This window comes from Nostocoides japonicum T1-X7 (assembly GCF_001046855.1).
Classification (GTDB): domain Bacteria; phylum Actinomycetota; class Actinomycetes; order Actinomycetales; family Dermatophilaceae; genus Nostocoides; species Nostocoides japonicum.
In genome coordinates, this window is record NZ_HF570958.1 from 1 (window position 1) to 56868 (window position 56868).

53 protein-coding genes and 1 riboswitch (1 of these 54 only partly in view) are annotated in these 56868 nt (G+C 71.2%); of the genes, 33 read left to right on the forward strand and 20 right to left on the reverse strand.

The features are described 5' to 3' along the window. The first annotated feature begins 166 nt into the window (after positions 1-166). The 8 genes from BN12_RS00005 to BN12_RS00040 all read left to right on the forward strand — a co-directional run bounded on the left by BN12_RS00005 (position 167) and on the right by BN12_RS00040 (position 7343). On the forward strand, positions 167-832 hold the full coding sequence (locus BN12_RS00005; RefSeq protein WP_048549494.1) for a response regulator: 666 nt from the start codon (positions 167-169) through the stop codon (positions 830-832). A 54-nt stretch (positions 833-886) separates the two neighbouring features. Beyond that, a complete protein-coding gene (locus BN12_RS25940; RefSeq protein ID WP_048555822.1) occupies positions 887-1126 on the forward strand; it encodes a ribbon-helix-helix domain-containing protein in 240 nt (79 codons plus the stop codon). Then, positions 1126-1428, forward strand: coding sequence for a type II toxin-antitoxin system PemK/MazF family toxin (locus BN12_RS00015; RefSeq protein WP_048549495.1), 303 nt, complete (start codon positions 1126-1128; stop codon positions 1426-1428). Before BN12_RS25940 ends, BN12_RS00015 begins: the two co-directional genes overlap by 1 nt. A gap of 58 nt (positions 1429-1486) precedes the next feature. Next, the gene (purL, locus tag BN12_RS00020; RefSeq protein ID WP_048549496.1) at positions 1487-5383 is read left to right on the forward strand and encodes a phosphoribosylformylglycinamidine synthase; all 3897 of its coding nucleotides are present in this window, start codon (positions 1487-1489) and stop codon (positions 5381-5383) included. 50 nt (positions 5384-5433) lie between these two features. After that, positions 5434-5673 (forward strand): type II toxin-antitoxin system VapB family antitoxin, encoded by a 240-nt coding sequence (locus tag BN12_RS00025; protein WP_083454271.1) that lies wholly within the window; start codon positions 5434-5436, stop codon positions 5671-5673. Between the two features lie 6 nt (positions 5674-5679). After that, positions 5680-6063, forward strand: coding sequence for a PIN domain-containing protein (locus tag BN12_RS00030; protein WP_048549498.1), 384 nt, complete (start codon positions 5680-5682; stop codon positions 6061-6063). Between the two features lie 28 nt (positions 6064-6091). Beyond that, the gene (locus BN12_RS00035; protein WP_048549499.1) at positions 6092-6457 is read left to right on the forward strand and encodes a sterol carrier family protein; all 366 of its coding nucleotides are present in this window, start codon (positions 6092-6094) and stop codon (positions 6455-6457) included. A gap of 175 nt (positions 6458-6632) precedes the next feature. Further along, entirely contained in the window at positions 6633-7343 is a 711-nt protein-coding gene (locus BN12_RS00040; protein ID WP_048549500.1) for a GNAT family N-acetyltransferase, read from the forward strand. A 233-nt stretch (positions 7344-7576) separates the two neighbouring features. Here the strand turns inward: BN12_RS00040 and BN12_RS00045 are convergent, their stop codons facing one another. Genes BN12_RS00045 through BN12_RS00060 form a run of 4 tightly spaced genes read right to left on the reverse strand, consistent with a single transcriptional unit; the run spans position 7577 to position 11079 of the window. Then, the gene (locus BN12_RS00045; RefSeq protein ID WP_048549501.1) at positions 7577-8437 is read right to left on the reverse strand and encodes an MBL fold metallo-hydrolase; all 861 of its coding nucleotides are present in this window, start codon (positions 8435-8437) and stop codon (positions 7577-7579) included. After that, on the reverse strand, positions 8434-9426 hold the full coding sequence (locus BN12_RS00050; protein WP_048549502.1) for an ABC transporter ATP-binding protein: 993 nt from the start codon (positions 9424-9426) through the stop codon (positions 8434-8436). Before BN12_RS00050 ends, BN12_RS00045 begins: the two co-directional genes overlap by 4 nt. Further along, positions 9423-10280, reverse strand: a complete 858-nt coding sequence (locus BN12_RS00055; protein WP_048549503.1) for an ABC transporter permease — start codon at positions 10278-10280, stop codon at positions 9423-9425. Before BN12_RS00055 ends, BN12_RS00050 begins: the two co-directional genes overlap by 4 nt. After that, positions 10273-11079 carry an ABC transporter permease gene (locus BN12_RS00060; protein ID WP_048549504.1) on the reverse strand — a complete coding sequence of 269 codons (807 nt, stop codon included), beginning with the start codon at positions 11077-11079 and terminating at the stop codon, positions 10273-10275. Before BN12_RS00060 ends, BN12_RS00055 begins: the two co-directional genes overlap by 8 nt. 417 nt (positions 11080-11496) lie before the next feature. Here BN12_RS00060 and BN12_RS25945 point away from each other — a divergent pair, with 417 nt between their 5' ends. Continuing rightward, complete coding sequence (locus BN12_RS25945; protein WP_048549505.1) at positions 11497-11892, forward strand: hypothetical protein; 396 nt, start codon at positions 11497-11499, stop codon at positions 11890-11892. Here BN12_RS25945 and BN12_RS00070 read toward each other — a convergent pair. Continuing rightward, on the reverse strand, positions 11794-12843 hold the full coding sequence (locus BN12_RS00070; protein ID WP_048549506.1) for a Gfo/Idh/MocA family protein: 1050 nt from the start codon (positions 12841-12843) through the stop codon (positions 11794-11796). The two genes, BN12_RS25945 and BN12_RS00070, sit on opposite strands and share 99 nt — an antisense overlap. A 114-nt stretch (positions 12844-12957) precedes the next feature. On the opposite strand from BN12_RS00070, the gene BN12_RS00075 reads away from it, so the two are divergent. The 4 genes from BN12_RS00075 to BN12_RS00090 all read left to right on the forward strand — a co-directional run bounded on the left by BN12_RS00075 (position 12958) and on the right by BN12_RS00090 (position 17585). Further along, positions 12958-13827, forward strand: coding sequence for an LLM class flavin-dependent oxidoreductase (locus BN12_RS00075; protein WP_048549507.1), 870 nt, complete (start codon positions 12958-12960; stop codon positions 13825-13827). Between the two features lie 134 nt (positions 13828-13961). Then, on the forward strand, positions 13962-15488 hold the full coding sequence (gene amaB, locus BN12_RS00080; protein ID WP_048549508.1) for an L-piperidine-6-carboxylate dehydrogenase: 1527 nt from the start codon (positions 13962-13964) through the stop codon (positions 15486-15488). Between the two features lie 53 nt (positions 15489-15541). After that, the gene (locus tag BN12_RS00085) at positions 15542-17050 is read left to right on the forward strand and encodes an aminotransferase class I/II-fold pyridoxal phosphate-dependent enzyme (protein ID WP_083454272.1); all 1509 of its coding nucleotides are present in this window, start codon (positions 15542-15544) and stop codon (positions 17048-17050) included. Positions 17051-17195: 145 nt separating this feature from the next. Further along, positions 17196-17585, forward strand: coding sequence for a YciI family protein (locus BN12_RS00090; protein WP_162233000.1), 390 nt, complete (start codon positions 17196-17198; stop codon positions 17583-17585). A 15-nt stretch (positions 17586-17600) separates the two neighbouring features. On the opposite strand, the gene BN12_RS00095 is transcribed toward BN12_RS00090, so the two are convergent. Together BN12_RS00095 and BN12_RS00100 are read right to left on the reverse strand one after the other, a co-directional pair. After that, positions 17601-18512, reverse strand: coding sequence for a LysR family transcriptional regulator (locus BN12_RS00095; RefSeq protein WP_048549510.1), 912 nt, complete (start codon positions 18510-18512; stop codon positions 17601-17603). A 142-nt stretch (positions 18513-18654) separates the two neighbouring features. Further along, positions 18655-20247 carry a molybdopterin-dependent oxidoreductase gene (locus tag BN12_RS00100; RefSeq protein ID WP_235432251.1) on the reverse strand — a complete coding sequence of 531 codons (1593 nt, stop codon included), beginning with the start codon at positions 20245-20247 and terminating at the stop codon, positions 18655-18657. Positions 20248-20451: 204 nt separating this feature from the next. On the opposite strand from BN12_RS00100, the gene BN12_RS00105 reads away from it, so the two are divergent. The 9 genes from BN12_RS00105 to BN12_RS00145 all read left to right on the forward strand — a co-directional run bounded on the left by BN12_RS00105 (position 20452) and on the right by BN12_RS00145 (position 31124). After that, positions 20452-21705: an extracellular solute-binding protein gene (locus BN12_RS00105; protein WP_235432252.1), complete on the forward strand. Its 1254-nt coding sequence runs from the start codon at positions 20452-20454 to the stop codon at positions 21703-21705. Next, a complete protein-coding gene (locus BN12_RS00110; protein ID WP_048549511.1) occupies positions 21702-22652 on the forward strand; it encodes a carbohydrate ABC transporter permease in 951 nt (316 codons plus the stop codon). The genes BN12_RS00105 and BN12_RS00110 overlap by 4 nt, the downstream gene beginning before the upstream one ends. A 3-nt stretch (positions 22653-22655) precedes the next feature. Further along, positions 22656-23516, forward strand: coding sequence for a carbohydrate ABC transporter permease (locus BN12_RS00115; RefSeq protein WP_048549512.1), 861 nt, complete (start codon positions 22656-22658; stop codon positions 23514-23516). Positions 23517-23567: 51 nt separating this feature from the next. Then, positions 23568-24827: an ABC transporter ATP-binding protein gene (locus BN12_RS00120; protein ID WP_048549513.1), complete on the forward strand. Its 1260-nt coding sequence runs from the start codon at positions 23568-23570 to the stop codon at positions 24825-24827. Between the two features lie 148 nt (positions 24828-24975). Next, positions 24976-25212 (forward strand): hypothetical protein, encoded by a 237-nt coding sequence (locus BN12_RS00125; RefSeq protein WP_048549514.1) that lies wholly within the window; start codon positions 24976-24978, stop codon positions 25210-25212. 102 nt (positions 25213-25314) lie between these two features. Continuing rightward, positions 25315-26823 (forward strand): amidophosphoribosyltransferase, encoded by a 1509-nt coding sequence (gene purF / locus BN12_RS00130; RefSeq protein WP_083454273.1) that lies wholly within the window; start codon positions 25315-25317, stop codon positions 26821-26823. Between the two features lie 1585 nt (positions 26824-28408). Next, on the forward strand, positions 28409-28996 hold the full coding sequence (locus BN12_RS00135; protein ID WP_048549516.1) for an NADPH-dependent FMN reductase: 588 nt from the start codon (positions 28409-28411) through the stop codon (positions 28994-28996). 268 nt (positions 28997-29264) lie between these two features. After that, positions 29265-30404 (forward strand): phosphoribosylformylglycinamidine cyclo-ligase, encoded by a 1140-nt coding sequence (gene purM / locus BN12_RS00140; protein WP_048549517.1) that lies wholly within the window; start codon positions 29265-29267, stop codon positions 30402-30404. A 195-nt stretch (positions 30405-30599) separates the two neighbouring features. Next, positions 30600-31124, forward strand: a complete 525-nt coding sequence (locus BN12_RS00145) for a hypothetical protein (RefSeq protein ID WP_048549518.1) — start codon at positions 30600-30602, stop codon at positions 31122-31124. A 168-nt stretch (positions 31125-31292) separates the two neighbouring features. Here BN12_RS00145 and BN12_RS24910 read toward each other — a convergent pair whose 3' ends face one another. Beyond that, on the reverse strand, positions 31293-31505 hold the full coding sequence (locus BN12_RS24910) for a hypothetical protein (RefSeq protein WP_048549519.1): 213 nt from the start codon (positions 31503-31505) through the stop codon (positions 31293-31295). A 506-nt stretch (positions 31506-32011) separates the two neighbouring features. Here BN12_RS24910 and BN12_RS00155 point away from each other — a divergent pair. Then, positions 32012-32521, forward strand: a complete 510-nt coding sequence (locus tag BN12_RS00155) for a hypothetical protein (RefSeq protein ID WP_048549520.1) — start codon at positions 32012-32014, stop codon at positions 32519-32521. Positions 32522-32893: 372 nt separating this feature from the next. On the opposite strand, the gene BN12_RS00160 is transcribed toward BN12_RS00155, so the two are convergent. The 4 genes from BN12_RS00160 to BN12_RS00175 form a co-directional block, all read right to left on the reverse strand. Further along, positions 32894-33457, reverse strand: a complete 564-nt coding sequence (locus BN12_RS00160; RefSeq protein ID WP_048549521.1) for a cysteine hydrolase family protein — start codon at positions 33455-33457, stop codon at positions 32894-32896. A gap of 70 nt (positions 33458-33527) precedes the next feature. Beyond that, positions 33528-35015, reverse strand: a complete 1488-nt coding sequence (locus BN12_RS00165) for a purine-cytosine permease family protein (protein ID WP_048549522.1) — start codon at positions 35013-35015, stop codon at positions 33528-33530. Positions 35016-35084: 69 nt separating this feature from the next. Continuing rightward, positions 35085-35291, reverse strand: coding sequence for a DUF3073 domain-containing protein (locus BN12_RS00170; protein ID WP_048549523.1), 207 nt, complete (start codon positions 35289-35291; stop codon positions 35085-35087). 250 nt (positions 35292-35541) lie between these two features. Next, entirely contained in the window at positions 35542-36612 is a 1071-nt protein-coding gene (locus BN12_RS00175) for a Glu/Leu/Phe/Val dehydrogenase dimerization domain-containing protein (RefSeq protein ID WP_048549524.1), read from the reverse strand. 398 nt (positions 36613-37010) lie between these two features. On the opposite strand from BN12_RS00175, the gene BN12_RS00180 reads away from it, so the two are divergent. Next, on the forward strand, positions 37011-37220 hold the full coding sequence (locus tag BN12_RS00180) for a BldC family transcriptional regulator (RefSeq protein WP_048549525.1): 210 nt from the start codon (positions 37011-37013) through the stop codon (positions 37218-37220). 372 nt (positions 37221-37592) lie between these two features. Continuing rightward, a riboswitch (SAM riboswitch) is annotated at positions 37593-37706 on the forward strand. A gap of 74 nt (positions 37707-37780) precedes the next feature. Continuing rightward, positions 37781-39097: a bifunctional o-acetylhomoserine/o-acetylserine sulfhydrylase gene (locus BN12_RS00185; RefSeq protein WP_048549526.1), complete on the forward strand. Its 1317-nt coding sequence runs from the start codon at positions 37781-37783 to the stop codon at positions 39095-39097. A 146-nt stretch (positions 39098-39243) separates the two neighbouring features. Here BN12_RS00185 and BN12_RS00190 read toward each other — a convergent pair whose 3' ends face one another. Together BN12_RS00190 and BN12_RS00195 are read right to left on the reverse strand one after the other, a co-directional pair. Continuing rightward, a complete protein-coding gene (locus BN12_RS00190) occupies positions 39244-40302 on the reverse strand; it encodes a zinc-dependent alcohol dehydrogenase family protein (RefSeq protein ID WP_048549527.1) in 1059 nt (352 codons plus the stop codon). Positions 40303-40637: 335 nt separating this feature from the next. Next, complete coding sequence (locus tag BN12_RS00195; protein ID WP_048549528.1) at positions 40638-42140, reverse strand: carboxylesterase/lipase family protein; 1503 nt, start codon at positions 42138-42140, stop codon at positions 40638-40640. A 257-nt stretch (positions 42141-42397) separates the two neighbouring features. On the opposite strand from BN12_RS00195, the gene BN12_RS00200 reads away from it, so the two are divergent. The 3 genes from BN12_RS00200 to BN12_RS00210 all read left to right on the forward strand — a co-directional run bounded on the left by BN12_RS00200 (position 42398) and on the right by BN12_RS00210 (position 44939). Further along, the gene (locus BN12_RS00200) at positions 42398-43195 is read left to right on the forward strand and encodes an exodeoxyribonuclease III (protein ID WP_048549529.1); all 798 of its coding nucleotides are present in this window, start codon (positions 42398-42400) and stop codon (positions 43193-43195) included. A gap of 164 nt (positions 43196-43359) precedes the next feature. Continuing rightward, a complete protein-coding gene (locus BN12_RS00205; protein ID WP_048549530.1) occupies positions 43360-44595 on the forward strand; it encodes a MalY/PatB family protein in 1236 nt (411 codons plus the stop codon). An 83-nt stretch (positions 44596-44678) separates the two neighbouring features. Continuing rightward, positions 44679-44939, forward strand: a complete 261-nt coding sequence (locus BN12_RS00210) for a hypothetical protein (protein WP_048549531.1) — start codon at positions 44679-44681, stop codon at positions 44937-44939. 42 nt (positions 44940-44981) lie between these two features. Here the strand turns inward: BN12_RS00210 and BN12_RS00215 are convergent, their stop codons facing one another. The 5 genes from BN12_RS00215 to BN12_RS00235 all read right to left on the reverse strand — a co-directional run bounded on the left by BN12_RS00215 (position 44982) and on the right by BN12_RS00235 (position 50802). Continuing rightward, positions 44982-46145, reverse strand: a complete 1164-nt coding sequence (locus BN12_RS00215) for a serine hydrolase domain-containing protein (RefSeq protein WP_048549532.1) — start codon at positions 46143-46145, stop codon at positions 44982-44984. A 76-nt stretch (positions 46146-46221) separates the two neighbouring features. Next, positions 46222-46980, reverse strand: coding sequence for a class I SAM-dependent methyltransferase (locus BN12_RS00220; protein WP_157635247.1), 759 nt, complete (start codon positions 46978-46980; stop codon positions 46222-46224). 77 nt (positions 46981-47057) lie between these two features. Continuing rightward, complete coding sequence (locus BN12_RS00225) at positions 47058-48296, reverse strand: SIS domain-containing protein (RefSeq protein ID WP_327152410.1); 1239 nt, start codon at positions 48294-48296, stop codon at positions 47058-47060. Positions 48297-48310: 14 nt separating this feature from the next. After that, a complete protein-coding gene (locus tag BN12_RS00230) occupies positions 48311-49357 on the reverse strand; it encodes an N-acetylglucosamine kinase (RefSeq protein ID WP_157635249.1) in 1047 nt (348 codons plus the stop codon). An 11-nt stretch (positions 49358-49368) separates the two neighbouring features. Beyond that, positions 49369-50802 carry a sugar porter family MFS transporter gene (locus BN12_RS00235; RefSeq protein ID WP_048549533.1) on the reverse strand — a complete coding sequence of 478 codons (1434 nt, stop codon included), beginning with the start codon at positions 50800-50802 and terminating at the stop codon, positions 49369-49371. A gap of 196 nt (positions 50803-50998) precedes the next feature. Here BN12_RS00235 and BN12_RS00240 point away from each other — a divergent pair, with 196 nt between their 5' ends. The 5 genes from BN12_RS00240 (at position 50999) to BN12_RS00260 (ending at position 56426) form a co-directional block, all read left to right on the forward strand. Then, entirely contained in the window at positions 50999-51703 is a 705-nt protein-coding gene (locus tag BN12_RS00240) for a GntR family transcriptional regulator (RefSeq protein WP_327152414.1), read from the forward strand. A 196-nt stretch (positions 51704-51899) separates the two neighbouring features. Continuing rightward, positions 51900-53300: an extracellular solute-binding protein gene (locus tag BN12_RS00245; protein ID WP_048549534.1), complete on the forward strand. Its 1401-nt coding sequence runs from the start codon at positions 51900-51902 to the stop codon at positions 53298-53300. Positions 53301-53320: 20 nt separating this feature from the next. After that, a complete protein-coding gene (locus tag BN12_RS00250) occupies positions 53321-54265 on the forward strand; it encodes a carbohydrate ABC transporter permease (RefSeq protein WP_048549535.1) in 945 nt (314 codons plus the stop codon). 11 nt (positions 54266-54276) lie between these two features. Continuing rightward, positions 54277-55143: a carbohydrate ABC transporter permease gene (locus BN12_RS00255; protein WP_083454279.1), complete on the forward strand. Its 867-nt coding sequence runs from the start codon at positions 54277-54279 to the stop codon at positions 55141-55143. 11 nt (positions 55144-55154) lie between these two features. Next, positions 55155-56426 (forward strand): glycoside hydrolase family 32 protein, encoded by a 1272-nt coding sequence (locus BN12_RS00260; RefSeq protein WP_048549536.1) that lies wholly within the window; start codon positions 55155-55157, stop codon positions 56424-56426. A gap of 19 nt (positions 56427-56445) precedes the next feature. On the opposite strand, the gene BN12_RS00265 is transcribed toward BN12_RS00260, so the two are convergent. Then, positions 56446-56868 carry the end of a LacI family DNA-binding transcriptional regulator gene (locus BN12_RS00265; RefSeq protein WP_327152418.1) on the reverse strand. Its footprint extends 666 nt past the window's final position, so 423 of the gene's 1089 nt are visible here — the last part of the coding sequence; the start codon falls outside the window, past its right edge; it ends in the stop codon at positions 56446-56448.

Here is a 56868-nt window from a genome sequence, read left to right on the forward strand (position 1 = left end):
CCGACCCGGGGCGCAGCGGCGGCAGCGGGCTCCCGGGCATGCGGGCCCGTGCCGAGGCGGTGGGTGGCAGTCTGGTCGCCGGGCCGACGCAGGACGGTGGTTTCCTCGTGGAGACCCACGTGCCGCTGTCCGGGCGGCCCGCCCTCACGACGACGGAGGCCACCGCATGACGATCACCGTCGTCGTCGTCGACGACCAGGCGATGGTGCGCCAGGGGATCGGTGCCCTCCTCGGTGCCCAGCCGGACCTCCAGGTCATCGGCGAGGCGAGCAACGGCGTCGAGGCGGTGCGTGAGGTGGCCCGCCTCCACCCGGACGTCGTCCTCATGGACGTCCGGATGCCGGAGCTCAACGGCATCGAGGCCGCGGCGACCATCCTCTCCGCGCCCTCGCCCACCCGCCCGAAGGTCCTCATGCTGACGACGTTCGACGTCGACGACTACGTCTACGAGGCGCTGCGGATCGGCGCGAGCGGGTTCATGCTCAAGGACGCCCCGGCGGAGGAGCTGGCCCGCGCCGTGCGCGTCGTGGCGGCCGGCGACTCGCTCCTCGCGCCGAGCATCACCAAGCGCTTCATCGCCGACGCGATTCGACGGCATACCTCCCTCCCCAGGGCCAGCTCGGCCCTCGCCGAGCTGACGAGCCGCGAGCGCGAGGTCCTCGAGCTCGTCGCGGGCGGGCTCTCCAACGGCGAGATCGCGGGCCGGCTCTTCGTCGCCGAGCAGACCGTCAAGACGCACGTCTCCCGAGTCCTCGCCAAGCTCGGCCTGCGCGACCGGGCCCAGGCCGTCGTCTTCGCCTACGAGCACGGGGTCGTCACCCCGGGTGACTAGCCTGCATCCCACGATGGGATTCAATCTGAACACCACCTTGGTATGCTGGACGGCATGTCGACGCAGATCTCCGTCCGCCTCGACGACCGGCTCGTCGCCGAGCTGGACCGCCTCGTGACGTCCGGCCAGGCGACCTCGCGGGCCCAGGTCGTCGAGTCCGCGCTCGAGCGGGAGCTCCGCCGCCGCCTGTACGAGCGGGACGCCGAGATCTACCGCACCCAGGGTGAGGATCCCGAGGTGGAGGAATTCCTCGTCTGGGCGAGCAGCCGCCCCCGACCGGATCTCGACGACTGATGCGAGCGATCCATGTGGCGCATCTGGACAAGGCACGGCCCGTGCTCATCCTCACGCGCGAGATCGTGAGCGCCAGCCGACACTGGGTGACCGTCGCCCCCATCACCTCGACGGTCCGCGGTCTGGGATCCGAGGTGCCCGTAGGGGTTGCCAACGGCCTGGACCATGAGTCGGTCGTCAGCTGTGACGCCGTGGAGACGATCCCGGTGTCTGACCTCGGGCGACAGATCGGCACCCTCCTCGACGACCAGGAGCGAGCGCTCGCGGCGGCGATCCGCTACGCCTTCGACCTGGTCGGATGACCCCTCGGCCACCGATAGCCTGGACCCGCACCGCACGCCGCCCTCCGGGAGTCCCTGAATGCCCACGCACGATCCCGTGCTGACCGTTGTCGAGGGCGGCACCGCTCTCTCCGCGTTCCGGGCCGCGGCCCTCCTCGCCCGGCTCCAGAGCATCGCCCCCGGGGTCACCGGCGTGTCCGCCCGGTACGTCCACCTCGTCGCGAGCGACGGCCCGCTCGAGGGCGACCGGCTCGACACGGTGACCCGGCTGCTCACCTACGGGGAGCCGTATGCCGAGCCGCCCGGAGCGCCCGAGTCCCTCACCACCCTCGTCGTCGGCCCCCGTCTCGGCACCGTCTCCCCGTGGTCGTCGAAGGCGACGGACATCGCCCGCTCCTGCGGCGTCCCGATCGAGCGGGTCGAGCGGCTCACCGCCTACCGCATCGCCTCGGACGCACCCCTCACCCCGGAGGAGTGGCGGGCGGCCGCCGACGTCCTCCACGACCGGATGACCGAGTCGGTCTTCGCCGAGGTCGCCGAGGCGGGTGCCCTCTTCGAGGAGCGGGAGGCCGTGCCGATGGAGCGCGTCGACGTCCTCGGCCAGGGGCGCGCCGCGTTGGAGAGCGCCAACACGGCATACGGGCTGGCCCTGTCCGACGACGAGATCGACTATCTCGTCGAGGCGTTCGGCGGACTGGGACGCAACCCGACCGATGTCGAGCTGACGATGTTCGCGCAGGCGAACTCCGAGCACTGCCGGCACAAGATCTTCAACGCCGACTTCGTCGTCGACGGCGAGCCGCAGGCACGGAGCCTGTTCGGCATGATCCGCCACACCGAGGCGGTCGCCGGCGAGGGCACGATCGTCGCCTACACGGACAACGCCTCGGTCATGGCCGGTGGTACGCGACAGCGGTGGCTCCCCGAGACGCCGGACGGCCCGAGCCGGTACACCGGGCGCGACACCGAGGTCCACGTCCTCATGAAGGTCGAGACGCACAACCATCCGACCGCGATCAGCCCCTTCCCGGGCGCGGCGACCGGCGCCGGCGGCGAGATCCGCGACGAGGGTGCGACCGGGCGGGGCTCGCAGCCCAAGGCCGGGCTCACCGGGTTCGCCGTGTCCAACCTCCACCTGCCCGGCACGTCGGAGCCGTGGGAGAGCGAGGTTTACGGCGCGCCCGACCACATCGCGACCCCCCTGTCGATCATGCTCGACGGGCCGATCGGCGCGGCGGCGTTCAACAACGAGTTCGGCCGGCCGGCGCTCGGAGGATTCTTCCGGGTCTACGAGCAGACCGTCGACGGCGTCCGCCGCGGCTATCACAAGCCGATCATGAGCGCCGGCGGCCTCGGCACGATCGACGCGGACCAGACGGAGAAGGTCGCCTTCCCCGCCGGCACCCTGCTCGTCCAGCTCGGGGGGCCGGGGATGCGGATCGGCATGGGCGGCGGGGCGGCCTCCTCCCTCGCGGCGGGCGCCAACGCCGCCGAGCTCGACTTCGACTCCGTCCAGCGGGGCAACCCCGAGATCGAGCGGCGCGCCCAGGAGGTCATCAACCACTGCTGGTCCCTCGGCGCCGGCAACCCGATCCTCGCCGTCCACGACGTCGGCGCGGGCGGCCTCTCGAACGCCTTCCCCGAGCTCGTCGACGGTGCCGGTCTCGGCGCGCGGTTCGACCTCGCCGCCGTGCCGCTGCAGGAGAGCGGGCTGTCCCCGAAGGAGATCTGGTGCAACGAGAGCCAGGAGCGCTACGTCCTGGCCCTCGCGCCGGAGTCCCTCCCGCTCTTCGCGACGCTCTGCGACCGGGAGCGCTGCCCGTATGCCGTCGTCGGCGTGGCCAGGTCCGACGGCGAGCTCGTCCTCGCCGAGGACCCGGCGGACGGCTCGGCGGGCTCGGAACGCTCCATCGACATGCCGATGGAGGTGCTCCTCGGCAAGCCACCGCGGATGACGCGCGACGTGACCCACATTGAACGCCGCTCTCCCGCATACGATCTCGACGGGTTGGACCTGCGAGAGGCGGCGTATGCCGTGCTGCGGCACCCGACCGTCGCCTCCAAGCGGTTCCTCGTGACGATCGGCGACCGGACGGTCGGGGGGCTGACCCATCGCGACCAGATGGTCGGGCCGTGGCAGGTGCCCGTCGCCGACGTCGCCGTCACCCTCGCCGACCACGTGGGGCTGGCGGGGGAGGCGATGGCCTCGGGCGAGCGGATGCCGCTCGCCGCCGTCGACGCGCCGGCCTCCGGGCGGATGGCGGTCGGGGAGGCGCTGACCAACCTGCTCGCCGCGCCCGTCGCCCTGCGCGGCGTCAAGCTCTCGTGCAACTGGATGGCGGCGTGCGGGGAGCCGGGGGAGGACGCCGCGCTCTACGACACCGTGCGGGCCGTCGCCCTCGAGCTGTGCCCGGCCCTCGGCATCTCGGTGCCCGTCGGCAAGGACTCGCTGTCGATGCGCACCCGGTGGACCGATGCGGAGTCCGGCGCGGTCCGCCAGGTCACCTCGCCGGTGTCGCTCGTCGTCACGGCGTTCGCCTCCCTCCCGGATGTGCTCGGCACCCTCACGCCGCAGCTGCGCCCCGACTCGGCGCTCGTCCTCGTCGACCTCGGGGCGGCCCGGGACCGGCTCGGCGGCTCGATCCTCGCCCAGGTGGGCGGATCGTTCGGCTCCACCGTTCCCGACCTCGACGACCCCAGCCGGCTCACCGCCCTCGTCGACGGCGTGAACGCGTTGCGTGACAAGGGGATCGTCACGGCCTACCACGACCGCTCCGACGGCGGCCTCTGGGCGACGGCGTGCGAGATGGCGTTCGCCGGCGCGCTCGGCCTCGAGCTCGAGGTGCCCTCCGTCGCCGCCCTCTTCAGCGAGGAGCTCGGCGTCCTGCTCGGGGTCCCGGTGGAGCGACTCCCCGACGTCCTCGGCACGCTCGCGGCGCAGGGGCTGGAGGACCTCGTCTCCGTCGTGGGCCGCACGACGGACGACCGCCGGATCCAGGTCGCCGTCGGAGGCGAGGCCGCCCTCGACGAGCCGGTGCGCGATCTCGCCCAGGCGTGGGACGAGGTGTCGTGGTGCATCTCCCGGCTGCGTGACAACCCCGCGTGCGCCGACGAGGAGCATGCGGCGTTCGGTGCCGACGAGGGCGGGCTCGTCGTCCGGCCCACCTTCGACCCGACCGACGATGTCGCGGCCCCCTACCTCAACCTCGGTGCCCGGCCGAAGGTCGTCGTCCTTCGCGAGCAGGGTGTGAACTCCCACGTGGAGACGGCCTTCGCGTTCGACCGGGCCGGCTTCGCGGCCTACGACGTCCACATGACCGACCTGCAGGCCGGCCGCTTCGACCTCTCGGACGCCGTGGGACTCGTCGCGTGCGGCGGCTTCTCCTACGGCGACACGCTCGGCGCGGGCGAGGGGTGGGCGCGGTCGGTGCTCTTCGACGAGCGGCTCACCGAGGCCTTCCACGACTTCTTCCACCGGCCGGACACCTTCGGCCTCGGGATCTGCAACGGGTGCCAGATGTTCGCGGCCCTCGCCGATCTCGTCCCCGGCGCCGAGGCGTGGCCGCGTTTCACCCGCAACCGGTCCGAGCAGTACGAAGCCCGGCTGTCGCAGGTGGAGATCCTCGAGTCCCCTTCGGTGTTCTTCCGCGGCATGGCCGGGTCGCGGCTGCCCATCGCCGTCGCCCACGGCGAGGGGTATGCCGACTTCTCCGCGCGCGGCGACGAGGGCTCGGTCGTGCCGGCCGTCCGGTACCTCGACGCGGCGGGTGCCCCTGCCACGCTCTACCCCGCGAACCCCAACGGGTCGCCGGGCGGGCTCACCGCCGTGACGACCGTCGACGGGCGGTTCACCGCGATGATGCCGCACCCCGAGCGCGTCCAGCGCAACGCCCAGCTCTCGTGGACGAGCGGCCCTGTGGAGCAGGAGAGCCCGTGGCTGCGGATCTTCCGCAACGCCCGGGTCCACGTCGGCTGACCCGGCCGACCCGCCGCTGAGGTCCCCGAACTATGGGCTAGACTCTACACATGCGTATGCACATAGAGCTCGACGATGACCTCGTCGCGAAGGTCGACGCGATCGCGGGTGCACGCGGTCGGTCGGCATTCGTGCGCTCCGCAGTGGCGCGGGCCGTGGAGCAGACGCGCCGCGACGAGCGGCTCCGAGTGGCGGCTGGAGCGATTCCCGACACCGGGCACGACTGGGACGGCGACCCGGCCTCGTGGGTGCGGCAACAACGCCGTTCGGACGCCCGTCGCGCCGGCTGAGGATCGATGCTGCACGTCCTGGACTCGACCGTCCTCATCGACTTCCTTCGTGGCCGGCCCGCCGTCGCGCGGGTTGCGCAGGTGCGCGCGCGAGGCGATGTGCTCGCCACGACGGCCGTCAACGTCGAGGAGATCGTCCGGGGGCTGCGGCCGAGCGAGACCGATGCGGCGCAAGCCCTCTTCGAGGGCCTCGACGTCCTGCCCGTCAACGGGGCTGCCGGGTGGACGGCGGGCGCCTGGCGCAGGGAGTTCGCCCAGCGCGGAGTGACTCTCTACCAGGCCGACTGTCTCGTGGCGGCCGTGACGCACGGGGCGGGTGGGGTCCTCGTCACGGGAAACCCCAAGGACTTCCCCATGCTCGACGTCGTCCACTGGCCCGTCGGGACGTGATCGCCCCGTGGGGTGGCACGATGCCGGTATGCCACCCCGTCGCCGGATCGACCCCGTCGCGGGCGAGGCGGCGGTCGCCGCGTGGCGGGCCGACCACGACGTCGACCGGCCGACTCTCGCGACGGCCGTGCGGTTCACCCTCGAGGAGCTGGGGGCTCGCGCACCGGGGCGCAGCGTCGAGGTCCGGGTTCCCCCGTTCGGTGCCGTCCAGTGCATCGCGGGCCCGCGGCATACCCGCGGAACCCCGCCCAACGTCGTCGAGGCGGACCCGCAGGCGTGGCTCGAGGTCGCGACGGGCGAGCGGGGTTGGGCGGAGGTCGCCGGCACCGAGCGGCTCCGGATGAGCGGCACCCGCGCCGACCTGTCCGCTCTCCTCCCGCTCGTCGGCGTGTAGGTCCCGCTCACCCGTGTCCCACTCGGGCACCCCTCACTCGGACGGAGAAGTTGCGTTCGGACGGAGCAACATCTCCGTCCGAACGCAACTTCTCCGTCCGTGTGGAGTGCGGCCGACCACCAAGGGGCGGGAGTGCGGCCGGCCACCCAGGCAGGCACACCCTAGGGTTACGGGCGTGACGCGCCTCAACGAGTTCGGCCAGCCCGTCGGTGACCCCGTCGAGTGGTCCGCTGCCACCTTCCCTCCTGCCGTCGCGCTGGCGGGCCGCCACGTCGCCCTCGACGAGCCGATGGCTCCCCAGCACGCGCAGGCCGTCGTCGACCGACTCGCCCCCTATCCGGACCTGTGGACCTACCAGGCCGAGGACGCCCCGGCGTCGGTCGACGAGGCTGCCGCCGTCATCTCCGCCGCCGTCGCCGCGCCCGACACGGTGCCGTACGCCATCGTCGACCGGCCGGGCGGCGAGCTGCTCGGCCGGGTGTCGTACCTGCGCATCCAGCCCGGGCTCGGGTCCATCGAGGTCGGCGGCATCATCTACGGGCCCGGACTGCAGCGGACGACCGGCGCGACCGAGGTGCAGCATCTCCTCATGCGGCACGCGTTCGACGACCTCGGCTACCGACGCTACGAGTGGAAATGCGACAGCCTCAACGCGCCCTCCCGCTCGGCGGCCCTGCGCCTCGGCTTCGTCGAGGAGGGGACGTGGCGCAACGCGTTGATCTACAAGGGACGCAACCGGGACACGACGTGGTTCTCCGTCACCGACGCGGAGTGGCCGACGGTGGGGGCCGCCTTCGAGGAGTGGCTCGCCGACGCCAACCGGGACGCGAGCGGGCAGCAGCGCCGATCCCTCGCCGAGATCAGGACGGCCCTGCGCGCGGGGTGACCTGCAGACGGCCTGGCGCCCGCCCTACCGTTCGCCAGCATCCTGCGTGCGGCAGAGGATGTCGCACGTGCCGAGAAGATGTCGTCGCGGGCGTCGTTCGAGGACAACAACTCGGCACGTGCGAAGACGGACGGCGCGGACCGGGGCCCCGCTGGGTGGAGGTATCCGGTGACCTTCCGGTGATGTCGTGATACCCCGACCCCTGGAGCGCCGCATGCGCCGCGGGGAGAGGGCTATGCGGACAGGGCCGCGTAGCCCCGCCCCACGGCGACGTCGACGACGGCGTCCGGGAACGGCACGATGCCTCGGGCGGCGGCCCGGGCGTCGGGCAGTGCGAGGCCCGCGGCGAACGCGGCCGTGATCGCGGTGGCCATCTCGGCGATGGAGTCTCGTTGAGCGGCAACGAAGCTCACGTCGACCGGTATGCCATGCCCCGGGACCACGCTCGTGTCGCCCGGGAGGTCTGCGAGGTGTGCGGTCAGGGTGGCGGCCCACTCGAGGAGGTGGCTGTCCGAGCCGAACGACGGCGACGCCGACTCCTCGACGAGGTCGCCGAGGAAGACGACGCCGGCGTCCCCGACCTGGACCGCGATGTCGCCGTCCGTGTGGCCGCGACCGGCATACGAGAGGGTGACCATCCGCGAGCCGAGGTCGAGGACGGCCGATCGCGCGAAGGTGACGTCGGGCATCCGCAGCGGCGTCCGGAGCAGGTCGGACAGGTCGTCGGCCGAGTAGCTCTCCCCTTCGACGGCGGACGGACCGTTGGTCAGCTCGGCCCGCACCTGCTCCCGTATCGAGTCCCGGTGCGCCGGCAGCGAGACGCCGACCGCGTCGTGGGCATACACGGTCACCGGGTCGAACGCGCCCGCGCCGAAGGTGTGGTCGAAGTGCACGTGGGTCGCCGCGACGGCGACGACGCGCCGGTCACGGAGCACGGGCCGCAGATCGTCGAGGGCCTCGCGACCCTGCCGGAGCGAGGCGCGGGTGTCGACGACGAGCGCCCCCGAGCTCCCGACGACGACCCCGACGTTGACGTCCCACTGCGGGTACCGGCCGACGTAGACGTCCTCGCCGACCTCGACGAACCGGGTCATCGGTCCCGCCCGCTCGCCTCGTAGACCCGGCGCACGACGTCCTCGATGTCCGGCTCCTCGATCGTCAGGTCGCGGACCTCGGCCCGGGAGGCCACCGCGGCGAGCACCTGCGCCGCCGTCGTCGCGTCCGCGTCGAAGGCGAGGCGCTGCCGGATCCCGCCGCCGTCGCTCATGAGATGCACGGTATGCGGGATGCCGACGAGATCGGGGGACGGGGCGAGGAGGTCGACGACGAGCTCGCGCCGGGCACCGACCGTGCGGGCCAGGCCCGCGAGGTCGCCGTCGTGGACGGCTCGCCCGTGGTCGACGAGGACGACCCGGTCGCAGAGGCGCTCGATGTCGCCCATGTCGTGGGTCGTGAGGAGCAGCGTCGTGCCGTGGGCTGCTCGTTCGGCGAGGAGGAACTGCCGGAGCCGCTGCTTGGACAGCACATCGAGCCCGATCGTCGGCTCGTCGAGGATGACGAGCCGCGGTCGGTGGAGGAGTGCGGCGGCGACCTCCGCACGCATCCGTTGGCCGAGCGAGAGCTGGCGGACCGGGGTGTCGAGGTAGCCGCCCATCTCCAGACGCGCCACGAGCTCCTCCTCGCGGGCGGTCGCGTCGCTGGGCCGGAGCCGGTGGATGGCGGCGAGGATCGCGAAGGACTCGCGCACCGGCAGGTCCCACCACAGCTGCGACCGCTGCCCGAAGACGACGCCGACGTGCCGGGCGAGGATGCGCCGGTCGCGCACGGGGTCGAGACCGCACGTGCGCACCGAGCCCGCGGAGGGCACGAGGATCCCGACGAGCATCTTGATCGTCGTCGACTTCCCCGCGCCGTTCGCGCCGATGTAGCCCACCGCCTCTCCGGCGTCGACGCGCAGCGTGAGATCGTCGACGGCGGTCAGCGCGGTCCGGCGCAGGGAGCGCAGGCCTCGGCCGGCACGCCGGGTGAAGACCCGGGTGAGCCCCGTCGTCTCGATGACGATGTCCGGACCATCGATGCTCATCCGCCGCCTCCTTGGTAGTGCCGGACGCCGCTGCGCCACATGACGAGGCCGAAGACCCACATCCACACCGCGAACACCGGCGTGCACCATCCCAGCCAGGCCGGCAGTCCGGCCGGCGCGGGAAGGCCGAGGAGCACGAGGGTCGGGACGTACGCGGTCATCGCCATGGGGAACACGTAGCCGAAGAGGACCGTGAGCGGAGCCGACCACACGGCGGCGACCTGCGTCGCGGCATACCGGCCGCCGTAGACGACGGAGTTGGTCAGCTCGGAGCCGGCGACGACGAAGAACTGGACCCCGGCCGCCCACACGTAGGTCCCCGCATACGTGATCGCCGCGCTGACGAGGGTCATGAGGAGGAGGGCCACGTGGGTGGGTGACCACGCGATGTCGTTCGCGCGGAGGCCGACCACGAGGGCGCCGAGCCCGACGGCCGCACGGGTGAGGCGGCGCAGCGAGATGTCGCTCGTGACGAGCTGGAGCAGGAGCGGCTGCGGCCGCAGGTAGAAGACGTCGAGGGTCCCGAGGCGCAGGTAGGTCGCGAGGTTGTCGACGTGCCCGAAGACGAGTGACGCGAGCGACCACGAGAGGTCGCCGATGCCGAAGACGAGGAGGATCTGCCGGAAGTCCATGCCGCCGATGACCGGTGCGTTGTGGAAGAGGAGCCACACCTCGGCGAGCTCGACGAAGCCGACGACGAACGAGCTGAACAGGTCGATCCCGAAGTTGAGCCGGTAGCTTCGCTGGGAGCGCATCCGGGAGGCGAGGACGACCCGGTAGGGCCGGCTGCGATCGGCGAGACCGAGACGACGGGGCCGGTATGCCGTGGCCCCGGTCCGCGATGAGTCAACCACCCTGCACCTCCAGGCGCCGTCGCCCTGCCGCCGTGAGGAGCTGGCCCGCGGCGAGCGTGACGAGGAGCCACCCGAGCTGGATCCCGAAGAGACCGGTCGCGCTCGGCCCGTGGATGCGGCCGCTGAGGATGTCGATCGGGTACATCATCATCGACGGGAACGGCGTGGCCTCGGCGATACGCAGCAGCCAGGACGGGAAGAACGCCACCGGCACGAAAAGACCTGCGAGGAAGCCGGATACCACCATGTAGAGGACCTGGACACCCCGGGTCTCGACGAGCCAGAACCCGCACGCGTTGACGGCGTACGCGGTGGCGTGGGAGATGACGATGCCGACGAGGAGGCTGAGCAGTCCGAGGAGGTACGGCCCCGGTGAGGTCGGCATCGTCATGCCGACGACGAGGGCGCCGATCGCGACGCTCGGCAGGCCACGCGGCACGAGGGTGAAGACGGCCCGCCCGACCTCACCGGCGAGCGCGGCGCCCTGCGGGCTGATGGGCCGCGCGAAGTCGACGGCGACGTCGCCGGACTTGATGCGGTCGGCGAAGTCCGTGCGACCGTTGAGGTTGACCGATCCGAGGAGGCCCTGGGAGAGCCAGACGTATGCGCTCATCGCGCCGACGTCGTAGCCCCTCAGCTCACCGCCGGCGGCCTCGACGGTCGCGAAGAGCATGGCGGCCTTGAGGAAGCCGAAGGTGGCATTCGTGACGAGCCCGCCGAGGGCCGCGAGCCGGTACGTCGACTGCTGCCGGACACCCGCGACGAACAGTCGCCAGTAGGGCCGGACGGTCGCGCACACAAACGCAGCAACCTAGCATTCGCGGCACCTCGTCACCAGACCACAGACCCCCGCGCTCGGGCGCGCCGCAGCGCCGGTCGGTTCATGGAAGATGTTGGGGGACGGCGACTTTCGCCGGGCTGGCGGTTCGGCACCCGATCGGGGCAAGAACACCATCCCGCGGCTGCGACGGGTGACTCGATCGACGTGACATCCGACGGCGTGATGGACGTGCGTCCTGGTCGTGGACGCTGTGACTGTCGCGCCCCGGCCCCACCAATACTTCGGCGCTGGAGATGGTCACACCTTGAACTGTTGGAGGGACCGCGGGGCGGAAGAAGGGTGCGGTGAGCCGCGACGTTGACGCCGCCCTCCGTCTCCTCGGCACCCAGGTGCGTCTCGGGCGGACCCGTCGTCGCTGGACCAGGAAGATCTGGAGTGGCTGATCGGCGCGTCCTCGGGGACGGTCGCGGCCATCGAGAGGGGTCGCCGGCCACCTCCATCGGGCTGGCTCTCGCGGCCATGACGGCCGTCGGCCTCCCGTTGTTCGATGAGGACGCCGCGCAGGTGCGCCGGTCGCTGGGAGCCAACGAGCAACTGCTCGCCGCGCTGCCGAAGCGGGTGCGCACACTGGCTGACGGGGATGGCGACGATGGCGACGTCGAGTTCTCGTCGCGTCGGTCGGCGCTCATGTCAGCCGGTGATCTGTCGGTGATCTCTCCCGGTGACCTCGGGTCAGGGGCGTTCGCCGGGATAGACGACGCCGAGGTCGCGGCGCACGGCGTCCATGGCCGCCATGACGCGCAGGGTGGTGTCAAGGGGCAGGAGGGGTGACTCGGTCCGGCCCGCGGTGATGCACCGGGCCACCTCGGCCGCCTCGAAGTGGAGGCCGTGATCGCGGCTCGGCGGCTGCCACGTGTCGAGGACGCCACCCCGCGTCGCGAGGGTCAGGTCCGACGGCCCGTAGAAGCGGTCGCCGTCGACGTCGATCCGCGCGAGCGACCCGACGACAGAGGCGGTCGTCGGCGTCTTCGCGAGCATCGTCGCGTGGAGCACCCCGAGGGCGCCACTCGGTCCGACGACCGTCATCGCCTCCTGCGCGTCGACCCCCTCGGCGGTGAGGGCGCCGACCGTCGACACCGACTCGAGACCGCCGAGGACGAGATCGGCGAAGTGGAGCGGGTAGACCCCGAGGTCGAGGAGCGCACCACCGGCGAGGACGGGGTCGGCGAGGCGTCGCGGGCCGCCCGGGTGGAGCGGCTGCCCGTGGTCGGCGAAGACGGTGACGAGGTCGCCGAGCAAACCTTCCTCGAGGCTGCGCCGGATGACGTCGACGTGGGGGAGGAACCGGGTCCACAGGGCCTCCATGAGGAACAGCCCTCTGCTGCGGGCCCGTTCGACCATCTCCAGCGCCTCGGTGCGGTTGCGGGCGAAGGCCTTCTCGACGAGGACGTGCTTCCCGGCGTCGAGGGCGAGCAGGGTCTGGTCCCGGTGCTCCGAGTGCGGTGAGGCGACGTAGACGACGTCCACCGACGGGTCGGCGACGAGCTCGGCATACGAGCCGTATGCCGTCCCGATCCCGAACTCGTCGGCGAAGGCTCGCGCCCGGCCCAGGTCGCGGGAGCCGACGGCGACGATCTCCTGCCGCGTCGCGGCGCGCAGCGCGGCGGCCATCGTCCGGGCGATGCCACCGGGCGCGAGGATTCCCCACCGCAGGGGTGGCGCGTCCATCGGGTCGGGCGTGCGGGGCTCGGGGAGCGTGAGGGTCGTTGTCACGACGCCCATTCTGTCGGGCCCACCGGCCGGCTGCTGTCGGGCGCACCGGCCGGCCCGGCGTGCCAACCCGCCCGGCGTGCCGGCCGGCCCGGCGCGCCGTCGCGGTCGGCATACCCTCGGTCCATGCGAGTCGGCGTCATCATCCTTCCCGAGTACCGCTGGCCCGAGGCCGCGCCGCGATGGCGGGAGGCGGACGCGCTCGGCTTCCACCACGCCTGGACGTACGACCATCTCGTGTGGGGCGGGCTCGTCGGCGCGCCGTGGTTCGGGGCGCTCCCGACGCTCACCGCGGTCGCGACGGTGACGACGCGGGTGCGCCTGGGGACGTTCGTCACCTCGCCGAACTTCCGCCACCCTTACCCCTTCGTCCGCGACCTCCTCACCCTCGACGACGTCTCGGGCGGCCGGGCGATCGCCGGGCTCGGCACCGGCGGCGACCTCGACAGCCGGATCCTCGGCGAGTCGCTGAGCGTCCGGGACCGGGTCGCGCGCTTCCACGAGTTCGTCCCCCTCGTCGACCGGCTGCTTCGCGAGGACGACGTCTCCCACGAGGGAGCGTGGTTCACGACCGTCGACGCCCGGACGGCACCCGGACCCGTGCAACGTCCTCGGGTCCCCCTCGTCGTCGCCGCGAACGGCCCGCGGTCCCTGCGTCTCGCGGCCCGCTACGGCGACGGGTGGGTGACGAGCGCCCATGGGCGGCGCGAGACCCTGGAGTCCTGGTGGAGCGCCGTCGCGGCGTCGGCGCAGCGCTTCGACGAGGCGAGGGAGGCCGTCGGCGAGGAGGCGCTTGTCGATCCTGTCGACCGTCACCTCGCGCTCGACGCGGCGCCCGTCTACGCCTTCGAGTCGGCGGACCTCTTCGAGGAGCTGGCGGGACGCGCGCAGGAGCTCGGGTTCACCGACGTCATCGCGCCATGGCCCCGTGCCGAGGGCGTGTATGCCGGGCAGGAGTCGGTGGTCCGCGAGGTCGCCTCCCGCCTGCTCACCTGACGCGCCGACTCGACGCCGCAAACCATCAGGGAACCTGCCGCCGAAGGCCGAGAAAGCATCGCTTGTCCTGCGGTGACGGCGTATCGCATGCTGGGTCGGAACCCCGCATACCGCATCCCCGGCAGGAGAGCACGATGACCCTCACGTCGACCCCCACCACCGACCTGGCCGACCGGGCGCGCGCGAGCCTCGATGCGCTCGGCGCCGTCGTGCCCGAGGGCAGCGGACTCACGGCCCGGACCGCCCTGCACGCCGAGACCCTGTTCGACCTGCCGGTGCACACCGCCGCCGCCGTCGCCGGGGCCGTCGAGCGTGCCGAGGCCGCTTTCCTCGCCTGGCGCGAGGTGCCGGCGCCCCGCCGCGGCGACGTCGTGCGCCGCTTCGGCGAGCTGCTGCGCGAGCACAAGGACGACCTCGCCGACCTCGTGACCGTCGAGACGGGCAAGATCGTGTCCGAGGCGCGCGGCGAGGTCCAGGAGATGATCGACATCTGCGACTACGCCGTCGGGCTGTCGCGGCAGCTGTGGGGCAAGTCGATCGCCTCCGAACGCCCCGGGCACCGGCTCGCCGAGACGTGGCACCCGCTCGGTGTCGTCGGTGTCATCTCCGCCTTCAACTTCCCCGTCGCCGTGTGGGCGTGGAACACGGCCGTCGCCCTCGTCTGCGGCGACCCCGTCGTGTGGAAGCCATCGGAGCTCACGCCGCTCACCGCCCTCGGTGCCTCCGCCATCCTCCGGCAGGCCATCGAGGAGCAGGGCTACTCGCCCGACCTCAGCCAGGTCGTCCTCGGTGGACGGGAGGTCGGGGAGGCGCTCGTCGACGACCCCCGGGTCGCCCTCCTCAGCGCGACCGGCTCGGTGCGGATGGGCCGCGAGGTCGGTCCGCGGGTGGCCGCCCGCTTCGGGCGCAGCCTCCTGGAGCTCGGCGGCAACAATGCCGCCATCGTCGCCCCGAGCGCCGACCTGAGGATCACCGTCCCCGGGGTCGTCTTCGCCGCGGCCGGCACGGCCGGTCAACGGTGCACGACGCTGCGCCGCCTCATCGTCCACCGGTCGGTCAAGGACGAGGTCCTGCGCCGTCTCGTCACCGCATACGAGAGCCTGCCCATCGGCGACCCGTTCGCCGACGGCACCCTCGTAGGGCCGCTCGTCGACGCCCGGGCCGGTGACGCCTTCGAGGCGGCCGTCTCGAAGGCCGTCGCGCAGGGCGGCAGCGTCCTCGTGGGCGGCGAGCGGGCGAGCGTCGACGGTCTCACGGGGACGTTCGTCCGGCCGACGATCATCGACATGCCGGCCCAGGAGGGCATCGTCATCGAGGAGACGTTCGCCCCGATCCTCTACGTGCTCACCTACGACGACTTCGATGAGGCCATCGCGCTGAACAACGGTGTGACACAAGGACTCTCCTCGGCCGTCTTCACCCAGGACCAGCGCGAGGCGGAGCGGTTCCTCTCCGCCGCGGGGTCGGACACGGGCATCGCCAACGTCAACATCGGCACCTCGGGCGCGGAGATCGGCGGCGCCTTCGGCGGGGAGAAGGAGACCGGCGGTGGGCGCGAGTCGGGCTCCGACTCCTGGCACGCCTACATGCGGATGGCGACGAACACCGTCAACTACTCCACGGAGCTGCCTCTCGCCCAGGGCGTCACGTTCCTCGACTGATCCCCCCGTCCTTGGACGTGCACCCACCGGATCCGGCCCGCAAGGAGTCTCGTATGCCGTCAGCGCCGTCGCCGGGTCCCCTCGCGACCCCCGATCCCTCCGCCGACCCGGCGGCCGTCGCGGGCCCGGGCGACATCGCGGAACCGACGAGCGCGCCGCCGGTCCGGCGCACCGCCCGTCCTCTCGCCGAGCTGCCCGGGGACCCCCTCGCCCTGGACCCCGAGGAGATGCGCCGGCTCGGCTACTGGGTCGTCGACCAGGTCGTCGCCCATGTGGCGGGGAAGGGCTCCGGCCCGGCGGTCCGGGTCGGCGATCCCGGCGACCTCCGGTCGACGCTCGGCGGGCCTGTGCCGTCCGAGCCCGGTGACGTGCAGGCGGCGATGGAGGCCCTCGTCGACGTCGCCCTGCCGCACATGCAGCACGGCGACCACCCGCGCTACTTCGCGCGGGTGCCGGGCCCGTCGTCGTTCCCGGCGGTCCTCGGCGAGTGGCTCGGCACCGGGCACCAGGCCATCGCCACCTCCTGGGGCGGCGGTTCCGGGCCGGCGACGGTCGAGCTCGTCGTCTGCGAATGGCTCGCGTCGGTCCTCGGGCTCCCGGAGTCGACCGAGGGCGTCCTGCTCTCCGGTGGCTCGATGGCGAACGTCACCGCCCTCGTCGCGGTCCGGGCCGTGCTCGGCGAGGGCGTCGCCTACCTCTCCGACCAGACCCACTCCTCGATCGCCCGGGGGCTCCGCCTCCTCGGGTGGTCCGCGGAGCAGATCAGCGTCGTCCCGACCGGCGAGGACCTGCGCCTCCCCGTCGAGGAGCTGCGGCGGCGGATGGCCGCCGACCGGGAGGCGGGGCGTCGGCCCCTCGTCGTCATCGCGACGGCCGGCACGACGAACACGGGCACCGTCGACCCGCTCGAGGACCTCGCCGACCTGTGCGCCATCGAGGACGTCTGGCTGCATGTCGACGGCGCCTACGGTGGCCCGGCCGCCCTCTGCGCCCCGGGTCGAGACGAGTTGGCCGGCATCACCCGCGCCGACTCCGTCGTCCTCGACCCGCACAAGTGGCTCTTCCAGCCGTATGACGTCGGGTGTCTCCTCGTGACCCGGCCCGGGGTGCTGGAGCGGGCCTACACGATGAACCCCGAGTACCTCGCCGACGTCACGGCCGGCACCGGGGAGGTCGACCTGCGCAACCGGAGCCTCGAGCTGTCCCGCCGGTCGCGGGCCCTCAAGCTGTGGCTCACCATGCGCGGCTACGGGACCCGGGCCCTCGCCGATGCCGTGGAGCGCGGGATCGCGCTCGCCGAGCATGCGGAGGGGCTCCTGCGCGCGGACCCGTTCTGGGAGGTCGTCACGCCGGCCCAGCTCGGGGTCGTCACCTTCGCCGCCGTGGGCGCCACCGGCGAGGACCATACCCGGGCCGCGGCCGCCCTGTCCGACGACGGGTATGCCGCGCTCACGACGACGACCCTGCACGGCCGGTCGGTCCTGCGCCTGTGCACGATCAACCCTGCGACGACCGGCGCGGATCTCGAGGGGACGCTGACCCGCCTCGCCGCATACCTCTGACGCTTGCCGCGCGGCTCCCCGCCGGCGACCCCAGGGCGGGTTCGCGTGGAGCGCACGTCCGCGCACGCCGCTGACGTCGGTCCCGGCCCGGCTGGTCGGCTCGTTGGCCGGGTCCCGGCTCCGTGCGCTGTCCTATGCTCGGGCCGTGGACCGGCCCCGTGGCGTGCCTGCCGCCTTCGACGTGCGGACCCTCGTGTTCCTCCTCCGGCCCGAGAACCCGCCCGACCTCGCCGAGGAGACGCTCGCGGACCTGCAGCGACGGCACCTCGCCTACGGAGCGGACCTCGCTGCGCGCGGCATCACCGCGGCGAACGGGCCGATGCGGCAGCAGACCGACGAGCGGCTGCGCGGGATGTCGGTCTACACGGTCGGCGTCGAGGAGGCCCTCGCGACGGCGCGCGAGGATCCGATGGTGCGCGCCGGATGGCTCACCGTCGAGGCGGCGCGGTGGTGTGTCGCCGAGGGCCGCATCGCGTTCCCGCAGTACCCGCGGCCCGTCGGCGAGGTCGTCCCCTTCGAGGAGCTCGACGACTGAGCGGTGGGCGCCGCGTCAGGACACGCCGGCGGCCACGTCCTCGATGACACCGGCCGCCGCCGCGACGCTCGGACGCATCGGCCCGCTGCGATGGATGAGGACGAGCTCGCGGCTCGGTGGGCTCGTCAGCGGGACGAGGCGGATCGCCTCGGTCGCCCGCACCCCGGCCATCATCGGGGTGAGGAGGGTCGCGGCGACTCCCACTGCGACCATCGCGCACGTGGCAGCCGTGTCGGTGATGCCGTGGACGATCCGCGGCTCGAACCCGGCCCGACGGAACGCGTGACCGGTCGCGACCGCGAAGTGCGAGTCGTCGGCCGGCAGCACCCACGGCCAGTCCCGCCCCACCGAGAGGTCGACCGGTTCGGTCGGGATGCGACCGGCCCAGGAAACGGGGACCGCGAGAGCGAACGGTTCGCGAACGAGGGTGCGCACCGTGAGGTCGTCCGGGCGGGGCAGCGGAACCTCGGGGTACTCGACGCCGAGCGCGAGGTCGACGACATGCCCACGCACCGCGCCCGACACGGCGTCGACGTGGATCTCGCAGCTGCGGACCTCGAGGTCCGGGTGCCGCTCCCCGGCGAGGAGCACGGCACGCCCGAACAGCTCCGCCGGGCTCGTGGCGAAGATCCCGACCTCGACCGTGCCGCTCACGCTGCGCTCGGTGCTGACCGCCGCCTCGCGGGCGTCGAGGACGTCGTCGAGGATCGTCGCCCCGTGCCGCGCGAGGATGAGCCCGGCGTCGGTCAGCTCGACGCGCCGGCCGACGTGGACGAGCAGGCGCACCCCGACCGCCTTCTCCAGGCCCGCGAGCTGCTGGGAGATCGCGCCGGCGGTGTAGCCCAGCTCGGCAGCGGCCGCGGCGATCGTCTTCGTGCGGGCCAGCGTGACGATGGCCCGCAGCTGCGGCATCGTCACGTCGTCCATGCGGTGAGCCTAGGACTCCCCCTCGCCCCTTCCCCTTGCCCGCACGCTCACACGTGCCGAGTTGATGTCGTCCCAAGACCGTCTTGACGACATCAACTCGGCACGTGCGGGGTGGGTGTGCGCACGTGCGGGAAGCGGGAGGTCAGGAGACGGTGACGGTCACCGAGGGGTAGCCGCTCGCCCCGGCGGGGTAGGGATCGGCGTGGGCAGCGGTCTGGACGGCCCCGGTGTCGTCGGTCGCGCGGGCGACGAGGGTATGCCGGCCCGGCGTCGCCTCCCACGGCAGGTACCACTGGCGCCAGTAGTCGATCCCGGCGTCCGGACCCATCGTCGCCGCCTGCCAGTCGCCGTCGTCGACCCGCACCTCGACCGACCGGATGCCGCGGTGCATCGCCCACGCGACCCCGGCGATCGCGGTGCGTCCCGCGGAGACCCGCCCCGTCGGCGTGTCGATCCGAGCCTCGGTCTTCACCGGCGCGTCGGTCACCCACCCCTGCTCGGTCCAGTAGGCCGACTGGGCGGCATACGTCGTCGCCGTCATCCGGCTCACCCACTTCGTGGCGCCGGTGAAGCCGTACAGCCCCGGGGTGACGAGCCGGGCCGGGAAGCCGTGGGCGTCCGGCAGCCGGGCGCCGTTCATCGCGACGGCGACGAGCGCGTCCCGCCCGTCGAGGAGGGCGGCGAGCGGTGTCGAGATGGTCATGCCGCTCGTCGAGGTCGACAGGATCTGGTCCGCCGTCGAGTGGACGCCGGCGCGCTCGAGGAGGTCCTTGGTCCGCACGCCGAGCCACCGGGCGCCGCCGGTCAGGTCGCCGTTCACCTCGTTCGACACGCAGGCGAGGGTGATGTCGCGCTCGATCATCGGCATCCGCAGCAGCTCGGCATACGTGATGGAGAAGGGATGCGCGACGTCGCCGTCGATCGTCAGCTTCCATCCGGCCGCGTCGACGTGCGGCACGAGGAACTCGGTGTCGACGCGGTAGAAGTCCTTCGCGGGCGTCCGGAACGGCGTGATGCCCTTGACCCTCGCGTCGAGTCCCGTCGGCAGCGCGGGAGCCGCGTCGACCGGCGCGGGAAGCGCGGGGAGCGGCCCGCGTGGCTTGCCGGGACCGACGAGCCGCGAGCCGACGACGAGGGCCACGCCACCCGCCACGACACCCCCGGCGGCGGCGAGGAACCCCCGGCGGTCGGGAGCGGGACGCGTCCCCGGCTCGTATGCCGACATCCTCGGGTCGTATGCCATGCCTCGGGTCTCCCCGTCGACCGCCCGTCCGCGCAGCCGGCTGAAGACGGGCAGCCCGACGAGGCCCGCGGCGATCGACGGCACGGCAGGCAGGTTCCCGGCCTCCGGCCGGAGGCTGGCGCACACGGCGGCGACGAGAGCCAGCCCGGCGAGCAGGAGACGGGCCAGGGTGGGCCGGGTCCTGCCGACGACGCCGATCCCCGCGGCCGCGAGCCCGGTGACGAGGGCGACCATGGTGAGGAGGAACGGCTTGTCGGACGTCCCGAGCGTGTGGACCGCCCACTGCTCGACGGCGACGGGAGTGGCGTCGACGACCTGCGACCCCACGGCGAGGACCGGCGAGCTCGACGACCCGAAGGCCACGACGGCGAGGACGTGCCCGACGGCCATTCCCGCGAGCGCGGCGACGAGCCCGGCCACGGCATACGGCCACCGGCTGACCCGGCGGGCAGGGGCCGCGACCCGTCCCGGCTCGGTCTGGACGGTCGCCACCGAACCAGTGTCGCCCCGCTTGCTGGGAACGGTGCGGACGAATCAGGGAATGCCGATGTGCCGCCGGGGTGGTAGACAGAAAGCTCCCGGTGCTCGTAGCTGATCGACGGGATGCGGCTCCGGGGCGGCGTACGCGCGACGACGGGAGACCCGATGCATCGAGGATTTCGCAGACGCCGGACCGCGGTGGCCGCGGTCGGGGCGGTGTTGGCGGCCACGGCCCTGGCCGCCTGCGGCAGCAGCGACGAGTCGAGCGGCCCGGCCCGGCTCACGTGGTACATCAACCCGGACGTGGGCAACGCCGACCCGACGAAGGGCGGCCAGGCCCAGCTCGCCAAGGAGTGCTCCGACGCCTCCGGAGGCAAGTACACGATCTCCGTGCAGCTGCTGCCGACCAGCGCGAGCGATCAGCGGATCCAGCTGCTGCGCCGGCTCGCGGCGAGCGAGTCGGGCATGGACCTGATGAGCGTCGACCCCGCGTTCGTCACCGAGTTCGCCGCGGCGGGCTACTTCGCGCCGGTCCCGACGAGCATGGTCGACGAGTTCACCGCGGACCGGGTCCAGTCCGCCATCGACGCCTCGAAGTACCAGGGCAAGCTCATCGCCGTCCCCTTCTGGGCCAACACCCAGCTGCTCTGGTACAAGAAGTCGGTCGCCGAGAAGGCCGGCATCGACCTCGGCGAGCCGGTGACGTGGGACCAGCTCATCGCGGCGGCGCGGAAGACCAACACCTCCATCGGCGTCCAGTCGGCGCTCTACGAGGGCTACTCGGTGTGGATCAACGCCCTCGTCGCGGGCGCGGGCGGCAAGATCGTCGAGAACCCCGACGCCACCTACGAGAACATCAAGCTCGGCCTCGACTCCGACGCCGGGCGCGAGGCGGCGGCGATCATCGCCAAGGTCAGCTCGACGGGAGTCGGCGGCCCCGCCATGGGCACCTCGCAGGAGACCCAGTCGCTCGACCTGTTCACCTCGCCCAAGGGCGGGTTCCTCGTCAACTGGCCCTACACGTATGCCGCCTACACCGGTGACAAGAGCGACGTCGGTGCGGCCATCTACCCCCGCACCGTCGAGGGCAAGGACTCCGCCCCGCCCTTCGGCGGCATCGAGATCGCGGTCGGCAAGTACAGCAAGCACGTCTCGCTCTCCTACCAGGCCGCCGCGTGCATCACCGACGAGCAGCACCAGGCGGCGTACATGGTGGCGTCGGGCAACCCCGCGAGCCGGAAGGCGGCCTACGACACCGACGCGGTGAAGAAGGCCTTCCCGGGCGGCATCGCCGCCCTCATCCGCACCTCGCTCGACGACGCCGTGCCGCGCCCGCTCAGCCCCTACTGGGGTGACATCTCGACGGCGCTGCAGCAGAAGTTCAGCCCGCCGGGCGCCGTGACCGAGCAGACGCCGGCGAAGGCCCAGCAGTTCATCCTCGACGTGCTCAAGGGAAAGAGGCTGCTATGACGACCGACTCCGCGGCCACCGGCACCACGCGCACCAAGGCCCGGCTGTCCGACCGAGCCCGCGGCGAACGGGCCCTCGGCTGGCGGCTGGCCGGCCCGGCCTTCGTCATCATGCTCCTGGTGACGCTGTACCCGATCGCGTACGCCGTCTATCTGTCGCTGTTCAACTACCGGCTCACCGACCCGGCCGGCAGGAAGTTCGTCTTCCTCCGCAACTACCTCACGGCACTCACCGATCCGCTCTTCTGGCAGACGTTCACGACGACCTTCATCATCGTCGTCGTGACCCTCGTCTTCGAGCTGGTCCTCGGCATGGCGATCGCCATGGTCATGAACAAGGTCGTCTGGCCCCGCAAGACGCTGCGGACCATCGTCCTCATCCCGTACTCGATCATCACCGTCGTGTCCGGGTTCGCCTGGCTGTTCGCGGCGCAGGTGAGCACGGGGTTCTTCAACCACTGGCTGCACGTCTTCACCTTCGGTGCGTGGAACCTCGAGTACGACTGGTTCGGGGGCCGCTGGTCGTCGCTGACGATCATCTGTCTGTCGGAGATCTGGAAGACGACGCCCTTCATGTCGCTGCTCCTGCTCGCCGGCCTCGCCCAGGTGGACAGCTCGATGGAGGAGGCGGCGAAGGTCGACGGCGCGACGTGGTGGCAGCGGTTCTACAAGGTGATCCTGCCGAACATGAAGGCCGCGCTCATGGTCGCGGTCCTCTTCCGCACCCTCGACGCCGTCCGGATCTACGACAACCCGTACATCATGACCGGAGGGGCCAACAAGACGATGACGCTGTCGATGCTCGTGGCCAACGAGACGATCAACCGGGTGGAGATCGGGATGGGGTCGGCCCTCGCCGTCATCCTCTTCATCATCGTCCTCATCATCGCCTTCATCTTCGTCAGAGGCTTCAAGGTCGATCTCACCGGCGGGACGAGGGGGCGCTGAGCCATGGAGACCAACGTCAGCGACAAGGTCAAGACCTGGCTCGGGGTCGCCTCGATCCCCATCATGGTGTGGACCGCCATCCCGCTGCTGTGGATCCTCGCCACCTCGCTGAAGTCCACTGCGGCCCTCGCCGACTCGACGCAGAACATCCTCGGCAACTTCTGGCCCAAGCACATGACGCTCGACAACTACCGGCTCATCTTCACCGGCGGCGCGAGCGACCTGTTCGTCCCGGCCCTGTGGCACAGCATCGTCGTCTGTCTCGTGTCGACGGTCATCTCCGTCATCCTCGCGACGTTCTGTGCGTACGCCATCGCCAGGCTCGACTTCCCCGGCAAGGGCGTCATCCTCACGACGGCGCTCGCGGTGTCGTTCTTCCCCGTCATCGCCATGGTGACCCCGCTGTTCAACCTGTGGCGCCAGATCGGCCTGTTCGACACCTTGCCCGGCCTCATCATCCCCTACCTCGCGCTCACCCTGCCGCTGTCGATCTGGACCCTGTCGGCGTTCTTCCAGCAGATCCCGTGGGAGATGGAGCAGGCCGCCCAGGTCGACGGCGCGACGAGCTGGCAGGCCTTCCGCAAGGTCATCGCCCCGCTCGCAGCCCCCGGCGTCTTCACGACGGCGATCATCGCCTTCTTCACCGCGTGGAACGACTTCGTCTTCTCCAGCAACCTCACGTCGGAGAACGCCCGGACCGTCCCGGCGGCCCTGGCCTACTTCACCGGCGCGAGCCAGTTCGAGCAGCCGACCGGCGCGATCTGCGCGGCGGCCGTCATCGTCACGATCCCCGTCGTCATCCTCGTGCTGCTCTTCCAGCGCCGGATCGTCTCGGGCCTCACCTCCGGTGCCGTCAAGGGCTGACCGGTCCGTCCCGCATACGCGACAACAGCGCACCCGACAGGAGAAACCCCGATGTCACGCATCGAGCTGAAGAACATCGTCAAGAAGTACGGCGACGGCTTCCCCGCCGTCAACGACGTGAGCCTCGACATCGCCGACGGGGAGTTCGTCATCCTCGTCGGCCCGTCCGGCTGCGGGAAGTCGACGCTGTTGCGGATGGTCGTCGGGCTGGAGGACATTACCTCCGGCGACCTGCTCATCGACGGCAAGCGGGTCAACGACCTCGCGCCCCGCGACCGGCACCTCGCCATGGTGTTCCAGAACTACGCGCTCTACCCGCACCTCACCGTGTTCGAGAACATCGCCTTCCCGCTGCGGCTCCAGAAGGGCAAGCACAGCGAGGAGGAGATCAGGCGGATGGTCCATCAGGCCTCGGGCATGCTCGAGCTCGACGAACACCTCGACCGCAAGCCGTCGAACCTCTCCGGGGGCCAACGCCAGCGTGTCGCGATGGGCCGGGCCATCGTCCGCGAGGCCGACGCCTTCCTCTTCGACGAGCCGCTGTCCAACCTCGACGCCAAGCTGCGCGGGCAGATGCGCACCGAGATCGCCCGGATGCAGCGGCGCCTCGGCATCACGACGATCTACGTCACCCACGACCAGGTCGAGGCGATGACCCTCGGCGACCGCGTCGCCGTCCTCAAGAAGGGGATCCTCCAGCAGGTCGCCTCCCCGCGTGAGCTGTACGAGCAACCCGTCAACCTCTTCGTCGCGGGCTTCATCGGCTCGCCTCCGATGAACTTCCTGCCAGCCCGGGTCTCCGGCTCGACGCTGCACCTGCCGCACGCCGAGGTGACCATCACCGGCGACCTCGTCGAGAAGGTCAAGGGCAAGGACGTCGTCATCGTCGGCCTGCGCCCGGAGCACATCAAGGACGCGACGGTCGAGACAACGCCGGAGCACGCCGTCCACTTCACCGCCGTCGTCGACCAGACCGAGTGGCTCGGCAACGAGCAGTACGCCTACATCCCGTTCGACGCCGATCGGGCGGTCCGGGACAAGCTCGACGAGCTCGACCGCGAGCTCGACGGTGAGGGCATGCACCCCCAGCTCATCGTCAACCTCGACGCCCGCTCCCGGGTCATCGAGGGCGACGAGGCCGACCTGGCGTTCGACCCGGCGCTCATGCACGTCTTCGATCCCGAGTCGGGCGACAACCTGACCCGCGACGACGAGAAAGCCGCACAGATCGCCAAGGACAGCGAGGCGCAGCGCAGGATGGCGCTCGAGCGGGCGAAGAAGCGCGAGGCCGCCAAGGGCGGCGCGGCCTGAGGCGACCCTCTGCCAGGCCGACGGTGTGCGTCAGGGCCGGCTGGGTGGGCTCGCGATCCCACCGGCGGATCACGATCCACCCGTCCCGGCCCTCCGCGCCGTCCCTGCGCCCCGAGGTCGACTCCCGGACATCGGTAGCATCGTGGGCGTGAGCCAGGCCCGTCTGCCCCGTTTCTCCCGCTTCCTGTGGACCGGGGGGCTCATCGGGCTCGTCGCGGGTGTCATCGTCTCGCTCCTCAGCGGCCCGGCCACCGGCTACGGGGACGTCGCGGGGGCCGGGTACCTCGGCCTCGCCGGGATCTTCGTCGGCGTCATCGTCGGGGCGGCCGTCGCGGCGATCCTCGACCGGTCGATGAGCCGGAGGAACCGCGCCGACCGCGGCTGACCACGGCCGACCGCGCCGGCTGGCCCTCGTCCTGACCGACACCGGGCGGGCAGCCGAGCGCGCCGACCGAGGCATCCGCATACCCATGAGAGACTGGGGGTCGTGCCACGCGGTGACGGATGCCTCTCCCATGACCTCCTCCCCGGCGAGAAGGGCCCCCAGGACGCCTGCGGTGTCTTCGGCGTCTGGGCACCCGGTGAGGACGTCGCGAAGCTCGCCTACTACGGGCTGTATGCCCTCCAGCACCGCGGCCAGGAGAGTGCCGGGATCGCCGCCTCCGACGGCACGCGCCTGCTCGTCTACAAGGACATGGGCCTCGTCTCGCAGGTGTTCAACGAGCGCTCGCTCGACTCGCTCAAGGGGCACCTCGCGATCGGCCACTGCCGCTACTCGACGACGGGCGGCTCGACGTGGGAGAACGCCCAGCCGACCCTCGGCGGCCACGACGGCTCGACCGTCGCGCTCGCCCACAACGGCAACCTCGTCAACTCCGCCGAGCTGAAGGCGCTCATCGAGGACCGGATGGCTCCCGGCCAGTCCCACATCGGCGAGCTGCGCCGTGGCAACACGACCGACACCGCCCTCGTCACCGCGCTCCTCGCCGACGACCCGGACCGCTCCCTCGAGGCGCGCGCCCTGGAGGTCATGCCGCTGCTGCGGGGCGCCTTCTGCTTCGTCTTCATGGACGAGCACACGCTGTATGCCGCGCGCGACCCGCAGGGGATCCGGCCCCTGGTCATCGGCCGGCTCGAGCGGGGCTGGGTCGTCGCATCGGAGACCGCGGCCCTCGACATCGTCGGTGCCTCGTTCATCCGGGAGGTCGAGCCCGGGGAGCTCATCGCGGTCGACGAGGACGGGCTGCGCTCCCAGCGGTTCGCGTCGGCCGAGCCCAAGGGGTGTGTCTTCGAGTACGTCTACCTCGCGCGCCCGGACACGACGATCAACGGTCGCGTCGTCCACGAGTCGCGTGTCGCGATGGGACGGGCCCTGGCGCGCGAGCACCCCGTCGAGGCCGACCTCGTCATCCCGACACCGGAGTCCGGCACGCCCGCGGCGATCGGGTACGCCCAGGAGTCGGGGATCTCGTACGGCCAGGGGCTCGTCAAGAACGCCTACGTCGGCCGGACCTTCATCCAGCCGTCCCAGACGATCCGGCAGCTCGGCATCCGGCTCAAGCTGAACCCGCTCCGCGATGTCATCCGCGGCAAGCGGCTCGTCGTCGTCGACGACTCCATCGTCCGCGGCAACACCCAGCGGGCCCTCGTGCGGATGCTGCGCGAGGCGGGCGCCAAGGAGGTCCACGTCCGGATCTCCTCGCCGCCGGTGCGCTGGCCCTGCTTCTACGGCATCGACTTCGCGACGCGCGCCGAGCTCATCGCCACCGGCATCGGCGTCGACGAGGTCTGCAACTCCCTCGGCGCGGACTCGCTGGGCTACATCAGCGAGGACGGCATGATCGCGGCGACCGAGCAGCCGCGCGACCGGCTCTGCACGGCGTGCTTCACCGGGCAGTATCCGGTGCCCCTGCCGGCGGAGGACCGTCTCGGCAAGGAGATCCTCGAGCTCCAACTGCCCGTCGACATCGTCGCCGAGGCCATCGCCCGTCCCTGAACCGCCATCGCCCGTCGCCGTCGCCCGTCCCTGAAACGATCCTGCCCGTCGACGGTGCCCCGCGTCGGCTCCCGCCAGTCATTCTTGGTACGTGCTGACCCGTCTCGGGGTGCCTGCGTACCTCGACCCCCAGCCCGTCCCGCCATTCGAGGTATGTGGTGACCATCTCGGGGTGTCTGTGCACCTCGACCCCAGCCCGTCGCTCGGAGTCGAGGTATGTGGTGGCCATCTCGGGGTGTCTGTGCACCTCGACCCCGGCCCGCCCCTTGGAGTCGAGGTATGTGGTGGCCATCTCGGGGTGTCTGTGCACCTCGACCCCCAGCCCGCCCGCCATTCGAGGTATGTGGTGACCATCTCGAGGTGTCTGTGCACCTCGACGCAACGCCCACCCCGGCCAATCGAGGTATGAAGCGACCATCTGGAGGGGATCGGAGACCTTGAACGGTCGTCCTGACGGGATCAGCGACATCTCGGGTGCCCGACGTCGGTCGAGTTCCGCCTTTCGAGCGAGGAGGTGACGATCGCGGAGTCCCGGGATACCTCGACCGGCTACCCACCCCTCCTGGTCGAGGTATGTGCTGACCATCTCGAGGTGTCTGTGCACCTCGACCCCAGCCTGTCCCTCGGAGTCGAGGTATGTCGTGGCCATCTGTGCACCTCGACCCGTCGTCCACCCCGCCGATTCGAAGTATGAAGCGACCATCTCGGTGTCTGGATACCTCCATTCTTCGTACTGGGCGCGGAGTCGAGGGATGTAGTGACCATCTCGAGGTAGCTGCGTACCTCGACCCCCAGCCCGCCCCGCCATTCGAGGTATGTGGTGACCATCTCGAGGTGTCTGTGCACCTCGACCCGTCGTGCGCTCCGGCGAATCGAGGTACGGAGCGACCATCTCGGTGTCTGGATACCTCCATTCTTCGTACTGGGCGCGGAGTCGAGGTATGTGCTGACCATCTCGGAGTGTCTGCGTACCTCGACCCAGCCCGCCCTCCGGAGTCGAGGTATGTGCTGACCATCTCGGGGTGTCTGCGTACCTCGACGCAACGCCCACCTCGGCGATTCGAGGTACGGAGCGACCATTCTGGAGGGCATCGGAGTCCTTGAACGGCCGTCCCGACGGCTCGCGTCGGGCGGCGGCTCATGCCGCCATTCGAGCGGGTGAGCATCCCGAAGCCCCGGGATACCTCGACCCGCAGCCCACCCCTCCGGGTCGAGGTATGTGGTGACCATCTCGGGGTGTCTGTACACCTCGACCCGCAGCCCACCCCTCCGGATCGAGGTATGTGCTGACCATCTCGGGGTGTCTGTGCACCTCGCCCCGTCGCCCACCCCTCCGGATCGAGGTACGTGGTGACCATCTCGAGGTGTCTGGATACCTCCACCCGCAGCCCACCCGTCCGGATCGAGGTAACTGGTGAGCTGGTGCCGGGGGTCGCTGGACACCTCGTGTCGGAGGAGGGGGCGAGGTCAGAGGGTGAGATGGCGAAATAGTTGTGCAAGGTCGAAGGTTAAACTTTCAACTAGGATGGCCCCGATGACGTGGCACCTGTCGCCCCCTGAATCCGCGTCGCCCGAGGAGTCACCCGTGTCCGCCAAGCCCCTGCTCCAGATCATCGTCGCCAGCACCCGCCCCGGCCGCGTGGGCCTGCCCGTCGCGAACTGGCTCGCCGACGTCGCCCGGACCCACGACGGGTTCGACGTCGAGATCGTCGACCTCGCCGAGCTGGACCTGCCGTTCTTCGACGAGCCGAACCACCCCCGCCTGCGCCAGTACGTGCACCAGCACACGATCGACTGGTCGCGGATCGTGGAGCGCGGCGACGCATACGTGTTCGTCACGCCCGAGTACAACCACAGCTTCAACGCCGTCCTCAAGAACGCCCTCGACTACCTGTCGCACGAGTGGGCGTACAAGCCGGCCGGGATCGTCAGCTACGGCGGCGTGGCGGCCGGCACGCGCGCCGTCCAGGCCCTCAAGCCGGTGCTGGCGGCCCTCAAGCTGGGCGTCGTCGCCGACTCGGTCAACATCCCGTTCGTCTTCGGCGACATCGCCGACGGTGTCTACTCGCCGAACGAGCTCGTCGAAGCCGGCGCCAAGGCGATGCTCGATGAGATGCGCCGCCTCTCCGGTCCGCTGGCCACACTGCGCGAGCAGCCCGCCGCGGCCGGCTGAACCGCCAGCCACCGCATCTGGCCAGGCGGCGTCCGAGGCATTGCGCCGCGCGGACCCGATCCAGAGGCGTGGCGGGTCGTCGCGCCCACCCGACGAGGAGTGGCATCGCGCGGACCCGATCCAGAGGCGTGGCGGATCGCCGCGCCCACCGAGGAGGATCTGTCGCGCGGCCACACCACGAAGGCGACCGTTCGCCGCGGTATCCCGGATGCCGGTCCACAGCGAGGGGCGCTCCTGGCGAGCGAGAGGCGCTCCTAGACTTGGCGCCGTGACCGACGCCCCGACGCCGACCGACGCGCCGCCTCCCACGACGTACGCCGCCGCGGGAGTCGACGTCGAGGCAGGCGACAAGGCCGTCGAGCTCATGAAGGAGTCGGTCCGTCGGGCCCAACGCCCCGAGGTTCTCGGTGGTCTCGGCGGCTTCGCGGGCCTCTTCGACGCCGCCGCCATCGCCCGGATGACGCATCCGATCCTCGCGACGAGCACCGACGGGGTCGGGACGAAGGTCGCCATCGCCCAGGCCCTCGACCGGCACGACACGATCGGCTGGGACCTCGTGGGGATGGTCGTCGACGACATCGTCGTCTGTGGTGCGGAGCCCCTCTTCATGACCGACTACATCGCGACGGGCAAGGTCGTCCCCGAGCGGGTTGCCGCCATCGTCTCCGGCATCGCCGCCGCGTGCGCCGCAGCGAACGTCGCGCTCGTCGGCGGGGAGACGGCCGAGCACCCCGGACTCCTCGAACCTGACGAGTACGACGTCGCCGGTGCCGCGACCGGCGTCGTCGAGCGGGCGGACATCCTCACCCCTGACCGGGTCCGGGCGGGGGACGTCGTCCTCGCGCTCGCGAGCAGCGGCCTGCACTCCAACGGGTACTCCCTCGTCCGCAAGGTCGTGCGCGACGCCGGATGGCGTCTCGACCGCGAGGTGCCGGAGCTCGGGCGCACGCTCGGCGAGGAGCTCCTCACGCCGACGAGGGTGTATGCCGCGGACCTCCTCTCTCTCCTGCGCGCCGACGACGCCGAGGTCCACGCCCTGTCGCACGTCACCGGTGGCGGCCTCGCGGCGAACCTCGCCCGCGTCCTTCCGGCCGATGTGCTCGCGACGGTCGACCGAGTTTCGTGGACCCCGCCGCCGGTCTTCGCCCTCGTGGGCGAGCTGGGGCGGGTTCCGCGGTCCGACCTCGAGCGGACCCTCAACCAGGGCATCGGGTTCTTCGCCGTCGTCCCGGAGTCGAGCGCGGAGGCGGCGGTCGAGCATCTCGCGGCCCGCGGCATACCGACGTGGGTATGCGGGTCCGTCACCTCCCTGACCGATGGTGCCCCGGACGCCTCCGTAGAGGTCGTGCGAGGTGCCAAAGGGGTCGACGGCGGGTCCGTCCAGCTCGTCGGCGACCACCCTGCCTGACCCACAGCCGGGCGCTCGACCTCCGAGGCGACCTCTCACCTGATCGGGGTCCCGCGCATCCACCCGGGGCGCGCCGGGGCCCCGTCGTGCCGCTCGGGCGATGCCTGGCGTCACGTCGATTCGATGACTGATGTCATGGGGATGTCGTGACACGCGACCGATGTATCGAGGACCTCCGCGAGGGAGCCTGGAGTCATGTCCGGAAACCTCGGCTATGCCAACATCGTCATCGGTCTCATCGTCCTCGCGTGGGTCGTGTCCCGTCAGCTGCGGACCCGACCGGTGCGGGAGGAGCAGGCGACCAAGCTCCTGCTCGTCCTCGGTGCCGTGGGGCTGTACGAAGTAGCGCAGTATGCCGATCGGCACCACGACGTCCCGCTCCTCGCATGGGGGCTCCTCATCGTCAGCCTGGTCCTGGCGGCGGTGCTCGGCGTGGCGCGCGGCCTGACGATGCGCGTCTGGCGGGACGCGACGGGGCAGCTTCTCCAGCGGGGCACGCCGGTCACGCTGGCGCTGTGGGGCCTCAGCATCGCGGCCCACCTGGGCGCCGACGCCCTGATGCACGGTGAGGGCAGCAATGCATCGGGACTGGGCTCGGCCGGAATCGTCCTCTACCTCGCCCTGACGCTCGGCGTCCAGCGCGTCGTCGTCGTTCGTCGTGGCGCCGAGCTCGTGGAACATGTCGGATACGAGGTGCCACGCAACGGCGAGCGCGTGTGACCTCGACCCCGTAGGCCCCCGGGCCGGGTCGCCGCAGGGGGCGACCCGGCCCGGTCGTCGTCCGGCCGGCGGATGCCCGCGCTGGGGGACGTGATTCGCGAGTACCCCGAGGCTGAGTGGCGGCGGAGAGGCCCTCTTTCTCAGAACGGCCTGAGTCGGGACGCGACCTCAACCCCTCGCGCGGTCGAGGTCGGTCTTACGCAGAACCGGCCGGGTATGGACGCCGATGGATTGCAACCGATTGCCCCCAGCCTCAGAACGATCGATGGCGCAGACAACGGTGTGGACGTTGGCCCCTTGGGCGCTCCGCAAGACGAAATCGCCGCTGAGGCGACACCGCGCGTCGATATCAGCCGCCAGGGAAGCCAACTCGCCCGTCATGCCGTCATTCTCTCCTTGAACCGCACCGGGATGCTTCTGCCGGGCGACGGGGGTCCACGTCGTCAGTGCGTGCGACAGCCAGGCGTCGCGCCAAGGCCTCCGCGATGGCGAACCTCGCCCTCTCCTGAGAGGCGGGCCCCACGCCTCTGGGCGGCGGGATGCCCGCACCGTTCGAGAAGGGGGCAGGTGCTTGCCTCCCTTTCGCAGACGGTGGCCGCGCCGTTCGTCTCCACGGACAACCGCCAGACGCCCCGCACACTCTCAGCGCGGTGGTCGACGGGTACCCCCTCGCTTCGACGACCGTCCAGGTCACCCCGGGTCCGCGGACCGCGCGAACCGGAAGACCCCACACCCTCGGACGCTGATCATCGGGTCCGGGTCCGGGTCCGGGTCCGGGTCCGGGTACGCGGACCGCGTGTCGTACGCGTCGAGAAGGGGAAGCCGCCATCGTCACGCTGAGGGCCTCTCCGCGTCGACCTACGGCCCCTCCGGAGGCTCGGGCTGACATGCTGACCTTCGTGTCTGACGCTCAGCTCATGCTGTCGTGTGCGGAAGCCCTTGTTCGCGACGCGGCTGCGACAACCGGGCTTCGTGTCACGTTGTCGATCTGGAACGATCGTGCGAACGGGATCGGTGCCGTTGTCCACGAGAGCGCCGTAGAGCCCAGCACCCCGGTCTGGGAGGCCGTCGGGTGGGTCGAGGGCGGTGACTGCCTGGCCGTCCACTCACCGAGTGCGCCGACGGAGGCGTTCCCTGAGAACGGCGACCGCACCGAGGTCACCTATGACATCGCCAACGCCGCCCAGCAACTCGTCCAGGTACTGCTGTGGCGGCAAGGCTCGGACCCCACCTGGCCCCCGTGCCCGGAGCACCCTGGACGGCACCCCTTACGGCCCGAAGACTCGCGCTGGAGGCGCGACGGCGCGGTCGAGGCGGAGGGCGCGCTCGCGCTGTGGGTATGTCCGACCGGCACGACGGCTATCGCCATCGGAGACCTCCCAGGAGGTCCCCCATGACGTCGATCCCGCACACCCCTCTGACACGTTGAGGGTGAGGCGGCCAGCACCGAAGCCAACCGCTCCGTTGGCGACGGCTGCGGTTCCATCGAATGCCGGCGCGGGGACCGGGCCGATGAACAGGCAGTCGGCGCGCTGGACCGCGGGACGGTGACGCCGACCGTGCTCACCAGGCTGGGTTCGGGTCCAGTGTCCTCCTCCGATTGCCTGTCGGTAGGGCCGACGGACACCCAATGCCCCCGCCGGTGCGAGAGTTGCGGGCGGCTCGAGCACGACCAGCACGAGGCCGGAGCGGCATTGGGTGTCCGTGGGTCGCTGTCCCAGGATCGCCGACACCGTGACCCGGGCGTCGCGGATCGCCGGCTCAAGGCCCTACACGACGGTGATCTGGGGACCGTAGAGGGCCATGGCGGACAGGGCGCGCTCGTGGTTCGCGATGCTGGAGCCGGCGCAGGCCTCGGCGACCACGCGCACCGTCGCCCCGGCGTCGGCCGCCGCGAGGGCCGTCGAGATGACGCAGCAGTCCGTCGAGACGCCGGCGAGCGTGAGGAGGGGCTGGGCCCCGACGACCCCGACGAGGTCGGCGTTCCACTTCCCGAACGTCCCCGCCGTCACGACGCCACCGGCCGACGCGACGAGGTCGGCGAGACCCGGCACGACGGCATACAGGGGGTCGTCGTCGGGGACGAGCGCGAACGGCCAGTCGTCGTAGTACGGACCCCAGGAGCCGCCGAGCCCCGGGTCGGCGACGAACCGGGTGAAGACGCTCCGCGGCCCGTATGCGCGCAGCAGCCGGCGGATCCTCGGCTCCGTCTCGTCCCACATGGGAGAGCCCCAGGGACTCGAGGGGTCGGCGAAGATCTGCTGGGCGTCGATGACGACGAGCCACTCGTCGTCGGCCGGGCCAGGGCTGGAGTCGGGGGTGGACTCGGTCACCGGAGCATCGTCCTTTCCGTGGATGGCAGAGGGGTCTTCGGCCATGGGGCACCGTGGGGGCGGCGGGCGATCACGCCGCCGCCCCCGACTCCTGGCGGGCGATCGTTCCGCGACGCCCGACGAGGGTGACGAGGAAGGAGAGGACGAGGGCCGCGAGGACGCCGAGGTTGGCGTACGCCCACGCCCCGTCCTTGCCGCCGAGTCCGAGGGGGCCGAGCAGGTACCCCTGCCAGTCGTTCCACGAGGCCTGATCGGAGAAGGTGTTGATGACCAGGCCCCAGCCGATGAGCGAGGCGACGACCATCGTCGCGATCGAGAGCCAGTCGACCGAGCCGTACCGGCCACGGGCGTCGAAGAGGGCGTCGGCTCCGTGCGGGCCCCAGTCGTAGTCCTTCCGCCGCACGGTGAGGTCGGCGATCATGATCCCGGCCCACGCGGCGAGCGGCACGCCGAGGGTGATGAGGAAGGACTGGAACGGTCCGAGGAAGCTCTCGGCGAAGAAGACGACGTAGATCGTGCCGAGGGTGAGGATGATCCCGTCGATGAGGGCGGCAGAGGGACGCGGTATGCGGACGCCGAGGGAGAGCAGGGTCAGCCCCGAGGAGTAGATGCCGAGGACGGCTCCGCTGACGAGCGAGAGGATCACCGCGATGAGGAACGGCACGAGGAACCACGTCGGGAGGATCGTCGCGAGCGTCCCGATCGGGTCGGCGGCGATGCCGTCCATGAGCTTCTGGTCGGAGCCGCCGAGCAGGAGGCCGTAGATGACGAGGAGGGTCGGGGCGAGCGCGCCGCCGACGGTGTTCCAGACGACGATCGAGCCGCCGGAGGCCGAGCGCTGCTGGTAGCGCGACCAGTCGGCCGCGATGTTGATCCAGCCGAGGCCGAACCCGGTCATCACCATGGTGAGCGCCCCGATGACCGACTGGAAGGAGCCGGACGGGAGCGCGGAGACGGCCGACCAGTCGACGTGGCCGAGGGTGAGCGCGATGTAGACGACCGTCGCGATGCCGGTGATCCACGTGAGGTAGGACTGCAGCCGCATGATGATGTGGTAGCCCGCGACCGACGCGAGGACGATGAGCGCGGCGACGACGACCATCGCGATGATCTTGACCGCCGTGCCGCTGCTCCAGCCGAGCTCCTTGAAGACGGTCGCCGTCGCGAGGGTGGCCATGATGGCGAGGAAGGTCTCCCAGCCGATCGAGACGAGCCAGCTGATGACGCCGGGGACCTTCTGGCCGGTCACCCCGAACGCGGCCCGTGACAGGATCATCGTGGGCGCCGACCCCCGCTTGCCGGCGATGGCGATGAGTCCGCAGAGGACGAAGGAGAGGACGACTCCGACGACGGTGACGACGACCGACTGCCAGAAGGAGATGCCGAACCCCAGGACGTAGGAGCCGTAGCTGATCCCGAAGACGGACACGTTGGCCGCGAACCACGGCCAGAACAGGTCCTTGGGCGTTGCCGTGCGCTCCGCCTCGTCGATGATCTCGATGCCGGTCGTCTCGACGCCGAGCCGCCGGGTCTCCTCGGCGGTGTGCGTGGTGCTCATGCCTCGGAGCATGACAGATGACCCGGGCGGCCGGGAGGATCTACGGGTGGAGAGGCGGAGGGGGCGGCGTCAGCCGCGACCGGATCCCCACGAGCGGTAGTCGTCGTCGTCCTCGTAGCGGAGGTCTCCGTCGGTGTCGTCCAGCCGGGAACCGGTGCGGTTCGCCGTCGACCCGTGGAGCTCCTGCTCGAGCGCGCTGAGGTTCGTGTCCGGGCTGTAGTACTTCAGTGCCCGGGCAACCTTGGTCTGCTTGGCTTTGGCTCGGCCGCGCCCCATGGCGTGACCCCCTCGTGATGTCTGCCGGGACGGCACCGGTCGGTCGACGAGGCAAGGACGCACCGTCGACTCCACGTAGCGGTCCCGGGAATCGTGTCTGTCGTGGGTCCAACGCTACATGAGTCCGGCTGCTTCCCGCGCATCGGCTCCCGGTCGATGCGGTCGCGTCGATCCGCTCCGGGCTCCGGTATGCGGGGGAGCGGGTCGCCACGCAGGGGAGCGGCCCGCCACGCGGCGTCGGCCCCGGGGGTCACGGGAGCCAGAGGTGCGGCAGACCGGCCGCCATCCGCCCCTCGGCGACCCGGTCGGCGGCCTCGGCGGGGGTGATGCCGTGCTCGTCGGCCGTCCTCAGCACTTCGGTCGTGTGGTCGAAGATCGCCGAGGTCGCCTTGCGGGCGCGCTCGAGGTCGAATCCGTGGAGCTCGTCGCTGACCTGGATGACGCCGCCGGCGTTGACGAGGTAGTCGGGGCAGTAGGTGATGCCCCGCTCGCGGAGGCGGTCGGCCGTGCCGCCGGGCCCCTCGTCGACGAGCTGGTTGTTGGCGCCGCCGCACACGATGCGCGCCGACAGCCTCTCGACGGTCACCGCGTCGAGGGCTCCGCCGAGCGCGCACGGCGCGTAGATGTCGAGCGGCTCGCCGAGCATGCTCGGCACGTCCGGCACGGCCGCGATCTCCGGGAGATCGCTGCGGAGCGCCTCGATGGCCCGCGCCGAGACGTCCGTCACGACGACGCTCGCCCCGTCCTCGACGAGGTGCCGGGCGAGCCGCCGCCCGACCTTGCCGACCCCGACGATCCCGACGCGCCGGCCGGCGAGCGTCGGCTCGCCCCACACGTGGGCTGCCGCGGCCCGCATACCCTCGAAGACGCCGTATGCCGTGAGCAGGCTCGAGTCCCCGGCCCCGCCGTTCTCCGGGGAGCGTCCGGTCGCCCACCGGGTCGTGCGAGCGACGACATCCATGTCGGCGACGTAGGTCCCGACGTCGCAGGCCGTGACGTACCGCCCGCCGAGCGACTCGACGAACCGTCCGTAGGCCTCGAGGAGCTCGGGCGTCTTCTCGGTCGCGGGGTCGCCGACGATGACGGCCTTGCCGCCGCCGTGGGCCAGGCCGGCGAGGGCGTTCTTGTAGGACATGGCGCGCGACAGGCGCAGGACGTCGCTGACGGCGTCCTCGATCGTCGCGTAGGGGAAGAAGCGCGTTCCGCCGAGACCGGGTCCGAGCCGCGTGTCGTGGATGGCGATGACGGCGCGCAGGCCGGAGGCGCGGTCGTGGCAGAAGACGACCTGCTCGTGGTCGGTCGAGCCGGCGCGGCGGACCACCCGACGAGCCCCCTGGTCGGCCGCAGCGTCGGTTGAGTCAGGAGTGCCTGGAATGCCCGAAGCCGTCCCCTGAACGGCCGTCGGCTCCGCGGGTGCTGGCGCCGTGCCCGCGGGTCGGGCGGGGTCCGGAATGGGCTGGTTCGGCGTAACGTGAACTGGGCTGGTCTGCGTCACGGTGGTGACTCCTTCCGTCGGGACGTGCGGGTCGCGCACGATCTCCAGCGTAGGCACCCTCAAGCCACACATCTGCCACTGACTAGTCATTTTGGGGGATTGACTCACTGATCCCCCCGTTTCACCACCATAGGGAGGTTCGACGCGTGAGGATGGGATGCGTGGGCTTGGGGGGCTCTGAGCCGACGATACCTGCTGACGTATTCCAAGAATGAGGTTCACCGGTGCCAGACCGACCTGCCGAGGACCGGCAGCTTCTGACGCCTGCCGAAGTGGCGCGACTGTTCAGGGTTGACCCGAAGACCGTCACGCGCTGGGCTCAGGCCGGCAAGCTGTCGTCCATCCGAACCCTGGGGGGCCATCGGCGTTTCGACCGCGACGAGGTCATGCAACGCCTAGCCGAGCACGGCGATCCCCAGGACGCCGACGGCTGACGAGCCGCCGATAACGTGCGCACCCGGGCCGCGAGGTCCGGGGCGCTGTCACCTGCTCGGGTGACGCGAGCCGCCGGGGGGCGGTGCGCGGACCCGGGTAGGTCCCGCACGTGCCGAGGAGATCACTCGCTCCGAGGAGTTTCCCGCACGTGCCGAGCTGATGTCGTCCACACGCGCTGTCGACGACATCACCTCGGCACGTGCGGCGCCTCCGGGGCTGGGTCGAGCCTCCCCGGAAGGGGACGCGCGGGCGCGGGAGGCGACGAACAGTCCCGTATGCCGCATACGCCGGGCCCCGGCCCATCGCGGGGCTGCCGTATGCCGGGAGCCGCCTTCCGGCATACCCACGCGTGCGCATACGATCCGTCGTGAGGTCACGAGACCCAGCACCAAGCCCCGGCTGGCTGGGCGGCAACCCTCCTCTCGCGGTGGGGTGCCCCGGGAGACGACCTGGTCGGCGCCACCCGGCGTCGGCAAGCGCGGGTCCTTCACCGATCGACCCGGCACCACGACCGTCCACCGGGAGGCACTCGGTGGCTCATCGACGAGGAGTTGCCCCGATGCCCTGGTCCTTCGAGACCCGCCAGATCCACGCCGGCCAGACGCCCGACCCGACGACCGGGGCACGGGCGCTGCCCATCTACCAGACGACGTCGTTCGTCTTCGAGAGCGCCGAGCAGGCCGCGAACCGGTTCGCGCTGTCCGACCTCGGCCCGATCTACACGCGGATCGGCAACCCGACGACCGAGGTCGTCGAGAACCGGATCGCCGACCTCGAGGGCGGCGTCGGCGCGCTGCTGCTCGCCTCGGGGCAGTCGGCGACGACGCTCGCCCTGCTCAACCTCGCCGGGGCCGGTGACCACGTCGTCGCGTCGGCGTCCCTCTACGGCGGGACGTACAACCTGTTCCACTACACGCTGCCGAAGCTCGGCGTGAGCGTCGACTTCGTCGACCGTCCCGAGGACCTCGACGCGTGGCGGGCCGCCGTCACCCCGCAGACGAAGGCGTTCTTCGCCGAGTCAATCCCCAACCCCCGCTCGGACGTCCTTGACGTGGAGGCGGTCGCCGGGCTGGCCCACGAGGTGGGGGTGCCGCTCATCGTCGACAACACCATCGCGACGCCCTACCTCCTGCGCCCGTTCGAGTACGGCGCGGACATCGTGACCCACTCGACGACGAAGTACCTCGGCGGCCACGGCACGTCGATCGGCGGCGTCATCGTCGACGCGGGCTCGTTCGACTACGCGCAACATCCCGAGCGGTTCCCCGGCTTCAACGAGCCGGACCCGAGCTACCACGGCCTGGTCTACGCCCGGGATCTCGGCGTCGGCTCCGCCTTCGGGGCGAACCTGTCCTACATCCTCAAGGCGCGCGTCCAGCTGCTGCGCGACCTGGGCCCGGCGATCTCGCCCTTCAACGCGTTCCTGCTCGCCCAGGGCATCGAGACGCTCTCGCTGCGGGTCGAGCGGCACGTCGCGAACGCCCAGCGGGTCGCCGAGTGGCTCGAGGCCCGCGACGACGTCCTCGGGGTGTCGTATGCCGGTCTGCCGTCCTCCCCGTACCACGCCCTCGCGGAGAAGTACCTGCCGCGCGGTGCCGGCGCGGTTCTCGCCTTCGAGCTCGCCGGAGGCTCCCCGGCGGGCCAGGCGTTCGTCTCCGCGCTCGAGCTCCACTCGAACGTCGCGAACATCGGGGACGTCCGCTCGCTCGTCATCCACCCGGCCTCGACGACCCACTCGCAGCTGACGCCGGAGGAGCAGTCCGCCTCCGCGGTCACTCCCGGGCTCGTCCGGCTCGCCGTGGGCCTGGAGCACATCGACGACATCCTCGCCGACCTCGAGCTCGGCTTCACCGCCGCCAAGTCCGCCACCGCCTGATCGGCGTCCTCGGCCGAGGGCGCTATAGCCCCCGGCCGAGGGTGCTATGGCCCCCGGCCGAGGGTGACCATGGCCCTCGCCCGGGGTATGCCTGTGGCCCCGGCCGGGGCCGGGCCGACGTCTCGGGGCCGCGCAGCAGCCCGCTGTCAGCCGGCCGTGAGCAGCACCTTGAGGGCGTTCGTCTCCGCGGCGCGTCCGAAAGTGTCGTAGGCGTCGAGGATGTCGTCGAGCGCGAACCGGTGACTCACGAAGCCGTCGACGTCGAGCCGCTCCTGGGCGAGGAGCCGGATGAGCGTCGGTGTCGTGTCGGTGTTGACGAGCCCGGTGGTGATGGTGAGGTTCTGGATCCACGCGGTGTCGAGAGGGAAGGTCACCGGGACCCCGTGGACACCGACGTTCGCCAGGTGGCCTGCGGGGCGGACGAGTGAGAGCGCCATGTCCCACGTCGCGGGGACGCCGACCGCCTCGATGGCGACGTCGACGCCGAGCCCGTCGGTCATCGCGAGAACCTGCTCGCGCCAGTCGGCGTCCGAGGCGACGACGCCGTCGGTGGCCCCGAACCGCCGGGCCTGCGCGACCCGGTTGGCGTCGAGGTCGATGGCGACGATCCGGCTCGGCCCGTAGAGGCCGGCCGTCACGATGGCGGCGAGACCGACCGGGCCCGCACCGACGACGGCCACGACGTCGCCGGGGGACACCTGCCCGTAGCGGACGCCGATCTCATGGCCGGTGGGAAGGATGTCGCTGATGAGGACGGCCCGCTCGTCGGAGAGGCCGGCGGGGATCCGGTAGAGCGAGGTCTCGGCGAACGACACTCGGACGTACTCCGCCTGCGTGCCGTCGATGAGATGCCCGAAGATCCAGCCGATGCCCGGTGCCCCTTCGTCGGCCTGGCAGTGCGAGTAGACACCCTTGCGGCAGTAGGCGCACTTACCGCACGAGCTGATGCAGGAGATGATGACGCGGTCGCCCACCGCGAGGTCGGTGACCGCCTCGCCCACCTCGGTGATGGTGCCGACACCCTCGTGGCCGAGGACGCGACCGTCGGTGACGGCGGGTACGTCGCCGTGGAGGATGTGCAGGTCCGTCCCGCAGATGGTGGTCGTCTCGACCCTGACGATCGCGTCGGTGGGCTTCTCGATGACCGGGTCCGGCACCTCCTCCCACGCCTTCGAGCCGGGTCCGTGGTAGACGAGCGCCTTCATCGCGAGCTCCCTTCCGTGTCGTCGCTGCGCATGAGAACGGTGTGGGGAGAGCGGGCCGGCGGCCCGCCGCGACCACGACCCCTCGCGGAGGCGGTCATCGCCGCCGGGCCGGCTCTCCACTACTCACCGTAGTACTGCCGTGGCCGGTGGGGTCGGTGACGTGGGCCACGGCACATGACGCGCGGCATACGCACGACGGTGGACGGCGCACGGCCGAACGGCTGTGGACGGCGCACGGCGCCCGAACCGCCGCGGCCGAACCGGCATACAGAATGCGCACAGCGGGCGGCCGGGTGAGCGACCGCCCCGGCGACGGCCTCAGGAGGGTGGGGTGGTCAGCGGATGCCGTCCCAGAGGGCGCGTTCGTCGCCGTCGGGGTCGTCGACGACGGTCACGGTGTCGGTGATGACCCCGGTCGTCCGCGTGTCCGGCGTGTAGGTCGCCCACCCCGGGTCGCCCGTCGCGACGAACGAGACCCACGCGCCGTGCGCCGCGTCCGCGACGGAGTCCGGCACATCGGACCCGACGATGATCTTGAGACCGCCGATGTGCTGGGTGCGGAAGACATACGGGATCTCGACGGCATGACAGGCCCCGAAGCCGCCGTTGGTCTCCTTCGAGGGGTGGTCGAACCGGTACACCCATGTCCCTGCCTCGCTCGCGGCCCGCGCCTCGGCGACCCGAAGGGCGGGCACGGCGAAGAACCAGTCGGTGACGAGGGCGGCGAGGACATCGCCCGGCGACGCTCCCGGCCGGTTCGCCCGGTAGTGCGCCACGCCCTCCGGCGACAGCCCGTATGCCGCCGCCCCGCCGACGAGCATCGCCTCGTCGATGTGGTCGATGGCGCCCGGCGCGACGAGGAAGAGCCGGGACTCGTCCCGGTTGGAGCCGGTCATGAGCCGCACGGACGAGGAGACACCACCGGCGAAGGCTTCGAGCGGGTGCTGCGGCAGCGTCGCCGGGTCGACGACGGGCGCGAACGGCAGCAGGCTCAGGGCGAGGGTGCCCCAGACTGCCGGGTCGGGCGTCGACTGGACCTCCGTGACGAGGTCGGCGGCCGCGGTGACGAGCGTCGGCAGCTCCACGGCGGCCAGCGCCTCGCGGGTCGGCTCGACTCCGAGCATCTCGGCCAGGCGCGCGGTGACCCGGAGCGCGATGTCCGGCGTGAGGGTGTGCGCGGTGGCGCCCGACTGGGTGACGGCCTGGGCGAACAGCCCCTCGGCGGCCGGCATCGCGAGGAGCGTGGTGACGCTCATCGCCCCGGCCGACTCCCCGGCGACCGTGACGCGCGACGGGTCACCGCCGAAGGCCGCGATGTTGTCGCGCACCCAGCGCAGCGCGGCGATCTGGTCCTGCAGCCCACGGTTGGCGGTTCCGGACCCCTCGTCGGCCGCGGTGTAGAGGAACCCGTCGGCGGCGAGCCGGTAGTTGATCGTCACGCAGACGACGCCGTCCCGCGCGAAGGCCGACCCGTCGTACTCCGGGAGCGATCCCGAGCCGTTCATGAACGACCCGCCGTGGACCCACACGAGGACGGGGAGCCCCGGCCCACCGGCGCCGACGGCCGCCTCGGGCGCCCAGACGTTGAGGTTGAGGCACTCCTCGCCGGGGATGGTCACCTCGGGGAAGAGCGGCTGGTATGCCGGCGGGTAGTCGCCCTTGGGAACCGTCGGCCCGTATGCCGTCGCGTCCCGGATGCCGTCCCAGGGCACGACCGGCCGTGGCGGCTGGAACCGGTTCGCGCCGAACGGCGGGGCCGCATACGGGATCCCGAGGAAGCGGGCGACGCCGTCCTCCTGCGACCCGCGAACCGTGCCTCCGGTGACCTGGACCTCCATGGACGCTCCTCACGTGTGATGGTGTCGACGCGCCGAGGGCCGGTCCGCCGTCTCGCCAGGCTATGGCCATCCGCTGACCCCCATGTGCCGTATCGAGCCACCCGGCCCCCCGTCCCCTCGCCTTCTCGGATTTCCCCGCGCCTCGCTTTATCGGGTGACCCCACAACACTGAGCTTCACCCGACTTTCGTTGTCGGGTGAGGCTCAGCCTTCCGGGGTGACCCGATAAAGCTGCGGGGGGAGGCGGAGAATGAGCGGGTGCGGGTCATCACGGCGAACGTCAACGGCATCCGGGCGGCAGCGCGTCGCGGTGGTCTCGAGTGGCTCGCGGCGGCCCGGCCGGACGCCCTGTGCCTCCAGGAGGTGCGCGCCGACGACGGCACCCTGTCGGCGATCCTCGACGGCGCCGGCTTCGGCGACTGGTCCGTCGCCCACACCGAGGGATCGGTGAAGGGCCGCGCCGGTGTCGCCGTCGTGACGGCCTCGCCGCACAAGGAGGTTCGGGTCGGCATCGACGGGGACTTCGCCGAGCAGGGGCGCTGGGTCGAGGCGGACGTCGTCGTGGGCGACCGGGTCGTGACGCTCGTCTCGGCATACGTCCACACGGGTGAGGCGGGGACGCCGCGGCAGGTGGAGAAGTACGCGTTCCTCGACGCGATGACCCAGCGGATGAGCATGGTCACGGCCCAGGACGGGTATGCGGTCGTGACGGGGGATCTCAACGTCGCCCACCGCGAGGAGGACCTCAAGAACTGGAAGGGCAATCTCGGCAAGTCCGGCTTCCTTCCTCTCGAGCGAGCCTCCTTCGACCGGTGGTTCGCCGAGCTGGGCTGGGTCGACGTCCACCGGGCGCTCGCCGGCCCGGGGCCTGGGCCGTACACGTGGTGGTCGTGGCGGGGGAAGGCCTTCGACAACGACGCGGGATGGCGCATCGACTACCAGCTCGCGTCGCCGGCCCTGGCCCGCGTCGCGCGGACGGCCCGCGTGGGACGGGCTGCGACGTATGCGCAGCGGTGGAGCGACCACGCCCCCGTCGTCGTCGACTACGCCCTCTGAGCCCGAGGACCGCCTCGAAGCCGACGTCGGGCGCGACGGGTTCGATCCGCGTGCCATGGCTGTGGAGCACCCGGACAGCTCCATCCCCGCAGTCGCGGTCTCCTCTCGTCCATGACAGGGGAAGGCATCCACCTCGCCGAGTGGTTGGCATACCGTCGTATGTCATGGACGACCTTGTTCGGGCGGGCGACAACCCGCTCATCCAGCTGTCCCTCGCCGAGCTGCGGACACGGACGAGCATGAAGTGGCGGGCCCATCCCGGCGACGTCCTGCCGCTCTGGGTCGCCGAGATGGACGTTCCGCTGGCACCGCCGGTCCTCGAGGCGCTGGTCGCGGCGCTCGACCGCGGGGACACGGGGTACCCGGCGGGCACGGCCTACGCCGAGGCTGTCCGCCGGTTCGCTGCCGACCGGTGGGACTGGCCCGGGCTGGCCGTCGAGCGGACGGCGGTCGTGCCCGACGTGATGATGGGCATCGTCGAGATCCTGCGGCTGATCAGCGAGCCTGGTGACGTCGTCGTCGTCACTCCGCCGGTGTATCCGCCGTTCTACGCGTTCGTCACGCATGCGGACAGGCGCGTCATCGAGGCCCGGCTCGGGGCCGCTGGCCGTATCGATCACGAGGCTCTGGAGGCCGCCTTCGTCCGGGCGCGTGCGACGTGCTCCCACCCGGTCTTCCTGATGAGCAACCCACACAACCCGACCGGTGTCGTCCACACCCGCACCGAGCTGGAGTCGGTCGCGGCCCTGGCCGCCCGGCACGGCGTCCGGGTCGTCTCCGACGAGATCCATGCACCGCTCGCCCTCCCGGGGGCGCGGTTCACGCCGTATCTGTCGGTCGCCGGGTCCGACGACGCCTTCGCGCTGCTGTCGGCGTCCAAGGCGTGGAACCTCGCCGGGCTCAAGGCCGCCCTGGCCGTCGCCGGACCCGCGGCCGCCGGCGACCTCGCCCGGCTGCCCGAGGAGGTGAGCCACGGGCCGAGCCATCTCGGCGTCATCGCCCACACGGTCGCCTTCGGTGACGGAGGCCCCTGGTTGGACCGGTTGTTGGCCGGTCTGGGGGCCAACCGCGACCTGTTGGGTCGGCTCGTCGCCGAGCGTCTCCCCGGCGTCACCGTGACCCCGCCCGAGGGCACCTACCTGGCGTGGCTCGACTGCACCGCGCTCGGACTCGACGAGGGCTCGGCCGCCGAGGGGCCAGGCGTCGTCAGCGAGCTCGCAGGGCCCGCACGCTTCTTCCTCGACCACGCCCGAGTGGCGCTCAGCTCGGGCCACGTCTTCGGATCGGGCGGGGCCGGCCGTGTCCGCCTCAACTTCGCGACCCGACCCGACATCCTCACCGAGGCCGTCGCACGCATGGCCGAGGCGCTCGACCGCCGCTCAGCCGACCTCGCGTGCTGACATCGACAGAGAAGACTCTCGGAAAGGGCCTTATGAACCCACACCATGGACGCCGCCACGGGCCAGGTCGAAGCGGACCGACCATGACCAGGCGACCGACAGCCAGAGCCCTGTGGGACTCCATCGCCGCGACCTTCCGCACGACCAAGCCCGACCTGTCCGACGAGGCACTCGCGGGGCGGGTCGAGGAGATCCTCGCCGACAACGGCGGGATCCGGTGCGCGCGGGGTTGGGCGTCCGCCACGACGCCGTCCCGTGTCCGGCCGCCCCGCCGGGCATCGTCCGCACCGGACGAGTCGGGGGACTCGCCCGCATCCGGATCGTCGCCTGACGACGTCGCCTGACCGCCGTCGCCCTGCCAGCGGCCGGCCGCCCTCCGGGACCGGTCAGCTGCCCACGAGGTCCACGGCCCCGAGGATGATGGCCAGGTAGGTCGCGGAGCGGTCGGACCCGATGATCCCCGGGGCCATCCGGTTCATGACGTAGGAGACGGTCAGCCCTCGGTCGAGGAACATGACGGTCATCGACCCGCCCCAGCCACCCCAGAAGCAGGTGCGCTCGTCGGGGAGGTAGGGGATCGTCTCCACGTCGGGCAGCGCGAAACCGATGCCGAAGCGGAGCGGAATGCCGAGCACGAGGTCGACGTTCCTCGACTGCTCCTCGAAGATGCGGTCGATGGTGGCCGGCGACAGCAGGCGGACGCCGTCCACCTCCCCACCGAGGGTGATCGCGGAGAAGGTGCGGGCGAGGGCTCGGGCGTTCGTGTGCCCGTTGAGCGCCCCCATGTCGGCACGCCTCCAGGGGATCGTGTTCGCCGCCCTGGCGTCGACGACCGGTCCGGTGAACGTCTTGACGGCGGGAGAGTCCGGGCCCAGGGCCTCGATGTCGAAGGGGATCGGGGGTGGCGGGATGATCTCGGCGCACCGGGCGTCGTCCTCGGGGCGGGCGCCGATCTGCAGGTCGACGTCTAGCGGGCCGGCGATCTCCTCGGCGACGAACTGCTTGAGGGTCCGGCCGGTGACCCGGCGGAGGATCTCCCCGAGGAGGTGGCCCTGGTCGTTCGCGTGGTAGCCCGACGCCGTGCCCGGCTCCCACCACGGTGCCTGCGCGGCGAGCCGTGAGGTGGCCTTCTCCCAGTCGTACATGTCCTCGAGGACGAAGGGTTGGTCCCATCCGGAGACACCGGAGGTATGCGACATGATGTGGCGCACCCTGATGTCCGCCTTGCCGTTCCGGGCGAACTCCGGCCAGTAGGTCGCGACCGGCTCGTCGAGGTCGATGAGCCCGCGGTCGGCGCACCTGAGGATCGCGAGGGCGGTGATCTCCTTGGTCGTCGACCACACGTTGACGATCGTGTCCCGATCCCACGGCTGGGTGCGGGCCGCGTCGCGATATCCGCCCCAGATGTCGACGACCGTGTCGCCCCCGAGGTTCACCGCGATGGAGGCGCCGAGCTCCTCCTTCGAGGCGAGCTTCGCCGCGAAGGCGGCCCGGAGCGCCTCGAACCGCCCGTCGACATCCCCATGGACACGAGGGTTGCTGGCATCCATGTGAACTCCTTCGTTCGGGTCGTCCGAGGAGGCGACGAGGACGGTGCGGGCGTCCGCCGTGGGCCGTGAGCGGAGCCTACGACACCTTGGTCACGTCGAGGACCTGGGACCGCATCCACGGCCCGGACCACCACATCCGCCAGCCGATACCGCGAGGGCGGACCGGCGAGCCGGACAGCTCGCCCAGCGTCACGGCATACTCACGGATCCTCGGCAGGTCGACGATGACGAGCCGTCCGCCCGGGGCGAGGCAGCGCCAGGCCTCGGTGACCGCTCGCGCGCGGGCCGCCGCCGGCTTGACGTTGTGGATGGACAGGCTCGCCGTCACCAGGTCGAAGGACCCGTCGGGGAACGGCAGGTCGGTCATGTCGGCCGTGAGGAGGGTGAGCCGGTCGGCGACGCCGTTCGCGCGGGCGTTCGCCTCGGTGGCGGACGGGTCGTTGCCGGACTGGTCGACCGATCGCCAGAGATCGACGCCGGTCACCTCGGCATCCGGGAACCGCAGGGCTGCCGCGATCGCCACGGCGCCTCGGCCGCAGCCGATGTCGAGGACCGATCGAGGCGGTGGGTCGCCCAGACCGGCGAGCAGCTCGGCCCAGACCTCGAACTTCCCCCGCTTCGTCGAGTGGACGTAGAGCAGGCCCCCGGCCACGAAGCAGAGGCCGAGGACGAGGAAGGTGAGGACCGTCCCGCCGGGAGCATGCCCGAGCGTCGTGAGGACGGCGATCACGAGGTAGAGGGCTCCGAAGCCGAGCCAGACCCAGGGCACCCACGGCGCGTCCGTGCCGTAGTCACCTGCGGGGCGTGCCGGAAGCGCCTGGTCCGTCGACGTCATGGTGGCGACGGTACGCCCGGCCGACCCGGCTGCGACATCCACCGGGCGGTGGACGACGCAGCCGGGTCGATGCCCGGTCAGAGCGTCTCGGTGACCTTGCGGAGCCCGCGGGGCGCATCCGGGTTCCCGCCGCGGGCGAGCGCCAGGTGTCGCGCCAGCTGCTGGAAGGGGATGATCTCCAGGAGCGGCGACAGCGCCTCGGGCAGGCCGCCGGGGAGGGCGATCCCGTGATCGGCCGTCGCGACGACGGCGGGTGTGCCGACGCACATGACGTCGGCCCCCTGCTCGGCGAGACGGGGGAAGACGCTGCCCATCGCCTCGCCACCCACCCCTGCGGAGGCGATGGCGAGGACCGGCACGGTCGGGTCGATCATGGCCAGCGGCCCGTGGAGGAGATCGGCGCCGGAGAAGGCCTGCGCCGAGAGGTAGCACGTCTCCATGAGCTTGAGGGCCGCCTCCCGAGCGGTGGGGTAGGAGTATCCCCGGCCCGTCGTCACGAGGCGCGAGGCGAACCGGTAGCGCTGGGCGAGGGCCGCGACGGCGTCGTCCGCGTCGGCGCCGACGAGCTCGTCGCCCGCCGCGCAGAGCGCCTCGATCGACGGGGCGGCGCCGTGCCGCACGGTGGCGAGGAGGAGGTGGAGCGCGAGCAGCTGGGCCGTGTACGACTTCGTCGCCGCGACGGCCCGCTCCGGACCGGCGAGCACGTCGACGTGGGCCTCGGCGGCGCGCGCCAGGGGCGAGGTCTCGTCGTTCGTCACGGCGACGGTGAGGGCGCCGCGCTGCCGCGCGACCTCCATGGCCTGGACGAGGTCCGGCGAGCCTCCCGACTGGCTCACCCCCACCATGAGGACGCCGGTGAGGTCGGGACGCGCTCCGTATGCTGTCATCGTCGACGGGGACACGAGGCCGCAGGGCAGCTCGTGCTCGACCTCGACGAGGTACTTGGCATAGAGAGCCGCGTGGTCGCTCGTCCCCCGGGCGACGAAGAGGACGAAGCGAGGCCGGTATGCCCGGATGAGCGCGGCCGCGCGGGCGATGTCCCCGTCCGGGCCGGCGGCCGAGGCGAGCCGGCGCCAGACGGTCGGCTGCTCGAGGATCTCGGCCGCCATCAGATCCCCCGGCCCGGGCGACGACAACTCGGCAGGTGCGGGGTTGTCGTGGTTCGCGATCGCTTCGGGCGACGACAACTCGGCAGGTGCGGGGTTGTCGTGGTCGGGGGTGGCGTCCCGCGGGGTCGTGCCGAGGGCGACGGGGGTCTCGGGGGTCGAGGTGGCGGAGGGGTCGATGGAGGAATCGGTGAGGGGGTGGGGTGTCATGGCGTGGGTCTCCTTCAGGACGAGATGGCGGGGTCGAGGGCGAGGCGGACGGCCCCGTGGGCGGGTGCCCGGTCGAGGAGCCGCAGGTCGGTGATCCCGTGCTCCGCGAGGCGTGCGGTGAGGGCCGTCCGCAGCTCCGGCTGATGGACGAGGAGTCCACCGCCGAGGACGACCGACGGGCTCATCGGGTCGTCGAGGACCGTGTGGACCTGGGTGACCAGAGCCGTGAGGGCATCGGCGGCGGCACGGACGATGACCTGTGCGCTCGGGTCGCCCTGCGCCGACAGGTGGAAGACCGCGGCGGATCGCCGCGCCCAGAAGCGGCGCTCCACGCGCGTGTAGAACACGTCGAGCAGCTCGCTCGCATCGGTCGCACCGCACTCCGCCACGAGACGCGCGGTGAGCGGGTCCGGCGGCAGCCCGCGATCGACGCGGCCGAGGGCATGGCGGACCGCGTCCCGGGCCACGCCGTAGCCGCTTCCCGCGTCGTCGAGGAGATAGCCCCACCCACCGGCACGCGCGGTGCGGCCGTCCTCGGTCCGGCCCCAGGCGACCGATCCGGTGCCGGAGATGAGGGCGATACCCGCCCGCAGGCCGGCCGCCGCGAGGATGAGATGGGTGTCGTGGACGACGACGACTCTCGCCCCGGGGAAGCGGTCCGTGATGAGACCGCGCAGCCGGGTCGCGGCCGCCGGGGTGTCGACGCCGGCCGCGCCGGCGCAGACGACGTCCGGCGTCCCGTCGTGGCCCTGCGCCGCGAGCCCCGCGATGGCGGCGTCCAGCTCGGACCGTGCCCGATCGAGGCCGACCGAGGCGATGTTGGCGCTCCCGGCATACGACTCGGCGTAGTCCGCCACGACGGTGGTCGTGGATGCGGGTGCCCCATCGGGTGAGGCGTCTCCAGCGGGGGTGGTGAGCGTGGCGGAGGGCGTGGTGAGGGCGGCCGCGGTGGGTGTGGCTGCCGGTCCCCGACCGGGTGAGACGTCTCCGGCGGAGGGGTGGGTCCGGTAGCTCACCGCGTGCGTCTTCGAGCCGCCGATGTCGATGCCGATGGCGTGCATCGTGGGCGCCGTCACTGCGCGTCGAGCGGGGACGTGTGGGCGGAAGCGTCCGACTCGGGCCAGCGGCCGCCGTTCTCCCAGTAGTGCCGGATGTCCTCGAGCTGACGGCCCTTGGTCTCGGGAGCGAGCTTGGCGACGAAGGCGAAGGCGGCGACCGCGAGGAGCCCGAAGACGACGAACGTCCCTGCCCCACCGAGCTGCTGGAGCATCGAGAGGAAGACGAGACCGACGACGACGTTCGCGACGAGGTCCGAGGTCAGCATGGCGCTCGAGCCGAGCGAGCGGAGGTGCGCGGGGAAGCTCTCACCGGCATACACCCAGACGAGCGCGCCGAAACCGAAGGTGAACCCGACGGTGAAGAGGAGCAGGCCGATGAAGCCCAGCGCGGTGAGCGCCCCGCCGAACGACGATCCCTGGGTGAAGACGAGGACGAGGAGGGCGTTGGCGAGGACCATGATGGCGATGCCGGTCAGCAGGATCGGGCGACGTCCCATCCGGTCGACGAGGATCATCGAGACGAAGACGGCCGCGAGGCCGGCGACCTGGACGAGCGCGGGCAGTCCGAGGAGCGCGAAGTGGCCCGAGAAGCCCATCGCCTCGAAGATCCGCGGGCTGTAGTAGACGATCGCGTTGATGCCGGTGATCTGGACGAAGAAGCCGAGACCGACGACGAAGAGCGCAGCGCGCAGGTACGGCGTGCGGAACATCTCCTTGAGGGCGTCGAAGGTGGACCGGCCGTTGGCGGTCGTCTCGGCGAGGTCGGCCTCCATCGCGTCGATCTCGGCGGCGACGTCGGCCGTCGGCTCGATCTGGCCGAGGACGCGCTCGGCGTCGGCGCGGCGGCCCTTCATCATGTACCACCGGGGCGTGTCGGGCAGTCGCAGGAGCAGGAGGGTGATGAGGAAGCCGGGGATCGCCGCGGCGCCGAGCATCCAGCGCCAGCTGCCGGTGCCGGCGAGGGCCCACGCGACGAGGTAGCCGAGGATGATGCCGGTGACCGTCGCCACCTGGTAGAGGACGAGCATCGCGCCGCGGATCGCCGCGGCCGCCGACTCGGCGACGAAGACGGGTACGACGACGACGGAGACGCCGATCGTCAGGCCGAGGAAGAACCGCGCCGTCATGAGGCTGGGGACGCTCCAGGCGAGCGCCGAGATGAGGGAGAAGAGGGCGAAGGTCGCGGCGACGGTGACCATCACCTTCTTGCGGCCGAGGCGGTTCGACAGCGCCCCGCCGAAGAGGGCGCCGATGACCTCGCCGATGACGACGGCCGTCGTGACCCACTCCTGCTGGTGGGTGGACAGGTGGAACTGCTTGCTGATGAAGAGCATCGCGCCGCCGATGTTCGACGAGTCGTAGCCGTAGATGATGCCGACCGTCGCCGCTGCGACGGCCACGAGGACGCCGAGTCTCGACGCCCCCTTGAGGTCCTGGACCAGTCCCATCTCGCTCCTTCGTGTTCTCGGGATGACTCGGTCTTCCCTGGGTGACTTCCTGTCGTCGGTCCGGCGCCTCCGGACCGTCGATTGGTCTAAACCAATACGAAGATTGGCATAGACCAATCGAGATGTCAAGAGATTGGTCTAGACCATGTGTAGACTGGTTCGTAGACCGCCGCAGCCCGGGCAGAGAGGAAGAGCCGTGATCGTCCGCGAGCCGAAGTACCACACCGTCATGGAGCAGCTCGCCGACTTCATCGCGGACGCCGAGCCGGGCACGCCCCTGGAGACCGAGCGGGAGCTCGCGACTCGGTTCGCGACGTCCCGCACGACGGTGCGCCAGGCACTCTCGGCGCTCGCGGCGGAGGGCCGGGTCGAGCGCACGCAGGGCAGCGGCACCTTCGTCGCCGAGCCCAAGCGGGTGTTCGTCCACCAGCTCACGTCCTACAGCGAGGACCTCCGGGCGCAGGGGCGGAACCCTGCCAGCATCTGGGTGTCGGTCGACAGGGTGACGCCCACTCGCGAGGTGAGGACGGCGCTCGCGCTCGACGGGTCCGCCAAGGTCCACCGCGTGGAGCGGGTCCGGCTCGTCGACGGCGAGCCGCTGGCCGCCGAGGTGGCGCACCTCGCAGGGTCCCTGCCCCGGCTACGCCAGGAGATCGACAAGCGGGGGTCTCTCTACCAGACGCTGCGCGAGGCATACGGCGTCTCCTTCGCTCGCGCGGAGGACATCGTCGAGACGGGGCTCGCCTCGCCCCGCGAGGCGGCCCTCCTGGGAGTCGACGTCGGGGCACCGATGCTCGTCGTCCATCGCACGGCATACGACACCGACGACCGGCCCGTCGAGTACACGCGCTCGGTCTTCCGCGGCGATCGCTTCCGCTTCGTCGCCCGGTCCTCCATCTGACGCTTCTTCCGGGGGATGCCCGGCGCGGCGGCCGCGGTCCGCGGGGGGTGTTGCGGTATGCGAGATGCGCGCGGAGGGCTCTTCCCCTGCTGCTCCACGACGGAGGTCCGGGGGACTTGACGAACCACCCTCTCGTCGGCACACTGATCGCCGTACCTAAATCGATTTAGGCATTGAGCCTAGCTTGGAGTCAACGATGACTGACATCTCCCGACGGGCCGTCCTCGGGGTCGTCGGCGTCGGCGCGGTCGCCGGCCTCACGGCGAGCTGGCCCCGCCTCACCGGGTCCGACATCCCCGGGCGCGGAACCGACGCCCTCAACGTCGCGATCCTCGGCACGAGCCAGGATGCGGCCTCGCGCGCCGGCCTCGTCCAGGCCTTCAACGCGAAGTTCCCCCACATCCCCGTGCGGATCCTGGCCATCCAGGGTGCCGACTGGTCGGACTTCTTCGCCAAGATCCTCACGATGGTCGCGGCCGGCACCCCGCCGGATGTCGTCGTCGTCGCGACGGAGGGAGCGCAGCTGTTCGCCGATCGCCTCGCCGCGCCTCTCGACGACTACGTCACCAAGGACGCGGAGGCGATGTCGGACTACTTCAGCGACGTCCATCCCGCACTCATCGAGTCGTTCATGTACAAGGGCCACCTCTTCCAGCTGCCCATCGACTTCAACGCGGCGAACATGTACTTCAACCTCGGCACCCTGTCCAAGGCGGGACTCGAGCTGCCGAGCTCCACGTGGACGGTCGACGACTTCCTCTCGACCGCCCGGGCGATGAAGAAGTCCTCCGGCGGTGGGCCGTTCGTGTCCTACTACTGGACCAACCGGCTGTGGGGCGGGGTGGTGCCCTGGCTCTACATCAACAACACCAGCTTCCTCACGGAGGAGAAGTCCCCCGGTGGCGACTGGCTGTGGAACCGGTTCTACGCGGGCGATCCCGCGGCGAAGGGCCGCTCGGGAGGCTATCTCTGGGAGCACTCCAACGCGCTGGCCGCACCGGTCGAGGAGTCGTTCGACGTCCTGCGGACCATCGTCCGGGAAGGCCTCGGGACGAGCCCGGCGCAGGGTGGTGGCAACCAGCTCGTCGCCCAGTTCGCCGGTGGCAGCATCGGGATGACGCCCGCGGGCGGCTACTGGGTCGAGGGCCTCAGCGAGGCCGGGATGGCGGGCAAGGAGTACGACGTCCAGTTCTTCCCGAAGATGCAGTCGCAGAAGGCGCAGTTCGGCTCGTCCGGCTACGCGATCATGAAGACCTCCAAGCGCAAGGACGACGCCTGGGAGTGGGTCAAGTTCTGCGTCTCGCGCGAGGGGATGAAGCTCGCCTTCCCCACGCCCAACACGACGCCCACGCGTCGATCGATGTGCAACGAGGCGCTCTTCGGCGCGAAGGGACCGGCCCACTGGAAGGTCTTCTACGACACGCTCGACACGCTGCCGTCGGCTCCCATCCCGGCCCCGCCTCAGCAGGCGGCCGTCGAGACCGCCCTCATCAAGAACGTCTCCGGCGCCGTCACCGCCGGAAGCCGGTCCGCCATGCAGTCCAACCTGCGCGCGCTCGACCGGGACCTCACCCAAGCCCTCAAGATCCAGGCCTGACCGGAGCAAGGAGTCCTGACATGACCACCGTCACGAAAACTCCGCAGGCCACCGAGCCTGCGTCAGCCAGCCGCGACACGGCGGCTCGCACCCGGCGCTCCGAGCGCCGGCTGGCCCTCGTCTTCCTCATCCCCACGGTCGGCGGGCTCGCCCTGTTCACCTTCATCCCGATCGTCGGCTCGCTCGTCCTCGCCTTCTTCAAGTGGGACGTCATCTCGTCGCCGAAGTTCGTCGGGCTGAGCAATTTCATCGACATCGTCGCGGACGGCACGGTCCGGCGGTCCTTCCTCAACACGATCCTCTTCGTCGTGACGACCGTCATCCTCCAGCTGTCGGTCGCCCTCGGCCTCGCCGCCCTCGTCCAGAGCAAGCTTCCCGGGTGGCTCCGCTCGATCTTCCGGTCGGTGTTCTTCTTCCCGCTCATCCTGTCGGCAGCGTCGGTGTCGATCATGATGTCCTACCTGTTCAACCAGCAGTTCGGCCTCGTCAACTGGCTCCTCGGACACATCGGCATACCGGCCGTCCCGTGGCTGAACTCCGGACCGGGCGCCATCGTCATGGTCATCCTCGTCTACGTCTGGCAGAACTTCGGCTTCTCCTTCCTCCTCTTCCTCGGCGGCCTCGCGTCGATCCCCCGGGAGGTCTACGAGGCCGCCGCCATCGACGGGGCCTCCGGCTGGCGCCAGTTCTCCCGGATCACGCTGCCCCTCGTCAGCCCGACGATCCTCGTCGCGTCCGTCATGGCGATCATCGCCTCGCTGCAGATCTTCGACCAGCCCTACGTCCTCACCCGGGGCGGCCCTGGCGACTCCACCCGAACCGCCGTCATGGTGATCTACGAATCGGCCTTCCAGCAGCTGCAGTTCGGGCGCGCCTCGGCGATCGGCCTCGTCCTCACCGTCCTCATCATGCTCGTCACCGCCGTCCAGTTCCGCCTCTCCCGCCGGTTCGTCTTCTACAGCTGAGGATCCTCGACATGACCACCAACACCCTTGTGGCACAGCAACGGTCGAAGCGCCCGCTGTCCGCGCGGCTCGCGTCGACGAGCAAGATCGTCTTCCTCGCCATCGCCGCGCTCTTCACCCTCGGCCCCGTCGTGTGGACGATCCTCACCTCCCTCCAGCCGCCGACCGAGTCGCTCGGTGCGACGCCGAGCCTCATCCCGAAGGACCTGAGCTTCGAGTCGTACAAGGCCGTCTTCCAGCAGGTCGACATGGTCCTGCTCATCGTCAACAGCGCGCTCGTCACGCTCCTGTGCGCCGTCGGGCAGATGATCACCGCGGCGATGGCGGGCTACGTCTTCGCGAAGATTGAGTTCCGCGGGCGAGGGCTGCTCTTCGGGCTCGTCCTCGCGACGATGATGGTGCCGATGCAGGTGACGATCGTGCCCGTCTTCATGCTCATCCGCGGGATGGGCCTGTCGGACACCCTCCTCGCCCTCATCCTCCCCGCCATCCCCACCGCATTCGGCACCTTCCTCATGCGGCAGTACTTCCTCGGCCTGCCGGACGAGCTCGGCGAGGCGGCCGCCATCGACGGAGCCGGTCCCTGGCGTACCTTCTTCTCCGTGTACGCACCCCTGGCGACGCCGGGCCTCGCGATCGTCGGGATCCTCGCGTTCAACTACCACTGGAACGAGTTCTTCCGGCCGCTCATCATGCTCATCAGCGAGAAGAACTACACGCTGCCGCTCGGCCTCGTGACCCTGCAGGGCAACAAGGGGACGGGGTCGGTGGCGACCATCCTCGCCGGCGTCGTCATCTCGATGATCCCCGCCCTGTTCGTCTTCATCTTCGGTCAGCGGACCCTCCGCGAGGGCCTCACGGCGGGCAGCCACCGGTGAGCCCGATGGGGATGACCGCGTCGGACGAGGCTCCGCGCCCCGTCCCGCCGCGCCTGCACATCCGCCCGCGGCGGGGCTGGATCAACGACCCGAACGCCGTCGTCCGATGGAACGGCCGGTGGCACGTGTTCTTCCAGCACAACCCGTATGCCGCGGTGCACGACCGCATCCACTGGGGCCATGTGTCGAGCGAGGACCTCGTGACCTGGCACGAGCACCCCGTGGCGTTCGGCCCGGAGCCCGGTGGACCCGACCGGTACGGATGCTGGACGGGGGTGTTCGTCACCGGCCTCGACCGGCCCGCCGTCGCATACTCCGGCGTGATCGACGCGTCGGGCGAGAGCACGATCTGCCTGCGCTACGGGTCGGAGGACCTGGAGACCTGGGACTCGCCGATCATCGTGGGGACGACGCCCCACGACGCGGGTGTCACCGTCATGCGTGACCCGTTCGTCTTCAGCTGGCGGGGCCGGCGCTGGGGGATTCTCGGCGCTCGGCTCGGCGCCGACCTCCCGGCGGTGCTCCTCTACTCGTGCGACGACATCGAGAACTGGGAGTTCGTCGACGTCTGGATGACCGGCGACGGTCCTCTCTGGTCGTCGGAGGACTCGGACATGTGGGAGTGCCCGCAGGTCGTGTGGGTCGACGAGGAGCCCGTCGTCATCATCTCGCTCCAGCTCGAGGGGCTCCCGGGCGCCGTTCTCGCGGTGGAGGGATCGGTCACCGAAGAGGACGGTGCGCCACGATTCACGCCGGCGTCGGTCGACAGGCTCGACGGACGCCTGTGGTTCTATGCACCGCAGGCCGTCCAGGACCAGCGGACGCCCTTGATGTTCGGGTGGATCCTGCAGGACAACGTGCCCGGCGACGGCGACCAGGTGGCCGGCTGCCTCACCTTCCCCCGGCGCCTCGGACGGAGAGCCGACGGAACGCTCGTCACCCGGCTCGACCCGGCGGTCGACCGACTGCGCACCGGTCCGCCCACCCGCGTGCCGGCGGGGTCGGGGCGACCCCTGCCCGCGGCGGCCGTCGTCGACGTCGTCTCGGTCGCTACGGACATGGCGGGTGACATCGTCCTCCACGGGGGCGGATCCACCATCGTCGTTCCGCCCGTGGCCGGCACGACGGCCTGGACCGACGGTGAGGTCGTCGAGGTCTTCCCGGGGGACGGTGGCCTACCGTCCGCGATCCGTGGGATCGGCGCGTGGCCCTGGATGCTCGAGGTGCCGGAGGGGGCCGAGGTCACCGTGACCGTGCTCGGTCTGCCGAGTGCCGCGCGGTGAGCTTCGGCGGAGGCCGGCGTCACCCTGACGGGTTCGGTCCCACCGAGTCGCGCACGATGAGCTCGAGGGGGAGCAGCTCGACCCTCGCCGGTGGTCGGGTTCCCGACTCGACGGCATCGACGAGCATCTCCACCGCCCGGCTCCCCATCTGACGATGGGGTAGGGCGAGCGTCGTCAGTGAGGGGACGACGTTCGCCGCCAGCTGCTCCTGGTCGTCCAGGCCGAGGACCGACAGGTCGTCGGGCACGCGAAGCCCGAGGCTCGCGGCGGCCAGGAGCACGCCGGTGGCGACGCGGTCGTTGACGGCGAAGATGGCGGTCGGCCGTTGGTGGACGGGTCGCCGACCGCGGCCCTGGCCGTCGGGACCATCACCGAGGACGGCGAGGGCTGCGGCATGCCCGGCGTCGATCGACCACCCGGCGCCGACGATCGGCGAGTCCGT

Bases quoted from the DNA above. Each gene is read 5' to 3' on its own strand.
- BN12_RS00005 (WP_048549494.1), top strand. From the start codon at position 167: ATGACGATCACCGTCGTCGTCGTCGACGACCAGGCGATGGTGCGCCAG.
- BN12_RS25940 (WP_048555822.1), top strand. From the start codon at position 887: ATGTCGACGCAGATCTCCGTCCGCCTCGACGACCGGCTCGTCGCCGAG.
- BN12_RS00015 (WP_048549495.1), top strand. From the start codon at position 1,126: ATGCGAGCGATCCATGTGGCGCATCTGGACAAGGCACGGCCCGTGCTC.
- purL (WP_048549496.1), top strand. From the start codon at position 1,487: ATGCCCACGCACGATCCCGTGCTGACCGTTGTCGAGGGCGGCACCGCT.
- BN12_RS00025 (WP_083454271.1), top strand. From the start codon at position 5,434: ATGCGTATGCACATAGAGCTCGACGATGACCTCGTCGCGAAGGTCGAC.
- BN12_RS00030 (WP_048549498.1), top strand. From the start codon at position 5,680: ATGCTGCACGTCCTGGACTCGACCGTCCTCATCGACTTCCTTCGTGGC.
- BN12_RS00035 (WP_048549499.1), top strand. From the start codon at position 6,092: ATGCCACCCCGTCGCCGGATCGACCCCGTCGCGGGCGAGGCGGCGGTC.
- BN12_RS00045 (WP_048549501.1), bottom strand. From the start codon at position 8,437: ATGACCCGGTTCGTCGAGGTCGGCGAGGACGTCTACGTCGGCCGGTAC.
- BN12_RS00050 (WP_048549502.1), bottom strand. From the start codon at position 9,426: ATGAGCATCGATGGTCCGGACATCGTCATCGAGACGACGGGGCTCACC.
- BN12_RS00070 (WP_048549506.1), bottom strand. From the start codon at position 12,843: ATGGGCGTCGTGACAACGACCCTCACGCTCCCCGAGCCCCGCACGCCC.
- BN12_RS00075 (WP_048549507.1), top strand. From the start codon at position 12,958: ATGCGAGTCGGCGTCATCATCCTTCCCGAGTACCGCTGGCCCGAGGCC.
- amaB (WP_048549508.1), top strand. From the start codon at position 13,962: ATGACCCTCACGTCGACCCCCACCACCGACCTGGCCGACCGGGCGCGC.
- BN12_RS00085 (WP_083454272.1), top strand. From the start codon at position 15,542: ATGCCGTCAGCGCCGTCGCCGGGTCCCCTCGCGACCCCCGATCCCTCC.
- BN12_RS00095 (WP_048549510.1), bottom strand. From the start codon at position 18,512: ATGGACGACGTGACGATGCCGCAGCTGCGGGCCATCGTCACGCTGGCC.
- BN12_RS00110 (WP_048549511.1), top strand. From the start codon at position 21,702: ATGACGACCGACTCCGCGGCCACCGGCACCACGCGCACCAAGGCCCGG.
- BN12_RS00115 (WP_048549512.1), top strand. From the start codon at position 22,656: ATGGAGACCAACGTCAGCGACAAGGTCAAGACCTGGCTCGGGGTCGCC.
- BN12_RS00120 (WP_048549513.1), top strand. From the start codon at position 23,568: ATGTCACGCATCGAGCTGAAGAACATCGTCAAGAAGTACGGCGACGGC.
- BN12_RS00145 (WP_048549518.1), top strand. From the start codon at position 30,600: ATGTCCGGAAACCTCGGCTATGCCAACATCGTCATCGGTCTCATCGTC.
- BN12_RS24910 (WP_048549519.1), bottom strand. From the start codon at position 31,505: ATGACGGGCGAGTTGGCTTCCCTGGCGGCTGATATCGACGCGCGGTGT.
- BN12_RS00155 (WP_048549520.1), top strand. From the start codon at position 32,012: ATGCTGACCTTCGTGTCTGACGCTCAGCTCATGCTGTCGTGTGCGGAA.
- BN12_RS00165 (WP_048549522.1), bottom strand. From the start codon at position 35,015: ATGAGCACCACGCACACCGCCGAGGAGACCCGGCGGCTCGGCGTCGAG.
- BN12_RS00170 (WP_048549523.1), bottom strand. From the start codon at position 35,291: ATGGGGCGCGGCCGAGCCAAAGCCAAGCAGACCAAGGTTGCCCGGGCA.
- BN12_RS00185 (WP_048549526.1), top strand. From the start codon at position 37,781: ATGCCCTGGTCCTTCGAGACCCGCCAGATCCACGCCGGCCAGACGCCC.
- BN12_RS00190 (WP_048549527.1), bottom strand. From the start codon at position 40,302: ATGAAGGCGCTCGTCTACCACGGACCCGGCTCGAAGGCGTGGGAGGAG.
- BN12_RS00195 (WP_048549528.1), bottom strand. From the start codon at position 42,140: ATGGAGGTCCAGGTCACCGGAGGCACGGTTCGCGGGTCGCAGGAGGAC.
- BN12_RS00205 (WP_048549530.1), top strand. From the start codon at position 43,360: ATGGACGACCTTGTTCGGGCGGGCGACAACCCGCTCATCCAGCTGTCC.
- BN12_RS00210 (WP_048549531.1), top strand. From the start codon at position 44,679: ATGACCAGGCGACCGACAGCCAGAGCCCTGTGGGACTCCATCGCCGCG.
- BN12_RS00215 (WP_048549532.1), bottom strand. From the start codon at position 46,145: ATGGATGCCAGCAACCCTCGTGTCCATGGGGATGTCGACGGGCGGTTC.
- BN12_RS00220 (WP_157635247.1), bottom strand. From the start codon at position 46,980: ATGACGTCGACGGACCAGGCGCTTCCGGCACGCCCCGCAGGTGACTAC.
- BN12_RS00225 (WP_327152410.1), bottom strand. From the start codon at position 48,296: ATGACACCCCACCCCCTCACCGATTCCTCCATCGACCCCTCCGCCACC.
- BN12_RS00230 (WP_157635249.1), bottom strand. From the start codon at position 49,357: ATGCACGCCATCGGCATCGACATCGGCGGCTCGAAGACGCACGCGGTG.
- BN12_RS00235 (WP_048549533.1), bottom strand. From the start codon at position 50,802: ATGGGACTGGTCCAGGACCTCAAGGGGGCGTCGAGACTCGGCGTCCTC.
- BN12_RS00245 (WP_048549534.1), top strand. From the start codon at position 51,900: ATGACTGACATCTCCCGACGGGCCGTCCTCGGGGTCGTCGGCGTCGGC.
- BN12_RS00250 (WP_048549535.1), top strand. From the start codon at position 53,321: ATGACCACCGTCACGAAAACTCCGCAGGCCACCGAGCCTGCGTCAGCC.
- BN12_RS00255 (WP_083454279.1), top strand. From the start codon at position 54,277: ATGACCACCAACACCCTTGTGGCACAGCAACGGTCGAAGCGCCCGCTG.
- BN12_RS00260 (WP_048549536.1), top strand. From the start codon at position 55,155: ATGACCGCGTCGGACGAGGCTCCGCGCCCCGTCCCGCCGCGCCTGCAC.